The sequence below is a fragment of the Nocardia sp. bgisy134 genome (assembly GCF_965341865.1).
Taxonomy (GTDB): domain Bacteria; phylum Actinomycetota; class Actinomycetes; order Mycobacteriales; family Mycobacteriaceae; genus Nocardia.
Map to the genome: position 1 here is coordinate 1 of NZ_CBDQZP010000001.1, position 57,069 is coordinate 57,069.

Annotated in this window: 54 protein-coding genes and 1 pseudogene (1 of these 55 only partly in view); 40 read left to right on the top strand and 15 right to left on the bottom strand. The window is 69.1% G+C overall.

Going from position 1 to position 57,069, the window contains the following annotated elements:
* Nucleotides 1–274: 274 nt before the first annotated feature.
* The 4 genes from ACRWNM_RS00005 to ACRWNM_RS00020 all read left to right on the top strand — a co-directional run bounded on the left by ACRWNM_RS00005 (nt 275) and on the right by ACRWNM_RS00020 (nt 2,679).
* On the top strand, nt 275–829 hold the full coding sequence (locus ACRWNM_RS00005) for a hypothetical protein (protein ID WP_431962097.1): 555 nt from the start codon (nt 275–277) through the stop codon (nt 827–829).
* 50 nt (nt 830–879) lie between these two features.
* Nucleotides 880–1,572: an endonuclease NucS gene (gene nucS / locus ACRWNM_RS00010; protein ID WP_067841333.1), complete on the top strand. Its 693-nt coding sequence runs from the start codon at nt 880–882 to the stop codon at nt 1,570–1,572.
* 18 nt (nt 1,573–1,590) lie between these two features.
* Nucleotides 1,591–2,304 carry an endonuclease/exonuclease/phosphatase family protein gene (locus ACRWNM_RS00015; RefSeq protein ID WP_431962099.1) on the top strand — a complete coding sequence of 238 codons (714 nt, stop codon included), beginning with the start codon at nt 1,591–1,593 and terminating at the stop codon, nt 2,302–2,304.
* A 78-nt stretch (nt 2,305–2,382) separates the two neighbouring features.
* Complete coding sequence (locus ACRWNM_RS00020) at nt 2,383–2,679, top strand: ATP/GTP-binding protein (protein WP_431962101.1); 297 nt, start codon at nt 2,383–2,385, stop codon at nt 2,677–2,679.
* Between the two features lie 138 nt (nt 2,680–2,817).
* Here ACRWNM_RS00020 and ACRWNM_RS00025 read toward each other — a convergent pair whose 3' ends face one another.
* Nucleotides 2,818–3,819, bottom strand: a complete 1,002-nt coding sequence (locus ACRWNM_RS00025) for a hypothetical protein (RefSeq protein ID WP_431962103.1) — start codon at nt 3,817–3,819, stop codon at nt 2,818–2,820.
* An 86-nt stretch (nt 3,820–3,905) separates the two neighbouring features.
* The gene (gene mce / locus ACRWNM_RS00030) at nt 3,906–4,379 is read right to left on the bottom strand and encodes a methylmalonyl-CoA epimerase (RefSeq protein WP_431962105.1); all 474 of its coding nucleotides are present in this window, start codon (nt 4,377–4,379) and stop codon (nt 3,906–3,908) included.
* 130 nt (nt 4,380–4,509) lie between these two features.
* On the opposite strand from mce, the gene ACRWNM_RS00035 reads away from it, so the two are divergent.
* The 3 genes from ACRWNM_RS00035 (at nt 4,510) to ACRWNM_RS00045 (ending at nt 7,107) form a co-directional block, all read left to right on the top strand.
* Nucleotides 4,510–5,688: an acetyl-CoA C-acetyltransferase gene (locus ACRWNM_RS00035; protein ID WP_431962107.1), complete on the top strand. Its 1,179-nt coding sequence runs from the start codon at nt 4,510–4,512 to the stop codon at nt 5,686–5,688.
* A 140-nt stretch (nt 5,689–5,828) separates the two neighbouring features.
* A complete protein-coding gene (locus tag ACRWNM_RS00040; protein ID WP_431962109.1) occupies nt 5,829–6,197 on the top strand; it encodes a DUF3817 domain-containing protein in 369 nt (122 codons plus the stop codon).
* A 61-nt stretch (nt 6,198–6,258) separates the two neighbouring features.
* A complete protein-coding gene (locus ACRWNM_RS00045) occupies nt 6,259–7,107 on the top strand; it encodes a tetratricopeptide repeat protein (RefSeq protein WP_431963530.1) in 849 nt (282 codons plus the stop codon).
* Nucleotides 7,108–7,325: 218 nt separating this feature from the next.
* Here the strand turns inward: ACRWNM_RS00045 and glgB are convergent, their stop codons facing one another.
* Genes glgB through ACRWNM_RS00065 form a run of 4 tightly spaced genes read right to left on the bottom strand, consistent with a single transcriptional unit; the run spans nt 7,326 to nt 12,853 of the window.
* Nucleotides 7,326–9,503 carry a 1,4-alpha-glucan branching protein GlgB gene (gene glgB, locus ACRWNM_RS00050; RefSeq protein ID WP_431962111.1) on the bottom strand — a complete coding sequence of 726 codons (2,178 nt, stop codon included), beginning with the start codon at nt 9,501–9,503 and terminating at the stop codon, nt 7,326–7,328.
* On the bottom strand, nt 9,500–11,503 hold the full coding sequence (locus tag ACRWNM_RS00055; RefSeq protein ID WP_431962113.1) for a maltotransferase domain-containing protein: 2,004 nt from the start codon (nt 11,501–11,503) through the stop codon (nt 9,500–9,502). Before ACRWNM_RS00055 ends, glgB begins: the two co-directional genes overlap by 4 nt.
* A gap of 39 nt (nt 11,504–11,542) precedes the next feature.
* Entirely contained in the window at nt 11,543–12,184 is a 642-nt protein-coding gene (locus tag ACRWNM_RS00060) for a LysE family translocator (RefSeq protein WP_431962115.1), read from the bottom strand.
* 54 nt (nt 12,185–12,238) lie between these two features.
* Complete coding sequence (locus tag ACRWNM_RS00065) at nt 12,239–12,853, bottom strand: TetR/AcrR family transcriptional regulator (protein ID WP_431962117.1); 615 nt, start codon at nt 12,851–12,853, stop codon at nt 12,239–12,241.
* Nucleotides 12,854–12,916: 63 nt separating this feature from the next.
* Here ACRWNM_RS00065 and ACRWNM_RS00070 point away from each other — a divergent pair, with 63 nt between their 5' ends.
* The 13 genes from ACRWNM_RS00070 to ACRWNM_RS00130 all read left to right on the top strand — a co-directional run bounded on the left by ACRWNM_RS00070 (nt 12,917) and on the right by ACRWNM_RS00130 (nt 25,808).
* Nucleotides 12,917–13,369 carry a VOC family protein gene (locus ACRWNM_RS00070; RefSeq protein WP_431962119.1) on the top strand — a complete coding sequence of 151 codons (453 nt, stop codon included), beginning with the start codon at nt 12,917–12,919 and terminating at the stop codon, nt 13,367–13,369.
* A 51-nt stretch (nt 13,370–13,420) separates the two neighbouring features.
* Nucleotides 13,421–16,069 (top strand): alpha-glucan family phosphorylase, encoded by a 2,649-nt coding sequence (glgP, locus tag ACRWNM_RS00075; RefSeq protein WP_431962121.1) that lies wholly within the window; start codon nt 13,421–13,423, stop codon nt 16,067–16,069.
* A gap of 140 nt (nt 16,070–16,209) precedes the next feature.
* Entirely contained in the window at nt 16,210–17,571 is a 1,362-nt protein-coding gene (locus tag ACRWNM_RS00080; protein ID WP_431962123.1) for an NCS2 family permease, read from the top strand.
* A 121-nt stretch (nt 17,572–17,692) separates the two neighbouring features.
* On the top strand, nt 17,693–18,232 hold the full coding sequence (locus ACRWNM_RS00085) for a DoxX family protein (RefSeq protein WP_431962125.1): 540 nt from the start codon (nt 17,693–17,695) through the stop codon (nt 18,230–18,232).
* 125 nt (nt 18,233–18,357) lie between these two features.
* Complete coding sequence (locus ACRWNM_RS00090) at nt 18,358–18,753, top strand: RidA family protein (protein ID WP_431962127.1); 396 nt, start codon at nt 18,358–18,360, stop codon at nt 18,751–18,753.
* A gap of 178 nt (nt 18,754–18,931) precedes the next feature.
* Nucleotides 18,932–19,570 (top strand): formylglycine-generating enzyme family protein, encoded by a 639-nt coding sequence (locus ACRWNM_RS00095; RefSeq protein WP_431962129.1) that lies wholly within the window; start codon nt 18,932–18,934, stop codon nt 19,568–19,570.
* A 200-nt stretch (nt 19,571–19,770) separates the two neighbouring features.
* Nucleotides 19,771–21,381 carry a serine/threonine-protein kinase gene (locus ACRWNM_RS00100; RefSeq protein ID WP_431962131.1) on the top strand — a complete coding sequence of 537 codons (1,611 nt, stop codon included), beginning with the start codon at nt 19,771–19,773 and terminating at the stop codon, nt 21,379–21,381.
* A gap of 171 nt (nt 21,382–21,552) precedes the next feature.
* Nucleotides 21,553–21,696, top strand: a complete 144-nt coding sequence (locus tag ACRWNM_RS00105) for a hypothetical protein (protein ID WP_431962133.1) — start codon at nt 21,553–21,555, stop codon at nt 21,694–21,696.
* An 11-nt stretch (nt 21,697–21,707) separates the two neighbouring features.
* Entirely contained in the window at nt 21,708–22,463 is a 756-nt protein-coding gene (locus tag ACRWNM_RS00110) for a hypothetical protein (RefSeq protein ID WP_431962135.1), read from the top strand.
* Nucleotides 22,464–22,613: 150 nt separating this feature from the next.
* The gene (locus ACRWNM_RS00115; RefSeq protein WP_431962137.1) at nt 22,614–23,195 is read left to right on the top strand and encodes a DUF3558 domain-containing protein; all 582 of its coding nucleotides are present in this window, start codon (nt 22,614–22,616) and stop codon (nt 23,193–23,195) included.
* A gap of 97 nt (nt 23,196–23,292) precedes the next feature.
* Nucleotides 23,293–23,709: a hypothetical protein gene (locus tag ACRWNM_RS00120; RefSeq protein ID WP_431962139.1), complete on the top strand. Its 417-nt coding sequence runs from the start codon at nt 23,293–23,295 to the stop codon at nt 23,707–23,709.
* Nucleotides 23,710–23,718: 9 nt separating this feature from the next.
* Nucleotides 23,719–25,044: a hypothetical protein gene (locus ACRWNM_RS00125; RefSeq protein WP_431962141.1), complete on the top strand. Its 1,326-nt coding sequence runs from the start codon at nt 23,719–23,721 to the stop codon at nt 25,042–25,044.
* Entirely contained in the window at nt 25,041–25,808 is a 768-nt protein-coding gene (locus ACRWNM_RS00130; protein ID WP_431962143.1) for an ESX secretion-associated protein EspG, read from the top strand. The genes ACRWNM_RS00125 and ACRWNM_RS00130 overlap by 4 nt, the downstream gene beginning before the upstream one ends.
* A 69-nt stretch (nt 25,809–25,877) precedes the next feature.
* On the opposite strand, the gene ACRWNM_RS00135 is transcribed toward ACRWNM_RS00130, so the two are convergent.
* The 4 genes from ACRWNM_RS00135 to ACRWNM_RS00150 form a co-directional block, all read right to left on the bottom strand.
* Entirely contained in the window at nt 25,878–26,582 is a 705-nt protein-coding gene (locus ACRWNM_RS00135; RefSeq protein WP_431962145.1) for a methyltransferase domain-containing protein, read from the bottom strand.
* Nucleotides 26,583–26,850: 268 nt separating this feature from the next.
* A complete protein-coding gene (locus tag ACRWNM_RS00140) occupies nt 26,851–28,899 on the bottom strand; it encodes an ATP-dependent DNA helicase (RefSeq protein WP_431962147.1) in 2,049 nt (682 codons plus the stop codon).
* A 32-nt stretch (nt 28,900–28,931) separates the two neighbouring features.
* Nucleotides 28,932–29,477: a DMP19 family protein gene (locus ACRWNM_RS00145; protein WP_431962149.1), complete on the bottom strand. Its 546-nt coding sequence runs from the start codon at nt 29,475–29,477 to the stop codon at nt 28,932–28,934.
* A gap of 96 nt (nt 29,478–29,573) precedes the next feature.
* A complete protein-coding gene (locus ACRWNM_RS00150) occupies nt 29,574–30,143 on the bottom strand; it encodes a nicotinamidase (protein WP_431962151.1) in 570 nt (189 codons plus the stop codon).
* 101 nt (nt 30,144–30,244) lie between these two features.
* Between ACRWNM_RS00150 and ACRWNM_RS00155 the strand changes: the two genes are divergently transcribed.
* Nucleotides 30,245–30,475 carry a hypothetical protein gene (locus ACRWNM_RS00155; RefSeq protein ID WP_431962153.1) on the top strand — a complete coding sequence of 77 codons (231 nt, stop codon included), beginning with the start codon at nt 30,245–30,247 and terminating at the stop codon, nt 30,473–30,475.
* 6 nt (nt 30,476–30,481) lie between these two features.
* Here ACRWNM_RS00155 and ACRWNM_RS00160 read toward each other — a convergent pair whose 3' ends face one another.
* Complete coding sequence (locus tag ACRWNM_RS00160; protein WP_431963532.1) at nt 30,482–31,813, bottom strand: nicotinate phosphoribosyltransferase; 1,332 nt, start codon at nt 31,811–31,813, stop codon at nt 30,482–30,484.
* Nucleotides 31,814–31,878: 65 nt separating this feature from the next.
* On the opposite strand from ACRWNM_RS00160, the gene clpS reads away from it, so the two are divergent.
* The 10 genes from clpS to rdgB all read left to right on the top strand — a co-directional run bounded on the left by clpS (nt 31,879) and on the right by rdgB (nt 39,141).
* On the top strand, nt 31,879–32,199 hold the full coding sequence (gene clpS, locus ACRWNM_RS00165) for an ATP-dependent Clp protease adapter ClpS (RefSeq protein ID WP_357410159.1): 321 nt from the start codon (nt 31,879–31,881) through the stop codon (nt 32,197–32,199).
* 45 nt (nt 32,200–32,244) lie between these two features.
* A complete protein-coding gene (locus ACRWNM_RS00170) occupies nt 32,245–32,814 on the top strand; it encodes a DUF2017 domain-containing protein (protein ID WP_431962155.1) in 570 nt (189 codons plus the stop codon).
* 124 nt (nt 32,815–32,938) lie between these two features.
* Entirely contained in the window at nt 32,939–33,997 is a 1,059-nt protein-coding gene (locus ACRWNM_RS00175) for a P1 family peptidase (protein WP_431962157.1), read from the top strand.
* Nucleotides 33,998–34,183: 186 nt separating this feature from the next.
* Complete coding sequence (locus tag ACRWNM_RS00180; protein WP_431962159.1) at nt 34,184–34,606, top strand: Mov34/MPN/PAD-1 family protein; 423 nt, start codon at nt 34,184–34,186, stop codon at nt 34,604–34,606.
* A gap of 35 nt (nt 34,607–34,641) precedes the next feature.
* The gene (locus ACRWNM_RS00185) at nt 34,642–34,941 is read left to right on the top strand and encodes a MoaD/ThiS family protein (RefSeq protein WP_431962161.1); all 300 of its coding nucleotides are present in this window, start codon (nt 34,642–34,644) and stop codon (nt 34,939–34,941) included.
* 4 nt (nt 34,942–34,945) lie between these two features.
* On the top strand, nt 34,946–35,908 hold the full coding sequence (locus ACRWNM_RS00190; protein ID WP_067841390.1) for a PLP-dependent cysteine synthase family protein: 963 nt from the start codon (nt 34,946–34,948) through the stop codon (nt 35,906–35,908).
* Between the two features lie 104 nt (nt 35,909–36,012).
* Complete coding sequence (locus ACRWNM_RS00195; RefSeq protein ID WP_431962163.1) at nt 36,013–36,732, top strand: rhomboid family intramembrane serine protease; 720 nt, start codon at nt 36,013–36,015, stop codon at nt 36,730–36,732.
* A gap of 204 nt (nt 36,733–36,936) precedes the next feature.
* Nucleotides 36,937–37,701: a cyclic nucleotide-degrading phosphodiesterase gene (locus tag ACRWNM_RS00200; protein WP_431963534.1), complete on the top strand. Its 765-nt coding sequence runs from the start codon at nt 36,937–36,939 to the stop codon at nt 37,699–37,701.
* Nucleotides 37,702–37,756: 55 nt separating this feature from the next.
* The gene (gene rph / locus ACRWNM_RS00205; protein WP_431962165.1) at nt 37,757–38,530 is read left to right on the top strand and encodes a ribonuclease PH; all 774 of its coding nucleotides are present in this window, start codon (nt 37,757–37,759) and stop codon (nt 38,528–38,530) included.
* A complete protein-coding gene (gene rdgB / locus ACRWNM_RS00210; protein ID WP_431962167.1) occupies nt 38,530–39,141 on the top strand; it encodes an RdgB/HAM1 family non-canonical purine NTP pyrophosphatase in 612 nt (203 codons plus the stop codon). Before rph ends, rdgB begins: the two co-directional genes overlap by 1 nt.
* Before the next feature lie 12 nt (nt 39,142–39,153).
* On the opposite strand, the gene ACRWNM_RS00215 is transcribed toward rdgB, so the two are convergent.
* The 3 genes from ACRWNM_RS00215 to ACRWNM_RS00225 all read right to left on the bottom strand — a co-directional run bounded on the left by ACRWNM_RS00215 (nt 39,154) and on the right by ACRWNM_RS00225 (nt 40,945).
* A complete protein-coding gene (locus ACRWNM_RS00215; protein ID WP_431962169.1) occupies nt 39,154–39,543 on the bottom strand; it encodes a DUF3817 domain-containing protein in 390 nt (129 codons plus the stop codon).
* Nucleotides 39,540–39,995, bottom strand: a complete 456-nt coding sequence (locus ACRWNM_RS00220; RefSeq protein WP_431962171.1) for a transcriptional regulator — start codon at nt 39,993–39,995, stop codon at nt 39,540–39,542. Before ACRWNM_RS00220 ends, ACRWNM_RS00215 begins: the two co-directional genes overlap by 4 nt.
* 74 nt (nt 39,996–40,069) lie before the next feature.
* Nucleotides 40,070–40,945, bottom strand: a complete 876-nt coding sequence (locus ACRWNM_RS00225; RefSeq protein WP_431962173.1) for an oxidoreductase — start codon at nt 40,943–40,945, stop codon at nt 40,070–40,072.
* A 145-nt stretch (nt 40,946–41,090) separates the two neighbouring features.
* On the opposite strand from ACRWNM_RS00225, the gene ACRWNM_RS00230 reads away from it, so the two are divergent.
* Nucleotides 41,091–41,726, top strand: coding sequence for a TetR/AcrR family transcriptional regulator (locus ACRWNM_RS00230; protein WP_431962175.1), 636 nt, complete (start codon nt 41,091–41,093; stop codon nt 41,724–41,726).
* A 36-nt stretch (nt 41,727–41,762) separates the two neighbouring features.
* On the opposite strand, the gene ACRWNM_RS00235 is transcribed toward ACRWNM_RS00230, so the two are convergent.
* Nucleotides 41,763–42,704 carry a sigma-70 family RNA polymerase sigma factor gene (locus ACRWNM_RS00235; protein ID WP_431962177.1) on the bottom strand — a complete coding sequence of 314 codons (942 nt, stop codon included), beginning with the start codon at nt 42,702–42,704 and terminating at the stop codon, nt 41,763–41,765.
* 62 nt (nt 42,705–42,766) lie between these two features.
* Here ACRWNM_RS00235 and ACRWNM_RS00240 point away from each other — a divergent pair, with 62 nt between their 5' ends.
* The 8 genes and pseudogenes from ACRWNM_RS00240 to ACRWNM_RS00275 form a co-directional block, all read left to right on the top strand.
* Entirely contained in the window at nt 42,767–43,429 is a 663-nt protein-coding gene (locus ACRWNM_RS00240) for a TetR/AcrR family transcriptional regulator (RefSeq protein ID WP_431962179.1), read from the top strand.
* 69 nt (nt 43,430–43,498) lie between these two features.
* A complete protein-coding gene (locus ACRWNM_RS00245) occupies nt 43,499–45,538 on the top strand; it encodes an MDR family MFS transporter (RefSeq protein WP_431962181.1) in 2,040 nt (679 codons plus the stop codon).
* 223 nt (nt 45,539–45,761) lie between these two features.
* Nucleotides 45,762–46,019 (top strand): S1 RNA-binding domain-containing protein, encoded by a 258-nt coding sequence (locus ACRWNM_RS00250; protein ID WP_431962183.1) that lies wholly within the window; start codon nt 45,762–45,764, stop codon nt 46,017–46,019.
* 163 nt (nt 46,020–46,182) lie between these two features.
* Nucleotides 46,183–46,833 (top strand): PadR family transcriptional regulator, encoded by a 651-nt coding sequence (locus ACRWNM_RS00255; RefSeq protein WP_431962185.1) that lies wholly within the window; start codon nt 46,183–46,185, stop codon nt 46,831–46,833.
* A 211-nt stretch (nt 46,834–47,044) separates the two neighbouring features.
* A complete protein-coding gene (locus ACRWNM_RS00260) occupies nt 47,045–48,250 on the top strand; it encodes an FAD-dependent oxidoreductase (protein WP_431962186.1) in 1,206 nt (401 codons plus the stop codon).
* Nucleotides 48,216–48,554, top strand: a pseudogene (locus ACRWNM_RS00265) (hypothetical protein); the annotation flags it as partial. The gene ACRWNM_RS00260 and the pseudogene ACRWNM_RS00265, both read left to right, overlap by 35 nt.
* Before the next feature lie 201 nt (nt 48,555–48,755).
* Nucleotides 48,756–49,223, top strand: coding sequence for an AMP-binding protein (locus ACRWNM_RS00270; protein WP_431963536.1), 468 nt, complete (start codon nt 48,756–48,758; stop codon nt 49,221–49,223).
* 248 nt (nt 49,224–49,471) lie between these two features.
* Nucleotides 49,472–57,069, top strand: partial view of an amino acid adenylation domain-containing protein gene (locus ACRWNM_RS00275; RefSeq protein WP_431962188.1) — the 5' portion only. Its footprint extends 6,145 nt past the window's final position; the window shows 7,598 of its 13,743 coding nt (coding positions 1–7,598); its start codon is at nt 49,472–49,474; its stop codon lies beyond the right edge, outside the window.

Genomic DNA, 57,069 nt, shown 5'->3' on the forward strand with positions numbered 1-57,069 from the left:
CGGGCTAGACTCCTACCGCACGGACTAGGTCGTATTCGCAAGTGGGGGAAGAGAATTGAACTACGACGGGGGCTTCGTCAAGCCTGAACAGGCGCAGGTGCCCGGTTCGTCTCCGCCGCCTCCCGGCTACCACAATCCCGGATACCACCAGGCGCCCGGTTTTCCGCCACCAGGTTCTCCGCCACAGGGGTTTCCACAGAGCTATCCGGCGCCGGGCTATCCGCCGCCGAGACGTCGGCGCTCCGGGCTCGTAGTGGCTTTCTCTATCTTGGGCGTGCTCGTCTTGCTGGGTGGTGTCACGACGGTCGTGCTGTTGCGAGCCGGTGTGTTCGAGACGGCCGCGGATTCGGAACCGATGCAGATTCCCGCCGTCGGCAGCTGCACCGACGTGGAGGAGACGAGTTTTCCACTGCACGAACTCCTTCCGGTGCGCGACTGCACGGATCCGGAGGCAACGAGGAAGGTCACCCGAGCGGCGATCGTGACCGACACCGACATCGAGGTCGACTGCAAAGACAAAGAGGTGCTGTTCATCACCCAGGGGTACAACTTCGGTGAGTACGCCGTCGCGCACTCGTGCGCGCAGCCGAATCTGGTTGTGGGGAACTGCTACACCGACGCCGGCGGCGGCTACCGATACGACGCGACGTGTCGTCGCGATGCTGCAGGACGGCTCGACCGCAAAGTGCCCGGCGTGATGGACACCCAGATGTGCAATACGGCGGCGCCCGACGACTACGCGGCGCAGATCAGCTTCATCTTTGTCGATCACCTTCACTACGTCGACGAAGCCGAGCGCGCGACGTACTGCTTCGTCCCGCTGGGCTGAGAAGGTCGGGCGGGTCAGGGCAGTTGTGGTCCAGGGCCTAGACTCGACCGGTGCGCCTCGTGATTGCTCGTTGCCAGGTCGATTACGTCGGTCGTTTGACCGCTCACCTTCCGATGGCCCGCAGGCTGCTGTTGATCAAGGCCGACGGCTCGGTGCTCGTCCACTCCGATGGTGGCTCGTACAAGCCGCTCAACTGGATGAGCCCGCCGTGCTGGCTGGAAGAGCGCGATGCGGCCGCCGCGGAACTGCCCGAGGGCGCGAAGGCGCTGTGGGTGGTGACGAACAAGGCGGGCGAGGAACTACGCATCACCATCGAAGATGTGGAGCACGACTCCTCGCACGAGCTCGGCGTCGACCCGGGCTTGGTGAAAGACGGTGTGGAAGCTCATCTTCAAGAGTTGCTCGCCGAACACGTGCAGACCCTCGGGCCCGGCTACACGCTCGTCCGGCGTGAGTACATGACCGCCATCGGACCGGTGGACCTGCTCTGCCGGGACGCCGACGGCGCGACCGTGGCGGTGGAGATCAAGCGGCGCGGCGAGATCGACGGCGTGGAACAGCTGACCCGCTACCTCGAACTGCTGAACCGCGACCCGTTGCTCGCCCCGGTGGCCGGAGTGTTCGCCGCCCAGCAGATCAAGCCGCAGGCGCGTACCCTCGCCGAAGACCGTGGCATCCGTTGCCTCACACTCGATTACGATGCCCTGCGCGGCACGGAGAGCAACGAATTCCGCCTCTTCTGACCCGGAAAACGCAGAGACATGATCACCGTCGCGACCTGGAACGTGCTGCACCGCGTGCACGCCGAGAACTGGTACGAGGACGTCGCGTCCAAGTGGCCCATGGAAGCCGAGCGGATCGACGCCATCGCAGCGCGGGTGTCGAAGCGTCCGGAACAGATCATCGCGCTGCAAGAGGTCAGCGGTGATCTGGTGGCGGCGCTGCGCGACGCGCTGCCCGACCGCACGATCCACACGCTGCGCTATCCCCGGGTGCCGCGGTCGAAGCGCGTGCCGACGGCGCTCCGGGAGCGGGACGAGTATCTGGTGCTTGTGGTCGACGATCCAGGGCGGAAGGTGTTCGCGGCGGCCTTCGGCGACGATCCTGGCAAGGGTGCGTTGGCGGTGGTGACGTCCGGGCTGACGGTGATCGCCACGCACGTCACCGGAGACGATCGGCGTGGGCGGCAGCTGTCGACGCTGGCGGGCTTGGCGCTGTCCGACCCTGCGCGTCCCGCCGTGCTGCTCGGTGACTTCAATGCCGACCGTGTGGTCGTGGCCGAGGAGCTCGGCCCCGGCTTCACCGTGGCGGCGCTGCCCACCGACGCGCTGCCAACCCGCCCGCGGACCGCAGGCGCCAAGTCCCAGTTCATCGACCACGTGGTCACGTACGGCGTGGAGGCGCGCGAGGCAGCGGTGGAGAGCGCCGATGGCCTGTCGGACCACAACCTGGTGCGTGCGGCCATCGCCGTGTGAGCCGACGGGCTCCGGGCCCGCGAGGCGGGGCAGAGGTGCGGGGGCGTCCGGCCGGCAGCGCCTATTAGGCTTGTCGGCATGCCTCGTCGGAAACCGCGCGCCCGCAATCAGGCCGGGTCCGACGTCGCGCCGCTCGGCGACGTGTTCGGCCGCACCGAGCGCGGTCCGGACGACGACGTCTACGTCGTCCGCACCATTCCCGGCACCCGCGCCACGAAGACCTACCGCTGCCCGGGATGCGATCACGAGATTCCGCCCGGCGTCGCCCACATCGTCGCTTGGGCCGCCGACGGCGGCGAGGACGACCGCAGGCATTGGCACCGCGGCTGCTGGAACGGTCGCCGGACGCGCCGCATCACCCGTCGCTGGTCCTGAGCGGCGCACGTCGTAGAGCCCTTGTCGCCGAGTCCGCGCGACCGCTGGCAACCTCGCACAACTAAGAAGGCCGCTCCCTGACGGGAGCGGCCTTCGGGTGAATTCTGTTCTGGTACCGCGTCGTCGCCTCAGCCGACGTCAGTTCGCGATGTCGGCGTTCTCACGCTCTTCGAGGTCGTAGTCCTCGTCTTCGCCGGCGACCTCGGGGATCGCCTTGGTGGTGCGGGAACCGACCGACTTGGTGCTGCCGCCGATCGACTTGCGCTGCTCCGGAACACCGTCCAGCAGTTCGCTTTCCCGGTTGACGGCCGCGAGCATCGCGGGCACCGAGTCGAGCTGACCGCGGATACCGAGCAGCTGGGCGAGCACCCGGCCGCGCAGCACGCGCATCTCCTCGGCCAGTTCCTTGGCGTGCGCGATCTTGCGCTCGGAGGTCTGGGTGGCGGAGGTGATGAGACGGTTGGCCTCGTCGGTCGCGTCCTTGATCCGCTGGGCGGCCTCGGCGCGGCTGGTGGCTTCCAGCTCCTCCATGGCGCGGGTCAGCTTGGTGCGACGCTCGGCCATGGTGACCTCGAAGTCCTGCTGGGTCGCCTTGCGCTTGGCTTCGGCTTCCTTGCCGAGGCGCTCGACCTCGGCTTGAGCGGCTTCGATGATCTTCGCCGACTCGGTGCGTGCATTCGCCAGGGTCTGCTCGAACTCGATGTCGAGCGCCTCGCGCTTCTCCTTGGTCTCCGCGAGCAGCGACTCGTATTTGCCGCGCATCTCGGTCGCCTGCTGCTCCGCGATCGACACCATTTCCGCGGCCTCGGCCTGGGCGAGAGCCCGGACCTCGGAGGCCTCGTCGGAGGCCAGCCGCAGCATGCGGGAGATGCGGTCGGACATGCCTTCGGCAGTGGTCGGCGGCACCGAGAGTCGGTCGACCTCCTTGCGGAGCTCGTCGATCTCGTCCCGCGCGTCCTCCAACTGGCTCGCGAGGTTACGGGCTTGCGCCGCAGCGGCATCGCGATCGGTGGCGGTGACCCTCAGCTCGGCATCGAAGCGGTCGAAATAGTTACGCACCTCGTCTTGCGCATAACCCTTGCGCACAACGGTGAAGGGCAGTGCAACGAAGCGATTGCGATCGGACTCGGGTGACGACATGGCACACAAACTACAGCCTATGGAGGGCCGATGGTGACTCGACCGCGAATGTGATCTGGACGAGTTTTTCGGCCCCGATCTTGATACTAGTGCGTAACATTCGGGTTCGGCTCGACCAACTCGATCAGCACACCGCCAGCATCCTTCGGGTGGATGAAATTGATGCGGGAATCGGCGGTTCCGTGCCGGGGAGCGTCGTACAGCAAACGCAGGCCGCGATCGCGCAGATGAGTGGAGACGGCCTCGATGTCGGTGACGCGGTAGGCGAGCTGCTGAAGGCCCGGTCCGCTGCGATCGATGAACTTGGCGATGGTCGAGTCCGCGTTGAGGGGCGCCAGCAACTGCAGAGCAGTCGCGCCGTCCGGCGCACCGGGCAGCGACAGCATGGCCTCGTGCACGCCCTGGCTCTCGTTGACCTCGCGGTGGGTCTCGATCATGCCGAGATTCTCGGCGTACCAGGCGATTGCGGTGTCCAGGTCCGGGACCGCGATGCCGACGTGGTCGATCGCGACCACGTAGTCGCCCGGAATGAGTTCGGAGGTCTGATTTGCGTTGCTCACGACTTCGACGGTAGCGCCAACCTGGGCGGAGCCGCAGAGGACGGGCACGCTACCGTTGAGTACAACTCTTGACACCGCGCCGTCGCCCGCACGATGGCGCGTGGTTCCACCAACGAATGCGAGGCTCGTCGTGACCACAACCGTCATCGTCTCCGGTGCGCGCACCCCGGTCGGCAGGCTGCTCGGCGGTCTGAAGGACTTCACCGGGTCCGATCTCGGCGGTTTCGCGATCAAGGCCGCGCTGGAGAAAGGCGGCGTCGCGCCCGAGCAGGTCGACTACGTGATCATGGGCCAGGTGCTCACCGCGGGCGCGGGCCAGATCCCGGCCCGGCAGGCGGCGGTGGCCGCGGGCATCCCGATGGACGTGCCCGCCCTGACCCTGAACAAGGTCTGCCTGTCCGGCATCAACGCGATCGCGCTCGCCGACCAGCTGATCCGCGCCGGCGAGTACGAGATCGTCGTCGCCGGTGGCCAGGAGTCCATGAGCCAGGCGCCGCACCTGCTCGAAAAGAGCAGGGAGGGCTTCAAGTACGGCGATGTGACGCTGCGCGACCACATGGCCTTCGACGGCCTGCACGACATCTTCACCGACCAGGCCATGGGCGCGCTCACCGAGCAGCGCAACGACACCGACAGCATCAGCCGCGAGGACCAGGACGCGTTCGCGGCGGCCTCGCACCAGCGCGCGGCGGCGGCGTGGAAGAACGGTCTCTTCGAGGAGGAGGTCGTCCCGGTCGCGGTGCCGCAGCGCAAGGGCGATCCGGTGCTGGTCAGCGCCGATGAGGGCATCCGAGCCGACACCACCGCGGAGTCGCTGGGCAAGCTGCGCCCGGCCTTCCGCAAGGACGGCACCATCACCGCGGGCACCGCCTCGCAGATCTCCGACGGCGCGGCCGCGGTGGTCGTGATGAGCAAGGAGAAGGCACAGCAGCTCGGCCTGAGCTGGATCGCCGAGATCGGCGCCGCGGGCGTCGTGGCCGGTCCGGACTCCACCCTGCAGGACCAGCCCGCCAACGCCATCGCGAAGGCCTGTGCGCGCGAGGGCATCTCGCCCGCCGAGCTGGACCTGGTCGAGATCAACGAGGCGTTCGCCGCGGTCGGCATCGCGTCGGCCCGCAAGCTGGGTATCGACACCGAGAAGGTGAACGTCAACGGCGGCGCCATCGCCATCGGCCACCCGCTCGGCATGTCGGGCGCCAGGATCGTGCTGCACCTGGCCCTGGAGCTGAAGCGCCGCGGCGGCGGCGTCGGCGCGGCCGCGCTGTGCGGTGGCGGCGGTCAGGGTGACGCGCTGATCATCAAGGTCTAGTTCGCCGAGATCTGATTCGCCCGAGCGTCGCGTCCGGTGGCTTCCACGCCGGACGCGGCGCTCGGCGCATCCCCACCGGGGACATCGATGTGACGTGTTCAACTACGACCCGTCGTAGTGCATGCGGCACAATGGGGCGCATGGGTTTCTTCGATCTGCGCAGCGTCGCCGGTAGATTCCGATTCTTTGCGGTACTCGAGGCACTGTCGTGGCTGGGTCTGCTGGTGGGAATGGGCTTCAAGTACCTCCCCGATCCCGGCAACGAGGTGGGTGTGAAGATCTTCGGCCCGGTGCACGGCGCCATCTTCATCCTGTTCGTGCTGACCTCGCTGCTCGCCGCGCGTGAGCTGAACTGGAACTGGAAGACCCTCGTCCTCGCGCTGCTCTCCAGCATTCCGCCGTTCTTCACGGTGGTCTTCGAGGTCTGGGCCGTGCGCACCGGCAAGCTGGGCGAGCTGAGCAACGCCGACGCGACCCCGGCCGCGGAAGCCGTTCGCGTCCCGTCGTGACAAACTGGAAACCGTGACTCGACCTGCCGCACGCCGCCCCTCGCCCGCCGTTGCCGCCGCCATGTCCGGAGCGGTGGATCTGTCCAGCCTGAAGCAGCCGCCCGCCGGTGCGGCCGGTGCTGCCGGTGGCGACTACGCGGTCGGCGAGGCGGACTTCGAGACCAAGGTGCTGCGCAGGTCGATGCAGGTTCCGGTGGTCGTCGCGCTGTACTCGCAGCGCAGCCCGGGCAGCGTCGAGCTGGTCAAGACCCTGGAGCGGCTGGTCGCGGCCGACGGCGGCGCGTGGGAGCTGGCCACCGTCGAGGCCGAGGCCAACATGCGCATCGCGCAGGCACTGCGGGTGCAGGGCATCCCGACGGTGATCGCCATTGCCGCCGGGCAGCCGCTGGCCGATTTCGAGGGCGCGCAACCCGAGCCGCAGGTCCGGCAGTGGCTCGACGCGGTGGTCGACGCGGTCGCGGGCAAGCTCGAGGGCGGCGCGGCCGAGCAGCAGCCCGCGGAGGACCCGCGCTTCGCCGCCGCCGAGGACGCGCTCGAGCGCGGTGACCTGGCGGGCGCCGAGGCCGCCTACGAGGCGATCCTGGCCGCGGAGCCGAACAACGAGGAGGCCAAGGGCGCGCTGCGGCAGCTGCGTTTCCTGGCCAGGGCCCAGCAGGTGCCCGATTCGGCGCTTGCGACCGCCGACCAGGACCCGGCGAATGTCGACGCCGCCATCGACGCCGCCGACCTGGAACTGCTCAACCAGCAACCGGAAGCGGCGTTCGACCGGCTGATCGCCGTCGTCAAGCGCACCGCGGGCGACGACCGCACCAAGGCGCGCACCCGCCTGCTCGAACTGTTCGAGCTGTTCGATCAGGCGGAGCCCTTCGTGGTCGCGGCCCGGCGGAAGCTCGCCGCGGCGCTGTACTGATCGCGACCGATTGGGGACCGATTCACGCGGTCGCGACGAATGCGCCCTGCCGGCTCCGCCGACGCCCGAGCGCCCAGTTCACCGACACCTCCAGACGCCCGGAGCGATTGCGCCCCGGGCGTCTTCGCGTTGAGCCCTGCCGATCGAACAGCCAGGCTGATCCGGCCGACCGATCAGGGCGGCCGTCACTCGGGCGGGCCGTTCAGGCGGGCGGTCGATCAGGCAGGTGGCCCCGCCAACCACACCGCGCTGTTCGACGCGAGCGCGACGGTCGCCGAGAACGGCCGGCCGTGCCAGGGGATCTCCTCGGTCTTCACCGCGCCGAAATTCCCGACGCCGGAGCCGCCGTACTCCGCCGCGTCGGTGTTGAGGATCTCGGTCCACTCGCCCGCGATGGGCAGCCCGACCCGGTATTCGCCGTGCACCGAGCCGGAGAAGTTGTACACGCAGGCGACCACCGATCCGTCCGCGCCGTAGCGCAGGAACGCCAGCACGTTGTGGTCGCGGTCGTCGGCCTCCAGCCAGGAGTAGCCGCCCGGGGTGGTGTCCTGGCTCCAGAACGCCGGGTGGGCGCGGTAGGCCGAGTTGAGGTCGCGGACGGCCGCGGCGATGCCGGAGTGCAGCGGATTGTCCAGCTCCGCCCAGTCCAGGCCGCGATCGTGCGACCACTCGCGGAACTGACCGAAATCCTGGCCCATGAACAACAGCTGCTTACCGGGATGGGCCCACATGTAGGCCAGCAGCGCACGCACGCCCGCCGCCTTGGCGAAATCGTCGCCCGGCATCCGCGTCCACAGTGTGCCCTTGCCGTGCACGACCTCGTCGTGGCTGATCGGCAGCACGTAGTTCTCGCTCCAGGCGTACATCAGCGAGAAGGTGATCTCGTTGTGGTGCCAGGAGCGGTGGATCGGGTCCCGGCGCAGGAAGCCGAGGGTGTCGTGCATCCAGCCCATGTTCCACTTCATGGTGAAACCGAGGCCGCCCACGTCGGTGCCGCGCGTGACGCCGGGCCAGGTGGTGGATTCCTCGGCGACGGTGATCACGCCGGGGTGGTGGCGGTGCACGGTGTCGTTGAGGTCTTGCAGGAAGTCGACGGCTTCCAGGTTCTCCCTGCCACCGTGCACGTTCGGCTCCCAATCACCTTCCCGGCGTGAGTAATCCAGGTAGAGCATGGAGGCGACCGCGTCGACGCGCAGGCCGTCGATGTGGAATTCCTCGATCCAGTAGCGCGCGTTGGCGACGAGGAAGTTGCGCACCTCGTGCCTGCCGAAGTCGAAAATGTAGGTGCCCCAGTCGAGTTGCTCGCCGCGGCGCGGGTCGGCGTGCTCGTAGAGCGGAGTGCCGTCGAAGCGGGCCAGCGCCCATTCGTCGCGCGGGAAGTGGGCGGGCACCCAGTCGAGCAGCACGCTGATGCCCGCGCCGTGCAGGTGGTCGACGAAGGCGCGGAAGTCGTCGGGGGAGCCGAAGCGCGCCGTCGGGGCGTAGTAGGAGGTGACCTGATAGCCCCAGGAGCCGCCGAACGGGTGCTCGGCGATGGGCAGCAGTTCGACGTGGGTGAAGCCCGCGGCCCGCACGTAATCGGCCAGCTGCACGGCCAATTCGCGATAGCCGAGGCCGGGCCGCCACGATCCGAGGTGCACCTCGTAGACGCTCATCGGAGCCCGGTTGGGATCGGTCGCCGCGCGCCGTTCGAGCCAGTGCGCGTCGTGCCAGGTGTGCTTGCTCTCGGTGACGACCGAGGCGGTCGCGGGCGGGTGTTCGGTGGCGAAGGCGAGCGGGTCGGCGTGGTCGACTGTGCGTCCGTCGGCGCCGTGCACCCGGTATTTGTACTTCTCGCCGACGCCGACGCCGGGGACGAAGACCTCCCAGACACCCGACGTGCCGAGCGCGCGCATCGGCGCGGTGTTGCCGCTCCAGCCGTCGAAATCGCCGATTACGGTGACGCCGCGGGCATTCGGCGCCCAGACCGCGAACGAGACGCCCTCGACCGCGCCGTCCAGCGTGGTGTAGCGGCGCGGGTGGGCGCCGAGCACATCCCACAGTCGCTCGTGGCGGCCTTCGCCGATCAGGTGCAGGTCGAGTTCGCCGACCGTGGGCAGGAAGCGATAGCCGTCCGCGGCGACGACGGTCGGTCCGCCGGGGTAGGTCGTGACGAGGCGGTAGTCCATCAGATCCGGGTACGGCAGCACCGCCGCGAAGGTCCCGTACCCCAACGGTTTCAGCGCGTGGTCGACGCCGCCGACGCGGACCGCGACCGTGTCCGCGTGCGGGCGCAGCACCCGCACGACCGTCCCGTCCGGGTGCGGATGAGCGCCGAGGACGGTGTGCGGATCGGGATGGGTGCCCGCCGCGAGCAACATCAGATCGCGGCGGTTGATGGTGGCCACGCGGGTCATCGGAACGACCGCCGGTAGGCCAGCTCCAGTCGCGCGGGGGCGGGCACCGGCGGCAAGGCGATGATGTGCGCGACCGCCTTGGCCGGATCGAGGCGCACGTAATTCGTCTGCGCCCAGTGGTATTCCTCGCCGCTCACCTCGTCGACGACCACCGGATGGTCGTGCCACTCGCGGCCGAGGGCGGGGAGATCGAGCGAGATGAAGCCTTGCTCGGCGCCGTAGGGGTTCAGGTTGACCACCACGAGTACCGCGTCGCCGCTGGTCGGATCGAACTTGGAGTACGCGAGGAGCGCGTCGTTGTCGATGTGGTGGAAGTGCAGGCAGCGCAGCTGTTGTAGCGCCGGGTGGGCGCGGCGGATCTCGTTGAGCCTGGTCAGCCACGGCTCCAGCGATTCGCCGCGGGCCAGCGCCTCGGCGAACGGGCGCGGGCGCAGCTCGTATTTCTCCGAGTCCAGGTACTCCTCGCTGCCCGGACGTACCGCCTGGTGCTCGAACAGTTCGAAACCGGAGTACACGCCCCAGGTCGGCGCCAGGGTGGCGGCGAGAACGGCGCGGATGGCGAACATGCCTGGCCCGCCGTGCTGGAGGCTCTCGTGCAGGATGTCGGGGGTGTTGACGAAGAGGTTGGGGCGGGCCTCGTCGGACTTGGCGGCCAGCTCGTTGCCGAACTCGGTGAGCTCCCACTTCGCCACCCGCCACGTGAAATACGTGTAGGACTGGCTGAATCCGCGCCGGGCGAGGCCGTACAGGCGGGCAGGGCGGGTGAAGGCCTCGGACAGGAAGATCACGTCCGGATCGGTGCGCCGCACGGTGCCGATCAGCCATTCCCAGAAGTCGGCGGGCTTGGTGTGCGGGTTGTCGACGCGGAAGATCTTGACGCCCAGGCCGATCCAGTGCCGCACGACGCGCAGCACCTCCGCGTAGAGCCCGTCGGCGTCGTTGTCGAAGTTGACCGGGTAGATGTCCTGGTACTTCTTCGGCGGGTTCTCGGCGAAGGCGATGGTGCCGTCGGGCAGCGTGGTGAACCACTCCGGATGGGCGGCGACCCAGGGGTGGTCCGGCGCGCATTGCAGCGCCAGGTCGAGGGCGACCTCCATGCCGAGTTGTCCAGCGGCGGTGACGAATTCGACGAAATCCGCCTCGGCGCCGAGCGCCGGGTGCACGGCGTCGTGTCCGCCGTCCTTCGAACCGATCGCCCACGGGGAGCCGACATCGCCGGGGTCGGCGGTCAGCGCGTTGTTGCGGCCCTTGCGGTTCACCTCGCCGATCGGGTGGATCGGCGGCAGGTACACCACGTCGAAGCCCATGCCCGCTATCCGGGAGAGTTCCTTGGTCGCGGTCGCGAAGGTGCCGTGCACGGGCTTGCCTTCGGCGTTCCAGCCGCCGGTGGAGCGCGGAAAGAACTCGTACCACGAGCCGTACAGCGCGCGGTGCCGCTCGACCTGCACGGTGTGCTGCGGGCCACGGGCCACCAGGTCGCGCAGCGGTGTGGCGTGCAGGATCTCGGCGACCTCCTCGGCGAACGCGGGCGCGACTCTGGCGGGTAGCTGCTCGTCGCTGCGCAACGCCGCCGCCACCGCGCGCAGCTTCTCGAACTTGGCTTTCGGTAGCGCCTGCGCGGCCCGCTCGAACAGCCGTGCGCCGAGTTCGAGGTCGTTGGCCAGATCGACGGCGCTCTGCCCGACCGCGAGCTTGACCTCGACCGCGTGCCGCCAGGTCGCGATGGGATCGCTCCAGCCCTCGACGCGGAAAGTCCACGCGCCGGGCAGGTTCGGGACGAAGGTGGCGTTGAAGACGTCGGGCTCGAAGTCCGGGGTCATCCGGATTCGGGTGGCCCGGGCTGCTCCGGGAGCGCGCACCGTGAGCGTGGCGGCGACCGCGTCGTGTCCCTCGCGCCACACCACGGCGCGCACCGGGAACACCTCGCCCACCACGGCCTTGGCCGGGCGGCCGCCGGGGATGGACGGGGCGGTGTCATCGATGGCGATGCGGCCGGTCACGTGGACCAACCTACCCGGTGCCGTAACCATGGCGCGGATTCAGCGGGCATCGGCGGCCAGGCCGAGGCCGAGCGCCACCAGCACGGCGCCGAGCGCCCGCTCCACCCGCTGCCGGATGCGCGCGCGGCGCAGCAAGCCGCCCGCCCGGTCGGCGGCGAGCACCACGCCGACGCACCACGTGGTGTCGATCACCAGCTGGATCGCGGCGAGGATCAGCACCGTCGGCAGCACCGGCCCGCTGCTCGGCAGGAACTGCGGCAGGATCGTCAGGCCGAACACCGCGGCCTTGGGATTCGCGGCGATCGAGAGCAACGCGGCGCGGAATGCCGAGGCGGGGGTGCGTCCCGCGGGCAGCAGTGCCGTCCTGGTCGAGCCGAACGCGTCGTCGCGGCCCGCGCCGCGCCAGGCCTGCACGCCGAGCCAGATCAGCACCGCCGCGCCGAGCACGTGCACCGCGGTGTTCAGCACGGAGTTCGCGACCAGCAGGACGGAGAGTCCGGCCCCGCCCGCCAGGGTCCAGCCGAACACGCCGATCTCGTTGCCTGCCACCGCGGCGAGGCCGGCCCGGCGGCCGTCGCGTACCGACCGCTGTAAGAACAGCGCCGTCGCCGGGCCGGGCAGCGCGGCGAGCGCGAGGCAGGCCAGCAGGAATTCGGGAAGCACGTCGACCCAGTGCGGCATCAGCAGATGCTGTCACGAGCGGCGCGGTCCGGCCAGCGGAATCGTGGTCGCGGATCAGCGGGCGGGATCGTCGCGCAGGGCCTCGAGCAGCCTGCGCAGGGCCGCGGTGGTCTGGTCGAGCGCGTCGGGCTCGGACGTTGTGGTCAGCCACAGCGCGGCTTCGTTCATCGCACCGGACAGCAGATGGGTCAGCGGGGCGATGGGCTGTGGCGCCAGCACGCCCGTGTCGATCAGCAGGCGCAGGGCCTCACCGAGGTGGCGGGCGGAGTTGGCCTCGTCCATGCCCCGCCACTCGCGCCAGCCGAGCACGGCGGGGCCGTCGATCAGCATGATGCGCTGGATCTCGGGATCGGTGCAGGTGGCGAGGAACGCCTCGCATCCGGCGACCAGCTGGGTCCAGGCGTCGGCAGCGGGATCGGCGGCCGCCGCGACCCGTTCGCCGACCTCCTGCTGCACCTGTTCCAGCACGGCGCGGAACAGCTCGGTCTTGCCCGCGAAATTGTGGTAGAGCGCGCCCTTGGTCACTCCGGTCGCCGCGACGATCTCCGAGAGGCCAACGGCTCCATAGCTTTTCGCGGCGAACAGGCGTCTGCTCTCGCGCAGCAGTGCGCGGCGGGTCGCTTCGCGCTGCTGGGTGCGCAGGGTGCTCGGCATCGTCGACCTTCCCATTGACATTCCATCGGTATGCGAAATACTGTACTTCACATACCATCGGTACGTGAAAGGTCGCTCATGAAACTCGGCAGCTTCTATCCCGTCATCGGCGCCACCCGGCTCGCGCAATCGCGCGACTTCTATACCGAGTGGCTGGGCTTCGAGATCACCTTCGAGGCGGACTGGTACATCTCCCTGCGCCGTCGAGGCGCGGCCGGCGAGCCCGAATACGAGCTGGCGCTGCTCGACTACACGCACTCGACGGTGCCGGAGGCCTACCGCAAGCCGGTGCAGGGTCTGCTGCTGAACTTCGAAGTCGACGACGTCGACGCGGAATGGGAGCGCCTTGTCGTGCGGGGCGGACTCCCCGCCGAACTGGAGATCAGGACCGAGGACTTCGGCCAGCGTCACTTCATCGTCGCCGACCCCAGCGGCGTGCTCGTCGACGTGATCACCGAGGTTCCGCCGAGCGCGGAGTACGCCGATCAGTTCAGCGCGGAATACACCGCCGAGAAGTTCGCCGATCAGTGACTCGTATCGTCGGGGCGGCCGAGGGGCACGGCGTTCGGTAGGGTTCGCGGAGTGAAGGCATTGCGTCGATTCACCGTCCGTGCCCATCTGCCCAAGCGTCTCGCGGCCCTGGGCGAACTCTCCACGAATCTGCGCTGGTCATGGCACTGGCCGACGCAGGATCTGTTCCGGGATCTCGACCCCGAGCTGTGGCGCGAGGTCGGGCACGACCCCGTGCGGATGCTCGGTGAGGTGCCCGCCGCCCGGCTCGACGAGCTGGCCGCCGACGCGGACTACGCGGGCCGGGTCGACGCGGCCGCGGCGAATCTGCGCGACTATCTCGCCGGCCCCGGCTGGTTCCAGCGCCAGAACGGCGAGGAGGGCGTGCGCGGCATCGCCTACTTCTCGATGGAGTTCGGCGTCACCGAGGTGCTGCCCAACTACTCCGGCGGACTCGGCATCCTGGCGGGCGATCACCTCAAGGCTGCCTCGGATCTGGGACTGCCGCTGATCGGCGTCGGCCTGCTGTATCGGTCCGGATACTTCCGGCAGTCGCTGTCCTCGGACGGCTGGCAGATCGAGCACTATCCCGCGCTCGACCCGCAGGGCCTGCCTCTGCGCTTGCTGACCAGCGACTGCGGCGCGAGCGACGGGCCCGGAGGCGGTAGCTCGCGTGACCACGCAGGGCCCCGGGAGCGCCGCCATGGATCCAGCTCGCCGGTGCTCGTGCGTGTGGCGATGCCGGAGGGCAGGGTGCTGCGGGCGCGGGTGTGGATCGCGCAGGTCGGGCGGGTGCCGCTGCTGCTGCTGGATTCCGATATCGCCGAGAACGATCCCGAGTTGCGCGCCGTCACCGACCGGCTCTACGGCGGCGATCAGGACCACCGGATCAAGCAGGAGATCCTGGCGGGCATCGGCGGCGTGCGCGCGGTGCGCGCCTACACCAGGGCCACGGGCCTGCCCGATCCCGACGTGTTCCACATGAACGAAGGTCACGCGGGCTTCCTCGGCGTCGAGCGAATCCGCGAATACGTCTCGGGCGGACTCGATTTCGACACCGCGCTGGCGGCGGTGCGGGCCGGGACCGTGTTCACCACGCACACCCCGGTGCCCGCGGGCATCGACCGGTTCCCGATGCCGCTGGTGCGCCGCTACTTCGGCGGCGGGCACGGGGAAACCGAATCCGCCATGCTGCCCGGCCTTTTCGTGGACCGCATCGTCGCGCTCGGTCGCGAGGCGGATCCGTCGGTGTTCAATATGGCGCACATGGGCCTGCGGCTGGCCCAGCGCGCCAACGGCGTGTCCCAGCTGCACGGCGAGGTGAGCCGTGGCATGTTCGCGCCGCTGTGGCCCGGCTTCGATCCGGCGGAGGTGCCGATCGGCTCGGTCACCAACGGCGTGCACGCGCCGACTTGGGCCGCGCGCGAATGGCTCGACAAGGCGCGCGAACTCATCGGCGCGGAGCTGGTCGAGGAGGCGCGCGGCTGGGAACGGCTGCGCGATGTGGATCTGGGCGAACTGTGGTCCACCCGCAACACCCTGCGGGCCACGCTGGTCGCCGAGGTGCGCCGCCGGATGCGCGCGTCCTGGCTGCAACGCGGCGCCGCCTCGGCCGAATTGGGCTGGATCGACCAGGTCTTCGATCCCGACGTGCTGACCGTCGGTTTCGCCCGCCGCGTCCCGACCTACAAGCGCCTCACGCTGATGCTGCGCGATCCGGAGCGGCTGCGCGCCCTGCTGCTGCATCCCGAGCGGCCGATGCAGTTGGTCGTCGCAGGCAAGAGTCACCCCGCCGACGACGGCGGCAAGTCGCTCATCCAGCAGGTCGTCCGGTTCGCCGACGATCCCGAGGTGCGCCACCGCATCGTCTTCCTGCCCGACTACGACATGTCGATGGCCAGGTACCTGTACTGGGGTTGCGATGTCTGGCTGAACAATCCGCTGCGCCCGCTGGAGGCCTGCGGCACCTCGGGCATGAAGTCCGCGCTCAACGGCGGGCTCAACCTCTCCATCCGCGACGGCTGGTGGGACGAGATGTACGACGGCGAGAACGGCTGGGCGATACCCACCGCCGACGGCGTCGCCGACGAACACCGCCGCGACGATCTGGAGGCCGCCGCGCTCTACGACCTGTTCGAGCGCACCGTCGCGCCGCGGTTCTACGACCGCGACGGCGCGGGCATGCCGGTGCGCTGGGTCGAGATGGTCCGGCACACCTTGCAGACCCTCGGCCCGAAGGTGCTGGCCTCCCGCATGGTGCGCGACTACGCCGTGCAGTACTACGGACCGGCCGCGGGCGCCTCGCGGCGCGCGGTGGCCGACGAATTCTCGGGCGCGCGGGCGGTCGCGGAGTACCGCGGCCGGGTCGCGGCGGCGTGGCCGTCGGTGAAGGTGATCCAGGTGGACAGCGCCGGACTGCCGGACACCCCGATCATCGGCGCGCCGCTGTCGCTCACCGCGCGCATCGAGCTGGGCGGGCTGGACCTGTCGGACGTGGTGGTGCAGGCGGTGTTCGGCCGCGTCTCGCCGACCGACGAGCTGTCCGACGTCACCACCATCCCGATGACGCACGTCGGATCCGATTCCGGCGTGGAGTTCTTCGAGGTCCAGACGCCGCTCCCGGTATCCGGCGCCGTCGGATACACCGTTCGGGTGCTGCCGCACAACGACCTGCTCGCCTCCGACGCCGAGCTCGGCCTGGTGGTCGCGCCGAGCGCCTGATGTCGGCGGCGATGCCGCGTGGGTGAGCATCGTCACGTGTGTCCTCGAGCGGAGCGGCTCGCACCGGCACCGTGATTCAGTGAATCGTCGGCTAACGTGCCTGGGCATCCCCTTGTTCGACCGCCAGGACTGGAGAACCCATGGCCACCGACCTGCTGACCCGGACCCGGGGTCGCTTCGACGCGTACTTCGGCGTCAGTCAGAACGGATCGACGATGCGTCGCGAAGTGATGGCGGGCACCGTGACGTTCCTGGCCATGTCGTACATCCTCGCGGTCAATCCCGCGATCCTCGGTGACGAAGGCGCGCTGGGCGACAAGGGAATCCCGATGCAGGCGGTGTTCACCGCCACCGCCGTCGCCGCGCTCGTCGGCACCCTGGTGATGGGACTGTGGGCGCGGTACCCGATCGCGCTCGCGCCGGGCATGGGACTCAACGCGTTCTTCGCGTTCTCGGTGGTGCTCGGCATGGGCATCCCGTGGCAGGTCGCGCTGTCGGGGACCTTCCTGTCCGGCGTCATCTTCTTCGTGCTCGCCGTCACCAAGGTTCGCGAGAAGATCCTCAACGCCATCCCGCTGCAACTGAAACTGGCGGTCGGCGCGGGCATCGGCATGTTCGTCGCGTTTCTCGGGCTGAAGAACGCGGGAATCGTCACCTCCAGCGAGGCGACCTTCGTCAAGCTGGGCGATTTCACCGAGGGCACCACCCTGCTCGCGCTGTTCGGCCTGCTGGTGACTGTGGTGTTCCTGGTGCGGGGCTGGCACGGCGCGGTGCTCTACGGCATCGTGCTCACCGCGGGCCTCGGCATCGTGACCGGGCTGGTGGAGCTACCCGACGGCGTCGCCGCGCTGCCGCGCGGGCTCGACGAGACCTTCGGACAGGCCATCGTGCACCTGCCCGACGCGTTCACCGCGCAGATGGCCGTGGTCGTGCTGACCATGTTGTTCGTCGACTTCTTCGACGCCTCCGGCACACTCATCGGCGTGGCCAACCAGGCCAGGCTGCTCGACATGGACGGCAAGCTGCCGCGCGCCGCCAGCGCGTTCGCCGCCGACTCGGTCGGCACCATGGCGGGCGCGGTCATCGGCACCTCGACCACCACCGCGTATGTGGAATCCACGGCAGGCGTCTCGGCGGGCGGCCGGACCGGGTTGACCGCGGTGACGACGGCGGGATGGTTCCTCGTCGCGATGTTCTGCTATCCGATCTTCGCGGTCGTCGCGGGATCGACCGAGGTGACCGCGCCCGCGTTGATCGTGGTCGGCATCCTGATGGCGCGCTCGCTCGGCGAGATCGACTGGAACCGGCTCGAGTACTCGGTGCCCGCGTTCATCACCATCATCGTGATGCCGCTGACCTATTCGATCGCGAACGGGCTGGCCATGGGCATGATCTTCTATCCGGTGGTGATGGTCGCGCGCGGCCGGATCAAGGAGATCCATCCCGCCATGTGGGCGCTGCTGGTGATCTTCCTCGGATACTTCTTCTTCCTCGCGGAGTAGCCGGAATAGATCCCGCGAGCGAGGAGTTGGGTCACACTGTGTGATAATCGGACCGCGGTCCGATTAGTTGCCGAAACTGACGATCGTGTCCACGACCACGTTGCAGGGATGAGGAACCAGCATGACCACCAAGTCGGCACTGCCGAATATCGAGACCACCAGCCCGCTCGACGCCGTCTCCAGCGACATCGGGCTGGTGATCGTGCGGGTCGTCTTCGGCGGCCTGCTCGCCGCGCACGGCGCGCAGAAACTGTTCGGATGGTTCTCCGGCTACGGGCTCGAGGCCACCCAGGCGAGTTTCGAGCAGATGGGCTACAACCCCGGCACACTGTTCGGCACCCTGGCCGGTCTGACCGAGATCGTCGGCGGCCTGATGCTGGCCCTCGGTGTGCTCACCCCGCTGGCCGCGGCCATCGTCCTCGGCACCATGCTCAACGCGATCAACGCCACCTGGGGTCCCGGCTTGTTCGGCCAGGGCGGCTGGGAGATGGCGCTGCTGTTCGGCACCGTCGCCGCCACGCTGGGCTTCACCGGGCCGGGCAAGTTCTCGCTGGACGCCGGACGTCCGTGGGAGCGCAAGGGTTTCGTGTGGGGCGCGGGCGCGGTGGCGCTGGCCGTCGCCACGGGCATCGTCACGCTGATCCTCAAGTGGGTGCTCTGAGCGGGATGCGGTCCTGATCGGGCGGCGCGGTGATTTCGATCGCCGCGCCGCCTTTCGTTTGTCACACCTCGCGCTGCCGCGTCGTCGTCTCGGTGCGGCCCAGTAGAGATTCAGGAGAGCGAACGATGACCATCGAGATCAGCAACCCCGCCGAACTGCACGACCCGACCGGATTCGGCTACAGCCACGTCGCGCGAGTGTCCGGCGAGCTGGTTCTCATTGCCGGCCAATACGACTCCGACGCCGAAGGACACACCACCACCGCGGACTTCGCGGGCCAGGTGGACCGGGCCTTCGCCAACCTCGGCATCGCCCTGCGCTCGGCGGGCCTCGACTACCCCGACGTGGCTCAGCTGCGCACGTTCATCGTCGACCACGATCTGGACAAGCTCACGGTGCTCGGCAAGAAGATCGCCGAGATCTGGGGCGAGCTGCCGCCGACGCAGACGCTGCTCGGCGTCGCGGCGCTGGCGCTGCCCGACATGCTGTTCGAGGTGGACGCTGTCGCTGTGCGGGGCTGAGCCGAGGGGCCGGGCGGGTGCCGAGCGTATCCGCCCGGCCCGGGCGTATCTCCGCATTCGCCAGCTGTACGCGGGACCGCGTCCGGCTGTGTTGGCGTGCGTGCCTCCCGCTTTCGCCTGCCGTCGTCGACGGACTCGCGCACACTAAGATCGTGCGTTCGTGAGCGTGGGTATCGAGTTGGTGGCCGTCGCGGCGGGTCGGGTGACGTTGTCGGATCGGCGCACCGAGCGGAGCTGGTCGGTGGATCTCGCGCCGTACCGGATCGGCGCGGTCGCGGTGACGCAAGAGCAGTATGCGGCGGTGACCGGGCTGCGGCCGAGTTCCGTCGAAGGGGATCGGCTTCCGGTGGAGAGCGTTTCGTGGGCCGACGTGATCGGATTCTGCAACGCGCTGTCGGAACGTGAGGGGCTCGCGCCTGCCTATCGGGTGGACGGGGCCTACGTGGAATGGGAGGTTTCCGCCGACGGCTATCGATTGCCCACGGAAGCTGAGTGGGAATATGCCTGCCGCGCGGGTACTTCCGGTCCGCGATATGGCGAACTCGACGAGATCGCCTGGTACCGAGACAATTCCCACGGGCATGCGCATGAGGTCGGCGGGAAATCGCCTAATGCCTGGGGGCTGTACGACATGCTGGGCAACACCTGGGATTGGTGCTGGGACATCTACGACGCCGAGGTGTACGGGGAATACCGCGTGCTGCGCGGCGGGGGGTGGTCCGATCAGCACTGGAGTTGCCGTGCGTCGGTGCGGCGGCGGAGCCATCCGACATTTCGGATCGATGACGTGGGGTTCCGGGTCGCGCGCTCCGCGTGAATCGAAACAGGTCGGCGCCGAGGGTGATTCACCGACAGCCGCGGTGTTTCGGGCCGCGCTTTGGCGGTCCTGACCTGGATTGCGCGCGGGCGGAGGTTCGCCGCACAGATAGTTGTCGCGCCCGCTCCAGGTAGTCGCTTCCGAGCCGGGTGCACTAGCATCGGCTCGCTTGCCGGTCGACGGACGAAGGAGGGGGCGGCATGCTGCACGAGGGGGAGGTCTTCGCGGGCTACGTCATCGAGCGACAGCTGGGTCGCGGTGGCATGGGCTCGGTGTATCTGGCCAGGCATCCGCGCCTGCCCCGACGTACCGCGCTGAAGCTGCTGAATCGAGAGATGTTCGCCGACAACGAGATTCGCGCCCGCTTCGAGCGCGAAGCCGACCTCGTCGCGCAGTTGGACCACCCGAACATCGTCACCGTCTACGACCGCGGGATCGAGAACTCGCAGCTGTGGATCTCGATGCAATACGTCGACGGTTCCGATGCCGCCGAAGCCGATCCGAACTCACTCGCGCCCGACCGCGCCGTCCGGATCGTCGCCGAAACCGCCAAGGCGCTGGACTACGCGCACGGCATGGGCATCCTGCACCGTGACGTCAAACCCGCCAACATCCTGCTCGCCCGAGCGGGCATCGACCAGGAACGCATCTTCCTCACCGATTTCGGCATCGCGCGCCTGCGCGACGACGCGGGCCACCTGACCCAGACCGGCACCTTCACCGCCACCCTGACTTACGCCTCCCCGGAACAGCTCACCGGCGCGCCGCTCGACGGCCGCACCGACCAGTACTCGCTGGCTTGCACGCTGTATTGGCTGCTGGCGGGTGTGGTGCCGTTCGAATCCACCAATCCCGCGGTCGTCATCCAAGGGCATTTGCAGCAGCCGCCGCCTCCGTTGAGCAGTCTTCGCCACGGTCTGCCGGTCGCGTTGGATGGTGTGCTGGCGAAAGCGTTGTCGAAGCGTGCCGAGCAAAGATTCGGCAGCTGTGCGGAATTCGCCGAGGCGGCGCGGCGGGCGCTTGCGGGCGTGGCGACCAGTGGCGCGGCGATGACACCACCCCAGCCATACTTCGCCGCCCCTCAGGCGCCGATGCCGCACGGGCCGGTTGCTCCGCCACCGAGCCGGGTGCCGATAGTGCACGGACACGTCCCTCCGGCACGCATGGCGCCGGGGCCGGACGGCGGCATGATGATGCCTATGGGCGCGCGGCCACAACGGCGTTCGCCACTCGTCCTGCTCGCCGTCTTGTGCGCCGTCGCGGTGCTCGCCGTCGGCGGCGTCGCCACCGCGATGGTGCTCAGCAGCACGAAGGATCCCGCCGAAGTCGACCTCATTCACCAAGAGTTTCCCGGCATGGTGCCCGCCGACCGATTGGATCCCGGTTTCCGGAATGCGAAGTGCGACAAACGCACCACCCGGAGCACCGACAGTTCGAACATGCAACAACGCCCGGACTTCGGTAGTTGGACAGAAGCTTGGTTCTGCTACAGCGGCGACGGTGTCGGCCCCAGCAGCCTCAACCCGCCCTACTACGAGTTCTACCGTTACCGGTCCGCCACCGACGCCCGCGCGGTTGTCGCCGGACTTCCCGGCAACAAGCGCTCCGAGGACGCACACGGATCGAAGACGTACACCAACTACACCCTCGACCGCCAGGAAGCCGGCTTCACCTACACCCGCATTGTCACCGTCTTCACCGGCGACACCGACCGCGAAACCCTTCTCATGTACACCCACAGCATGGAAGGTTCCCTCCACCTCGACCTGGACGGTGTGCGGAAATGGTGGCGCGAAGCGCCGCTCTCGTGAGAACCGGTGGCGGGCCACGACGTGCCGATCGCCGTATTCGGCAACTATGACGCCGAAGTCAGCGCCATCCCGGCTCGGTCCGCAACCCGATCATTGTCATAGACGCCGTCGGTCGGGCCGAATTCTCAACGTGGAGTAGGCTTTCGGCGGATCACGAGGGGGGTGACCGCAGTGGCGGAGTGGACTGTCAACTCGGCGGTGCGCGAGCAGGCAGGAACTCGGAAGCCCAATCGCGACCGGATCGTCATGCCCGGCGATCTGGATGACGATGATCTGTACTTCCAGGACCGCAACCAACGGGGCTGGCTCCAGTGAGGCGACTGAGAATGATCGGTGACCGCTTGATCGGTGACCAGTACCGCCCTAATAGTGGTGACTTCGAAGCGGATCCGCTACCGCCGACTCCCATGGTGTATCAGCGGCCGTGGACTCACGAGAACGATGTGACGATCAAGCTGCGCCGGTGCCGGGACCCCTTGCCGAACACCCGTTCCCTCTGGACGAAGAAGGACCCTGCGCTACGCGTCGAACCACTCGAACTGGAAATCGCGCAACCTCTGCCCGACGTGTGTCCCGGACATGGCCGTCCGGCGGTTTCGCGAAGCCACGTGCGAGCCTGTTTCTACGACACTGACCTTCATCCTCGGTTTCATCGGACGGCCGCCGAACGAGGTATCGGCAAGGCCTTGTCGACGGGAAGCAGCGAAATCGCGCCTGTTTCAACGATTCTCGTCTGCGATTGGCCCGTCTGTGACCGATGCGTCCGCACGGCCCGGCGATACCGCTGGCTCGCCCGCTCGCTGCTGTTGCTGATGGCCGCCAATCTCGTCGCTGTGGTTGTGGTCAGCGTGGCGAACATTGATCCTCTACTCATCCCGTTGGTACTGACACTGTTTCCGGGTTCGCTTCTGGGGCTGGTGGTGGTCGTTCACCTGTTCAACAAGAGCGCCCAGCGGGTGACCTATCGCCCCATCTGTGACGAGAGGTTCGCCTTTGTCCAAGCTCACGCCCGTTTCTGTGCGGCGATCGAACAAGATCCGCGCTATCGTCCTCCGCTCGGTGCCGAGTCCGATGCGCCGTGATCAGCGGCAGCGGGGAGGAGCGCCACTCTCCCGAGCTGTTGGGCGCTTGGTCGCGTTCGGATAAGCTGACCTTGCCCAAGTGGGAACCGTGGGGGATCTGTCTACGTCTCATCCTGTGAGGGCTCGTCGGCGCTGGATGTCAGGAGGGGTATGCGAGCCATGGGGATGTCGAAGAGCTTCTCGGTGCGTCTGGCTGTTGGTGCGGCTGTGATGAGTTCCGTGCTGGCGGGCTGCACGTCGACTGTTGGCGGGAATGCGACGGAGGAGGGGAGTAGCCCGGTCTCCCACAATGAGTCGGTGCCGTTGTTCAATCCGTGTACGGATCTGTCGGACGATGTGTTGCGGGGGGACAAGTTGGATCCAGCGACGAAGCACGTCGATGTGGACAGCGGCGATCCTATGGGGTGGTGGAAGATCTGTAACTGGCGATCGACCGAAGGGCCGTATGCTGTCGGTATCTTTTCGACCCGCCGCACGGTTGCAGAGCGTCGGACGAATGAGCAGAATTTGATCCTAGACGACGTGGTCATCGGATCACGCGCTGGGCTGACATCTACCGAGAAGAACGACCCCGACAAGCTGAGTTGCTATGTGAGCATTCCTGCTTCGCAGGGAATGTTTGAGTTGGGTATCCACTGGCGATACAGCGAACGTGAGTTGTTGCCTCAATCGCCACCTTGTGATTTTGCGATTCGGCATATGCGGTATTTCGAGCCGTTCTTGCCGAAATGATGCTGGTGGTTGTCGGTTTCGGCTGGTCACGAAACGTTGCCGGAGCCAATCTATTCGTTTGTGGTCCACGTGTCCGGATCGTCTGAGAGGGGGTCTGATGGCGGACGGGAATGAGCCCGCAGTCACGCAGAGCGCGAGTTCGATAGAGGGTGCGCTTGCGCAGTGGCAGCAGTACAAGCAAAAGGCTGAGTCCGGGGAGTTTCGGATGGATTCGCAGATCGGTGACGCGTTGCGCGGGCGTGCCCAGGCCATGTTGGACGGTCTTGAAGAGGTGCTTCTGGTAACCGCGAAGCAATTGGGCCGAATCAACGGCTTTGGGACTTTGCCCTCTGCCGAGGCATTGAAAGCCAAATTCGAGAACAAGGCAGTCAACGACTCCGACTCTGCGGTCAATCAGTTGAAGAAGCACATCGACCTTGTCACGTTGATGCGCGATACCTATGCCTTGTCGATTCGCAAGCTTTCCGACACCGATCAGTCCACTGCCAGTCAGTTCAACAATACGGATGTGTAAGCAGGCGTAATGGGCACTCCTCCGCACGAATGGCTGGCCAATATCGGCAGCTATGGCGTTCCAGTAATTGCGGTTCCGCGTCATGTGTACAACTTCTTCCACGCGCGATCCGAAGCTCAGAACCAACAGGAAGACTTCAACGATCGCCAAACGAAGTACCAGAACCAGTGGGATACCGACCGGCAGATCGTCAACAAGACGTGGTCGGACCTGCAGTCGCAGTACGACGGCCGCTACGCGGACCGAGTCCTCATGGGAGACAAGAAAGAATCGTTCCTCTCGCAGTCTCACGAGTGGATCTACAACCACTTGAAGGACGTCAAGCAACCCGAGATCAACGAGGCCGCCAATGGTTGGCGCGACATGGTCCGCGAAGCCGAACGCCTCGTCAGTGACTTCTCCACCGGCGTGCAACGCGACATCGACGACTTCATGCAGGGCAAGACCGCCAACGCGGTCGTCGAGTCCACGAAGTCCTACGCGGATGAGATGAAGAAGCTGATCGTCACGTTCAACATGGTGGCGCGGGGTCTGGATCTCACCGAGGGGTATCTGACCCAGGCGCAGCAGACCGTGGACACTCCGCACAGTCTGTCGCTCATCGATCAGGTCATCGGTCACATCCCCGGCAACGGGGTCTTCAAGAGCGCCCAGTACCGCGCCGACGAAGCCGAGAATCGGGTCCGCGACTTCATGGATCGGGTGTATCAGCCCGGTGTCGTGGACGAAGTGGATCCGTACACGCCGATCCTGCCCGAGCCGAAGAGCGCGATCGACGACAAGAAGGAAGAGCCGAAGATTCCTGGGCCCGGTCCGGGTCCCGGTCCTGGTCCAGGCCCGGGGCCCGGACCAGGTGATCCGGGCACTGACGACCCGACGGACACGGATACACCCGAGGACCCGACGACGGGCGACCCGCAGAGTACGACTCCGCAGAGCACGACTCCGACCGATCCGACGTCGACCACGCCGGCCTCCACGACACCTGCCGTGACGGTTCCCGACACCAAATTGCCGAATACGGGTCTGCCGACGCCCTCGGGTCCGGGCCCAGGGGCGCCCGGTCCGGGCGTGCCGACGATCCCGTCGCCCGGGCGGTCGGTGCCGGGTGGGAACGTGCCGGGGCAGTCGGGGCCGTCAGGCGGGTTGGCCAACAGTCGTCCGGCGGGCACCGGCAGGGCGGGCATGCCCGGCATGGGCGCTCCAGCCGCTCGCGGTAAGGGCGATGACGACGATGAGCACAAGACGCCCGACTATTTGATCTATGACCATGGAGACGAATTGCTCGGGATGCAGCCGCCCGCTCTGCCGCCGGGTGGAGTGATCGGCGGATGAACGAATCTCATTGGCGCCTGGACGGTTTCATGTTCCAGCTGGCGCTGGAGGCGTTCGGCCGTGACCGATTGCCCTATCCGCTGCGCTACACCGTCGAAGGCATCGAGGCGCACGACGATTACCTGCATGCGCGCGCCGAAGCCGGGCAGCGGCTCGGCCGGATCGCCGACCACCGCCTGCACGGCGCATTGCAGGTGCTGCTCGAGCCGCAAGTCCGTGTGGAGGTGCACGGCTTCTTCGGGCGCGATTTCGCCCAGGTCGTTCGTATCCATGCGGGTGTGGACGGCGATACCGCGACGGTCGCGGTCCAATTGCCAGGGCCGACACAGCAGTACGGCCGCGACGTGCTGCTCTGGAACTGTCCAGCGCGAGCCGCCGCTCGGCTTATTGTGGCCCACCTGCCGAGATGCGCCGAGGGGCGACACGCGCCGATCCGCGGGCGTCGCTCTGATTTGGATCGGACGGACTACGCGCGCCACCCGACGCGGTTGTCGCACACCGAGGAGTTGAATCGCATTCTGCGGCGCCCCCGGTCCGGTCTCGGGGAGATCACCGCCTACCGGGGCGCGGCCTACGACAGCAGGCCGACGAATGACGGACGGGGATTCCATTGGCTGGACTATCTTCCCGCGGACGGTAGGTACCTGCTCTACCACCAGGGTGGTGAGGATTTCACCGTCACGCCAGGGGGCCCCGAAGAGATCGAGCGGCAGCTGGCCACCTTGATCGAGTCGACGTATCGCCCCGTTGCCCGTCGCTGGTGACCGGCCGACCGTAGATTCAGCGAACCTCCACGGCACGAAGCGGTACGCGCCGAATCTATCGGCCGACGGTCAATTCTGGTTCGGGTAGAGGATCAGCATGCTGGTCGCCCCGCGGTGGAACTCGTAGCGCGTGGGGCGGAGTGTGGTGGGAATGCCCTTGTCGTGGAGTTTCTTTCGGAGGTGGGCGACCAGGTCGTCCTGTGGGTGACCGGTGTGGTCGACGAGGGGGTAGAGGCGGGTTTCGCCCGTGGTGACGCGGGAGAGTTCGAGCAGGGCGGCGAGGTGGAAGTCGGCGTCGAGGCGGTCGGCGTAGCTGAACAGCAGGTGGGAGCTCAGGGCGAGGTCGAAGCTGTTGTCGGGGAAGGGGAGTGCGGGGAGCTGGGCGGCGACGTAGCGGCCGGGGTTGGCGAGCAGGTCGTCGCCGAAGCGGGTGGCGGCGGTCAGCCGGATGGCGTGGTGGCGGTCCGGGTCGCCGTAGAAGTCCCAGCGATAACGGTCGTGATGTGCTCCGGCGTATGCGCTTGCGCGTTCGGTTTCGGTGCGGGCGAGCTCCCTGAGTTCGGCGGCCGGTGTGGCATAGACCGGGTCGGCGGCGGTGACCTGGACGCCGAGTTCGGCGGCTTCTGCGGCGAAACTGGCTGCGCCGCCGGGACAGTCGAGGATGCGGCCGCGCAGGTCGGCGGCGGTGAGTTCGAAGATGGCGCGATACTCGGCCAACGATCTTGCGCTGATCAGGAATTCACCGAGTGCGTCGGTTTCGGTGGGGCGCTTCATCTGGACACTGTCTCATATGCTTCTGGGGCGAGACATCCGAATTTTTGTGCCGAGGAATTGTTTCCACGATATCCCCGCGCCGCGTGCAGGGCTTGGCGCGGGGATATCACCGATACGTTCGGCGCGGGAATTGGGGTCCACCGAAGTATCGAGGCCAAACTTACTTCCAGACGGAACCAATCGCGGCCAATTGTGAGTGGTATCACAGTTTGTGTCGGTGGCGCGTGGTCCATGGACGCCGGGGTTCGGGCTCGAAGGTCGACCGCGGTCAGCTTGCGTTCGCGGTCAACCGTTTCAGCGCCTTCACGACGACCTCCGGATCGGCGGTCTCCCAGTACGGCGGGAGGGTGGCGCGCAGGTAGCCGCCATAGCGTGCGGTGGCCAACCGGGAATCGAGGATGGCGACGACGCCGCGGTCGTCCACGCTGCGCAACAGCCTGCCGGTGCCCTGGGCGAGCAGCAGCGCCGCGTGATTGGCCGCGACGGTGAGAAAGCCGTTGCCGCCTCGGGATTCGACCGCTCGCTGTCGTGCCGCGAGCAGCGGGTCGTCCGGGCGAGGGAACGGAATGCGGTCCAGGATGACCAGACTCAGCGACGGGCCCGGCACGTCGACGCCCTGCCACAGCGACAGGGTGCCGAACAGCGAGGTCTCCGGATCGTCGGCGAACTTGCGGACCAGCGCGCCCGTCGAGTCCTCGCCCTGGCACAGCACCGGGGTGTTCAACCGGTCGCGCAGCGCGTCGGTGGCGGCGCGGGCGGCGCGCATCGAGGAGAACAGGCCGAGGGTTCGTCCGCCCGCCGCATCGATCAGGCGCTCGATCTCGTCGAGGTAGGCGGGCGGCAGGCCGTCGCGGCCCGGCGGCGGCAGATGCTTGGCGACGTAGAGGATGCCCGACTTGGCGTGGTCGAAGGGGGAGCCGACGTCGAGCGAACTCCAGCGCACGGTCTCGGTGTCCGAGGGCGCCTGCGCGCCGTTGGCGGTCCCGGTGTCGGGGCGGTTCGCGGACTGCGCGGGCAGGCCCCAGGTGACCGCGAGTCCGTCGAAGGATCCGCCGATCTGCAGGGTGGCCGAGGTGAGCACCACGGTGGCGGTGCCGAACAGCCGCGAGCGCAGCAGTCCGCCGACCGAGAGCGGCGCCATGCGCAGCGTCTTGCGCGGCACGCCGCCGCGCGCGTCCTCGGCCGCCAGCCAGATGACGTCGCGCCGGGACGCCGGATCGGGTTCGTCGAATGCGGTGAGCGCGCGGACGGCGCTGTCGTGTATTTCATCGATCGCGGCCAGCGCCTGCGTGCGAGCGGCCGCGGTTTCCGGATCACCCTGCGGGTTGCTGCTGCCGGGCGGCGCGAGTTCGGTGCGCGCGTTCCACGCGGCGTCGCGCACCAGGGCCAGCGCCTGGGCGACACCGTCGGGCATGACGTCCCAGCGGGCGGGCGGCAGTTCGTCGAGGATCTGATGCCAGGCCTCCGCCGCGCCCTCCAGCCGATCCACCTCGCGCTCGTCGACGAGCTTGGCGCAGCGGCGGGCGGCGGCGCTGATCGCGGACGGCGCCAGTTCGGCGGTGGCCACGCCGGTGACCCGGTCGACCAGTTCGTGCGCTTCGTCGATCACCACGACATCGTGTTCGGGTAGCACCTGGATGCCGCTGATGGCATCGATGGCGAGCAGGGCGTGGTTGGTCACCACCACGTCGGCCTGGGCCGACTCGGCGCGGGCGCGCTCGGCGTAGCAGTCCTGCCCGAACGGGCAGCGCGATTTGCCGAGGCACTCCCGGGAGGACACGCTGACCTGACGCCAGGCGCGGTCGGTGACGCCGGGCGCGAGCTCGTCGCGGTCGCCGGTCTCGGTGTTGGAGGCCCAGTCGTTCAGGCGCTGCACCTCGCGCCCGAGGCGGGAGATCGCGAACGCGTCGAACAGCTCGGCCTCGGCGGGCTCGTCAGGAATAGCGCTGTTGATCTTGTTCAGGCACAGATAGTTGTTGCGGCCCTTGAGGATCGCGAAGCGGGCCGGGCGGCCGAGCGGCTTGGCCAGCGCCTCGGCGAGGCGGGGCAGGTCGCGGTCGACCAGCTGACGCTGGAGCGCGATCGTCGCGGTCGACACCACCACCGTGCGCCCGGTGCGCACCGCGTGCCGCAGGCTCGGCACCAGGTAGGCCAGCGACTTGCCGGTACCGGTCCCGGCCTGCACGGCCAGGTGCTCCTTGGTGTCGATCGCGTGGTCGACGGCCGACGCCATCGTCACCTGCCCGGAGCGCTCCTTACCGCCCAGCGCGTGCACGGCGGTGGCCAAAAGATCGGAGACTGGGGGCAGTTCGGGCACGCGTGCAGCCTACTGCGCGCCACCGACACGGTTCACCGGTCGGGCCGGACGAAGTCGTCGAGGTTGGCGCGCGCGTACTCCAGCACGCGCCGCTGGAAATCGGCGGGCTCGTTGGCGTCGTAGAGCGCGTCCGCGCGGTTCTTCCGCGTGTTGTCCGGCGGCTGCCTGATCCGGTCGGGGTTGTCGAGCACGGCGTACTCGTCGTCCCAGAGCCGATCCAGGTCGGCATTGTCGTGCGATTCCGCCAGCGCCTCGTATCCGGCGACCACCACCGCGGCGGCCAGCTGTGGCATCCCCGCGGCCCGCAGCGCGCCGGGCAGCCAGGGGAGTTCGTCGGCTCGCCGGGTGAGGTAGCGGCCGAAGCCCTCGCCGCCGACGTGGTCGTTCAGCGCTGCCAGCACCATGAGATTGGCGAAGGCGGGCGGCAGGGCGGTGCGGCGGCGGACCGGGTCGGCGCGCAGCTCTTCGGTCGCCGGATTGGACCAGAAGACGATGTCCGCCGCGCGGTCGATGTCCTCGGCGTCGGCCAGCGCCCTGGCGACGGCGGCGCGGGCGCTCGCCGGAAATCTGTAGTCCACGGTGGTGGACCTTAACGGGCCGGTCCGTCCGCGGCCCAGTGCGATCGGCCGACCTCGGGCGGGCCGGGACAGGTACGCACGGACCTCGCGCAGCGCCTAGCGGCCGGGCAGTTCGCCGGCGAGCTCGACGCCCGCGGCCTCGAGTTCACCGAGCGCCTTCGCGGTCGTCGCCTGCGCCACGCCCGCGGTCAGGCCGAGCAGCACGCGCGTCTCGAATCCGGCCGCTCTGGCGTCCAGCGCGGTGGCGCGCACGCAGTGATCGGTGGCGATGCCGACGACGTCGACCGTGTCGATATCGCGCTCGCGCAGCCACTCGGCGAGGTCGGTCCCGTCGGCGGCCGCGCCCTCGAAACCCGAATAGGCGGCGCTGTATTCGCCCTTGGAGAAGATCTCGTGGATCGGCGCGGTGTCCAGGTTCGGGTGGAAATCGGCGCCCGGGGTGCCGACGCGGCAGTGCGGGGGCCAGCTGTCCACGTAGTCCGGCTCGGTCGAGAAGTGCGCGCCGGGATCGACGTGGTAGTCGCGAGTGGCCACGACGGCGGCGTAGTCACCGGCGGTCACGTGCTCGCTGATGCGGCGTGCGACCGCGGCGCCCCCGTCGACCGCGAGCGAACCGCCTTCGCAGAAATCGTTCTGCACGTCGACGATGATCAACGCCCGATTCATCTCATGACACCTTCCGGGTGATGTAAACGAAGATTACCCCGCCGGTGATTACCTCTTGCCGCTCTGTTGTCCGGGCGGATCGGTTCGACAGGGAGGTGGATATGAGTCCTGCGGCGAAGTTGGCGACCGGGGTTTCTCTCGGTACGGCGGCGGGCTTCACCGGGTTCTCGCTGGCGCTGCGCGCGTCCGACGGCGAGTGGCCCGCGGGTGCCGAGTGGTTCTCGGTGGTGATCAGCGGAGTGGTGGTCGGCGTGATCGCACTGCTGGTCGTCTTGGCCCTGGTCGCTTTCACGGGCATCGGGCGACCCGGTGGCAGCCCCTCCGGGAAATGACGGCGGTCAGCTCACGAATGTCGTCGGGATCGCGGGCTCCCCGTCGGAAAGCTTGAGACCCTCCCACGGCAGGCTGACCAGCCCGCGCGCGACCAGCCCCCGGCTCTCGGCCAAGGTCGGAAGTCCGTCCAGCGCTTTGCCGTCGCGCATCAGCGGGACCGACAGCGGGCGGGGCTGGAAGCCGTCGCTCGCGGGCTCGGGGCCTGCCGCGAGGTAGACGATCTCCTCGACGACGGTGCCGGTGTCGCGCGCCAGCCGCACCGCCTTCTTCGCGCCGCCGCGAGATTCCTTGTGGCTGCTGCGCTTGGCGACCGGCAGTCCGTCCACCTCCACCAGTTTGAAGACCATGCCCGCCGTCGGCGCGCCGGACCCGGTGACCAGTGCGGTGCCGACGCCGTACACGTCGACCGGGTCGGCGTGCAGCGCGGCGATCGAGTACTCGTCCAGGTCGCCCGAGACCACGATGCGGGTCTTCGTCGCGCCGAGTCCGTCGAGTTGCGCGCGCACCTGCCTGGCCAGCACCCCGAGGTCGCCGGAATCGATGCGCACCCCGCCGAGTTCGGTGCCCGCGACCTCGATCGCGGTGGCCACGCCCTGGGCGATGTCGAAGGTGTCGACCAGCAGGGTGGTGCCGACGCCGAGCGTCTCGACCTGGCCGCGGAAGGCCGCGGCCTCGTGCGCGCCGTCGGCGGCGCTGTGCAGCAGCGTGAAGGCGTGCGCGCTGGTGCCCGCGCCCGGCACGCCGTAGGTGCGCACCGCCTCCAGATTCGAGGTGGCGTCGAAGCCCGCGAGGTAGGCGGCCCGCGATGCCGAGGGCGCGGCCAGTTCGTGGGCGCGCCGCGAGCCCATCTCGATCATCCGGCGGCCCGCGGCGGCGCTCACCATGCGTGCCGCGGCCGAGGCGATCGCGCTGTCGTGGTTGAGGATCGACAGGATCAGCGTCTCCAGCACGACGCACTCGGCGAAGCTGCCGCGCACCGAAAGGATCGGGGAGCCAGGGAAGTACAGCTCCCCTTCGGCGTAGCCGTCGATCGCGCCGGTGAAGCGGTAGTCGCGCAGCCAGTCCAGGGTGCGGTCGTCCAGGAATTCGGCGACGATCGCCAGCTCCTTTGCACCGAAACGGAAGTTCGCCAGCGCGTCGAGCAATCGGCCTGTTCCGGCGACGACACCGTACCGGCGACCATGTGGCAACCGCCTGGCGAAGACCTCGAACGTGCACGTGCGATGCGCGGAGCCGTCGGCGAGCGCGGCCGCCAGCATGGTCAGTTCGTACTGGTCGGTCAGCAGCGCGGTGCTGGCGATCCCGTGGTGGTGCTCCACATCGGCCACTGTAGCCAGCGGGACTCGCGGGGCTGCCGTGCACGGGTGTTGTATCTCCGGAGGCGAGTCGTACCCTGGACGTTATGAGCTTGTGCGAAACGAGAACGACACTGTCGGCGGCACAGGCGACCCCGGAAGCGGTCGAGTACACCGAGATCCTGGAGGCGGAGGACCGTCCGTGGGTAACTGTGGTGTGGGACGACCCGGTCAATCTCATGCACTACGTGGCCTACATCTTTCAGAAGCTCTTCGGCTACAGCAAAGCCAAGGCGACCGAATTGATGCTGCAGGTACACAACGAAGGAAAGGCCGTGGTGTCGTCCGGCTCGCGCGACAAGATGGAGCACGACGTCCGCAGGCTGCACGCCGCGGGCTTGTGGGCGACCATGCAACGGGACGACTGATCGGTACGACTACCCTGGCGCTCGTGCGTGAATGGAGCAGGCTCCGTGCGTAAGTGGAGCCGGAAGAACTCGCTGAGCGGCCTCAAATTGCGGTCCGAGATGGACGCAAGGGAGGCCGGAGTCCTGCGCTCCCTGGTCGGCGCCGTGTCCGGGCTGCTCACCGAGCGGTCGCGGTCCGCGCCCGAGGACGAGCTCGCCGCGCTCACCGGCCTGCGCACCGGCAACACCTCCCCGCCGGACGATCCGCGACTGCTGCGGCTGCTGCCGGACTTCCATCGCGCCGAGCCCGGTTCCCCCGACGCCGAGCGCGCGGGCCTGAACAGCGCCCTGCGCGGCCTGCACGAGCCGGAGATCATCGACAGCAAGCTCGCCGCGGGCGCCGTGGTGCTCGACACCGTCCCGCCGGACGGCGGCAAGATCGTGCTCACCCCGGAACAGGCCGACGCCTGGCTCGCCGCGCTCACCGATGTCCGCCTGGCGCTGGGCACGGTGCTCGAGATCGACGCCGACACGCCCGACCATCTCGATCCCGACGATCCGCGCGGTCCGCACCTGGACGTCTACCACTGGCTGACCTGGATGCAGGACACGCTGCTGCAAGCGCTCGCGCCCTGACCGAAGCCGAACGATGCCGCCGCCCGCCCGGCGACGGGTCGCCCGTGCGTTCCGGTACCGAGTCCGATCGCACGACCGGGCGCAGAATGAAGCGGGTCGTCCCGCAACCTCTGGAGGGCAGCGCATGAACGCAGTGCCGGGTCCACGCGATTCGCTCACCGACGTCGCCGGTCTGCTCGTCGGGCACCATCACGCCCTCGATCCCGACGCCACCCTCGGTTCGGGCGCCGCCACCGGCTGCACCGTGGTACGGGCACCGGGCGGCGCGGTCGCCTCGGTCGACGTGCGCGGTGGCGGGCCAGGCACCCGCGAGACCGATCTGCTCGACCCGGCCAACACCGTTCGCCAGGTCCATTCGATCCTGCTGACCGGCGGCAGCGCGTACGGCCTCGCCGCCGCCGACGGTGTCATGCGCTGGCTGGAGGAGCAGGGCGAAGGCATACCGATGGACCCCGAGGACGCCGACCGGGTGGTGCCGATCGTGCCGGGCGCGGTGATCTTCGATCTGCCGGTCGGCGACTGGGACGTGCGGCCCACCGCCGAATTCGGCTACCGTGCCGCCGCGGCCGCAGCCGCCGATTTCGAGCGCGGCTCGGTCGGCGCGGGCGTCGGAGCGCGCGCCGGATCGATCAAGGGCGGCGTGGGCAGTGCGAGCCTCGTGCTCGGTGAAGGACCTGCCGCGGGCGTCACCGTGGCCGCGCTGGTGGTGGCCAACCCGGTCGGGTCGGTGTTCGATCCGCGCACCGGTCTGCCGTGGGGAGCGGGCACCGACGGACCCGATCGGTTCGGGCTGCGACCGGCCGATCCGGAGCGCTTGGCCCGCGCCAACACGTTGCCCGTCAAGGGCACCGTCCTCAACACCACGATCGGCGTGGTCGCCACCGACGCGCCGCTCGATCCGTCCGCCTGCCGCCGGATGGCGGCCACCGCGCACGACGGCCTCGCCCGTGCGGTACGCCCCGCGCACTCGCCACTCGACGGCGACACCCTGTTCGCCTTGGCCACCGGCACCGCCAGGCCCGCGCCCGTTCCGCTGCCGCCCGCCTTCCCGGACGACCTGCTGCTCCTCGACGCCCTCTGCACCGCGGCCGCCCTCTGCGTCGAACGCGCCATCGTCGACGCCGTCCTCGCCGCCACCCCGGTCGCCGCCATCCCCACCTACACCGACCTCTTCCTGGACTGACCCCACACCTTTCGCGCTAGCGCACACCGACTCGCCGCGCGACACGCCGAGACGGTGACCGGAAACTGCGTGCCGACGAATCCGGGAAACCGGGACCGGAGAGTGGAACGGGGGGAATAGGCGAATAGGCTGGCTCGTTGTCGGCTGTGGATCAGGTCGGCGAAGGTATGCGGAAGGGTTCTACTCGTGTTGGTGATCAGAGCCGACCTCGTGGAGGCGATGGTGGCGCACGCGCGCGCCGACCACCCGGACGAGGCCTGCGGGGTCATCGCGGGTCCGGAGGGCTCCGATCGGCCGGAGCGGTTCGTCGCGATGGTCAATGCCGAACGCTCCCCGACCTTCTACCGCTTCGATTCCGGCGAACAGCTGAAGGTGTGGCGCGAGATGGACGCGGCCGACGAGGAGCCGGTGGTGATCTACCACTCGCACACCGCCACCGAGGCCTACCCCAGCCGCACGGACATCTCCTACGCGTCCGAGCCCAACGCGCACTACGTGCTGGTCTCGACCCGCGACCCCGAACAGCACGAGCTGCGCAGCTACCGGATCCTCGACGGCGAGGTCACCGAGGAGCCGGTGCGGATCGTCGCCGCCTACGAGACCGCCTGACCCCGAGCCCTGACGAGAACCACCGAGGAGTACCCATGTCGGTAACCGTGTCCATCCCGACCATCATGCGCGGCCTCACCGGAGGCGAGAAGCGCGTGCAGGCCGAGGGCGAGACGCTGTCCGCGCTGATCCAGAACCTCGACGCCAACCACCCCGGGCTGGCCGAGCGGCTGCTCAAGGACGGCAAGCTGAACCGCTTCGTCAACATCTACGTCGACGACGAGGACGTGCGCTTCGCGGGCGGTCTGGCCGCCGAGGTGCCCGCGGGCGCGAGCGTCACCATCCTGCCCGCGGTCGCCGGTGGCGCGCGGACGCACGTCGACGGGATTCGCTGATTCCGTGGCGCGCTACGAATCGCTGATCGCGACCCTCGGTAACACCCCGCTGGTCGGCCTGCGCACGCTGTCCCCGCAGTGGGACGGCGAGAACCACGTGCGGCTGTGGGCCAAGCTGGAGGACCGCAACCCCACCGGGTCGATCAAGGACCGGCCCGCTCTGCGCATGATCGAACAGGCCGAGGCCGACGGTCTGCTGCGGCCGGGTTGCACCATCCTCGAGCCCACCAGCGGCAACACCGGTATCTCGCTGGCCATGGCCGCCAAGCTCAAGGGCTACCGGCTGGTGTGCGTGATGCCGGAGAACACCTCGGTGGAGCGACGTCAGCTGCTCACCATGTTCGGCGCGGAGATCATCGATTCGCCCGCCGCGGGCGGCTCCAACCAGGCGGTGGCCAAGGCCAAGGAGATCGCCGCGGCCAACCCCGACTGGGTGATGCTCTACCAGTACGGCAACCCCGCCAACGCGCTCGCGCACTACGAGGGGACCGGTCCCGAACTGCTCGCCGATCTGCCCGAGATCACGCACTTCGTCGCGGGACTCGGGACCACCGGCACGCTGATGGGCACCGGGCGCTTCCTGCGCGAGAAGGTCCCGAACATCGAAATCGTCGCGGCCGAACCGCGATACGGCGAACTCGTCTACGGTCTGCGCAACATCGACGAGGGCTTCATCCCCGAGCTGTACGACGAGTCGGTGCTGACCTCCCGCTTCTCCGTCGGTCCGTTCGACGCGGTCAAGCGCACTCGCGAACTGGTGCTCGAGGAGGGCATCTTCGCGGGCATCTCGACCGGAGCCATCCTGCACGCGGCGCTCGGCGTGGCGCGCAAGGCGGTCAAGGCGGGCACGCGGGCCGATATCGCGTTCGTGGTGGCCGACGGCGGCTGGAAGTACCTGTCGACCGGTGCCTACGACGGAACGCTCGAAGAGGCGGAGGAGCGGCTGGAAGGCCAGCTCTGGGCGTGAGCGCCGCGGCGCCGGGTGCGTGACCCGGCGCCGTGTCGGCCGGGGCGGCGACTCGGGATCGGTACGCTCGAAGGACGAGCTGTGGCATCGATCAGGAGGTTGCCATGACCGGCGGACTCGGGCCCTCGTTCGACCCGGATCGGATCGCGGCCTTGCGGGCGCAGTGGGGGACGCCGCGCTCGGTAACGCCCGGTGCGGCGCCGCCGGGCTCGAAGCCCGTGCCGCGTCCGGGCAATGCCGGGGCGGTCAGGCAGTTGTGGCTGCGCGCCGGGGTGCTGATCACCGGATTTGTGCTGCTGCTGTACGCCATCGAAGGCTTCGACGCCATCGACAGCCGCGAGCTCGATCGCGCGGGTATCGAACCGCGCGAGGCGGACGGGTTGTGGGGCATTCTCTGGGCTCCGCTGCTGCACAGCGGCTGGGAGCATCTGATCGGCAACACGCTGCCGGTGCTCGTCCTCGGGTTCCTCGTCCTGGCGGCGGGGATCGGGCGCGGCTTGGCGGCCACCGCGATCATCTGGGTGCTTGCCGGGCTCGGCACCTGGCTCACCGGGGGCGACGGCACCGTGCACGTCGGGGCCTCCTCGCTGGTCTTCGGGTGGCTCACCTTCCTCATCCTGCGCGGCTGGTTCACCAAGCAGATCGGACAGATCGTGCTCGGGTTCGTCGTCCTGGTGCTGTACGGCTCGCTGCTCTGGGGCGTGCTGCCCGGCCAGAACGGAATCTCTTGGCAGGGCCACCTTTTCGGTGCGATCGGCGGTGTCGTCGCGGCGTGGCTGCTCGCCCCGAGGCAACGGCGCGCGCCCGAGCCGACACCCGCCTGAGGCCGCCCGGAATCTCTTGGCCGGGGGATGATTTCGCGGGTGGCGCATGAGTCGCCCGGCGGCTGGGTACGCTCTGCTAATGGACGTCGACGCCGTTGGAAGGATCGAGCGGGGATCCTGGGCGCACCACGGTGCGAGTGCAACCCGTCGGAGATTTGGGGGGATCGTTTCGTGACCGAGAATTCGTCGTGGCAGCATGAGGGCATGCGCCTTACCGTCCTCGGGTGCTCGGGCAGTGTGTCCGGCCCGGACTCCCCAGCGTCGGGATACCTGCTGAGCGGCCCGGATATGAATCCGACCGTCATCGATTTCGGTCCGGGTGTGCTCGGCGCGCTGCAGCGCTACGCCGACCCCGGCGAGGTCGACGTCTTCCTCACCCACCTGCACGCGGATCACTGCCTCGACCTGCCCGGTCTGCTGGTGTGGCGGCGCTACCACCCCACCCCGCCGGTCGGGCGGGCCATCGTGCGCGGGCCCTCGGACGCCGCGCTGCGCATCGGCAACGCCTCGGCCGAGATCGGCGGCGAATGCGACGACTGGTCCGACGTGATCGACATGCGGCAGTGGGCCGAGGGCGAGCAGATCGAGTTCGGCCCTGGCCACACGGTCGTGGCGCGGCGGATGTACCACCCGCCGGAGTCCTACGGTCTGCGCATCACCACCAAGGCGGGCCGCACCTTCGTCTACACCGGCGACACCGCGATGTGCGACGCCGTACAGGAGCTCGCCCAGGGCGCCGACATCCTGATGGCGGAGGCGTCGTGGACCCACGATCCGGCGAATCGTCCGCCCGGCATCCACCTTTCGGGCACCGAGGCGGGCCAGATCGCGGCCCGCGCCGGCGTGAAGGAACTGCTGCTGACCCACATTCCGCCGTGGACCTCGCGCGAGGACGTCATCGCCGAGGCCAAGGCCGAGTTCACCGGCCCGGTGCACGCCGTCGCGCCGGGGGAGAGCTTCGAGATCTGACGGGTCGCCGGGGTTGCGGTCGGACCGCGCCGGGCACGTCCACTAGGCTGGCCTCGTGTCGAGACGAGCCGATGGCAGGGCGGACGATGAACTCCGCGAGGTACGGATCACCCGTGGATTCACCACGCATCCAGCCGGTTCGGTGCTGGTGGAGTTCGGTCAGACGCGGGTGATGTGCACGGCCAGTGTGACCGAGGGCGTGCCGCCGTGGCGGCGCGATTCCGGACTCGGCTGGCTCACCGCCGAATACGCGATGCTGCCCGCGGCCACCCACACCCGCTCCGGCCGGGAGTCGGTGAAGGGCAAGGTCGGTGGGCGCACCCAGGAGATCAGCAGGCTGATCGGCCGCTCGCTGCGCGCCTGCATCGATCTCGCGGCCATCGGCGAGAACACCATCGCCATCGACTGCGACGTGCTCCAGGCCGACGGCGGCACCCGCACCGCGGCCATCACCGGCGCGTACGTGGCGCTCTCCGACGCGGTGACCTGGCTCGGCGCCTCCGGCAGGCTGGCCGACCCGCAGCCCATCTCGTGCGCGATCGCCGCGGTGAGCGTCGGCGTCGTCGACGGCCGGGTGCGGCTCGACCTACCCTACGAGGAGGATTCGCGCGCGGAGGTCGACATGAACGTGGTCGCCACCGACACCGGAACCCTGGTCGAGATCCAGGGCACCGGCGAGGGCGCCACCTTCCCACGCTCCACCCTGGACAAGCTCCTCGACTCCGCGCTTGCCGGATGCGAGCAGCTGTTCACGGTGCAGAAGGAGGCGCTGGCGCTGCCGTACCCCGGAGTGCTGCCGGACCCCGTCGAGACGTCGAAGAAGAAGTGATGAGCCGCCGCGTCCTGGTCGCCAGCCGCAATGCCAAGAAACTGAAGGAACTGCGCCGCATTCTCGACGAGGCGGGCGTCGCGGGGGTGGAGATCGTCGGTCTGGACGACGTGCCCCCCTACGACGAGGCGCCCGAGACCGGAGCGACCTTCGAAGAGAACGCGCTCGCCAAGGCTCGAGACGGCGCTGCGGCGACCGGATTGCCTTGTGTCGCAGACGATTCCGGTATCGAGGTGGACGCGCTGAACGGCATGCCCGGCGTGCTCTCGGCCCGCTGGGCTGGGCGGCACGGCGAGGATGCCGCCAACAACGCGCTACTGCTCGCCCAGCTCACCGATGTTCCCGACGAGCGGCGCGGTGCGCGCTTCGTCTCGACCTGCGCGCTGGTGGCGCCCGATGGCGCGGAACTCGTGGTGCGCGGCGAGTGGCCCGGCGTCATCGCCCGGAAACCGGTGGGGGAGGGCGGTTTCGGTTACGACCCGCTGTTCGTGCCGGAGGGCGGCGAGGTCTCGGCCGCCCAGCTCACGCCCGCCGAGAAGGACGCCGCCTCGCATCGCGGCCGCGCGCTGCGGCAGCTGCTGCCCGCGCTGACCGAGCTCGCCGAGGGCTGACGCCCGCGCGGCTCAGACGCCGAAGTCGTTCTTGACCTGCTTGGCGTTGGTGTGCTCGACGAAGAACGACAGCAGCGGGACGGTGCCCGCGATGAGGGTGCCGACGGTGCGGCCGATCGGCCAGCGCACCTTGACCGCGAGGTCGGCGGTGGCGATCAGGTAGATGAAGTACACCCAGCCGTGCACGACCGCGATCCAGCTCGGCGTGCTCGCGCCGAAGCCGTACTTGGCGATCATCTCGCCGGTGAGCAGCAGCAGCCACAGGCCGGTGGTCCAGGCGAGCACCCGGTAGCGCAGCAGGGCCGAGGCGATCTTGGCGGTGTTCGCCGCCTTGGTGAGCGTGGGCGCGGGCGCGGCCTGCGGCTCGGTGGCGACGGTGGTCTCGTTCTCGCTGGCGCTCAACCGGCGCTCCTCTCGGTGTTGCGGGTGTCCAGGCCCGCCCGGCGAACCCGGTCGTCGAGCTCGTTGGCGTTGAGCGCGGCCAGGTACTTGTTGTATTCGGCGAGCACCGGGTCGTCGTCGCGCGCGGCTTTGGGTCGCTCGGGCAGGATGCCCGCCGGAATCTCGCGCGGCGCGGTCTTGGGGGCGGCTTCGGTCCGCTGCGGCGCGGGGCCCTGCGTGTGCTGGTCTTCGGCCTCGGTCTCCAGCCGCACGAACCGGAAATAGGCGAATACCGCGAACCCGGCGAACAACGGCCACTGCAGCGCGTACCCGAGATTCTGGCCGGTGCCGCTGGACGACTCGAATCGCTCCCACTGCCACCAGCCCAGCGCCAGACAGGCCAGGGCGGCCACGATCACCAGCACGATAAGGGCTGGGCGATTGTGTGCCGAGCGGCGGGGAGAAGCGGACACGCCTACTACGGTACCTGTCTACTACAGGGTGCGTAGGAGCAGGTCGGCCTCGGCTCTCCCCGCCGCGAGCACGGTCAGAACTTGTACGTGATCCCGGTCATCCGCTCCGATTCCGACCACAGCCGCCGCTGTAATTCGGGGTTCTTCGAGAGCCTGGTCGACGGCGAGGGCCGGACGGGTCCCTGGGTGCCGAACAGCCGGGTCGGACCCCAGTAGATGTCGGGATCGGCGTCGGGCATGGTGGCGGCGAACAGCGTCGAGTGCGCGGCCTTCGCCGGGGCGTGCCCGATCAGGCGGATGAACGGTTTGCTGACCCGGTCGAGCGGGGTCTCCGTCCTGGCGAACAGATCGGTGGCCGAGACACCGGGGTGCACGGCGTACGAGCGCTTCTTCGAGCCGGACTCGGCCAGGCGGCGCTGGAGCTCCCGCGCGAACATCAGGTTCGCCAGCTTGGCCTGCGCGTAGGCGAGATTGCGCTGGTAGCGGCGGTTCTCGTAGTTGAGGTCGTCGATCCACAGCTTCGGGGTCTGCTTGTGCGCGATGCTGGCGAGCGTGACCACCCGGTCGCGGACACGGTCGAGCAGCAGGCCGGTCAGCGCGAAGTGGCCGAGATGGTTGACGCCGAACTGGGTCTCGAAGCCGTCCGCGGTCCGGGAGAAGGGGATGTTCATCAGGCCCGCGTTGTTGACGAGCACGTCGAACTCGCCGGACTGTTCGGCGAACGCGCGCACCGAGGTCAGGTCGGCGAGGTCGAGCGCGGCGACCCGCACGTCACCGGGGATCTCGGCCGCCACCTCCTTCGCTTTCGCGGCGTTGCGGCAGGCCATGACGACGGTCGCGCCCTTGGCGGCCAGCACCTTGGTGGTCTCCGCGCCGAGGCCGCCGTTGGCGCCGGTGATGACATAAGTGCGCCCGGTCTGGTCCGGGATTTCGGTAGGTTTCCACGCCATGCGGCAACCTTACTCCGGAGTAAGTTTTGTGGGAAGGAAGCGCGCCAGGGTCGCCGCGTCGATGTCGGCCCAGACAGTTCTTGCTACCGGTCCGTAGCGGGATTCGGTGACCTTACCCCGCCATGACGTTCGATACGGTGAAGGCGTGACAACCACGGTGGGGAGGCAATACGGCGGGCGCGCCGTAGCCGAGCGCAAGGCGGAACGGCGGCTGCGCTTCCTGGAGGCGGCGACGCGCCTCTTCGCCGAACGCGGGTACACGGAGTGCTCGCTCGCCGACGTGTGCGCGGCCGCCGGACTGTCCAAGCGTCAGTTCTACGAGGAGTTCGACACCAGGGAGGACGTGCTCGTCGCAGCCTACGACCGCATTCAGGACGACGCGGTCACCGCGGTGGGCGGCGCCCTCGCCGTGCTCGATCCCCGGCTGGACGCGAGCGCTGCGATGACGGCCGTGCTCACCGCCTACCTCGGCTCGCTCGGCGCCGATCCGTACCGCGCCAAGGTCGCCTTCATCGAGGTGGTCGGGGTCAGCGAGCGGATGGAGCGGCATCGGCGCGAGCGCAGGCACGCTTGGGCGACCGTCCTCGAAACGGCGGTGGTGCCGAGGGTCGTGCCCGGCGGCCGGATTCGCGGCAGTGGTCCCAGTCTCGCGGCGAGCGCGCTCATCGGCGCGATCAACGGACTCACCCACGAGTGGCTGCTCTGCGACCCACGGCCGCCGGTGTCCGAGCTGGTGGAGCTGCTGGTTCCGGTGGCTATCGCGCTGATCGAAACCACCTGACCGGCAACGGAACCCGGCGGCCGCCGGGTCGCCGCGTCAGGCGAGCATGCCTGCCAGCCGCCGCGCGCGGTGGGGCTGGCGCAGTTTGTTCATGGCCTTCGCCTCGAGCTGACGGATCCGCTCGCGGGAGACGCCGAGCGCGGTGCCGACCTGCGCGAGTGTGCGCGCTTCGTCCCGGTCCATGCCGAAGCGCAGCAGGATCACCGCCCGCTCCCGGTCGGTGAGCGTGGCGAGCACCGCGTCGAGCCTGCCGCGGATCATGTTCGCCGCCACCACATCGGCCGGGTCGGGGGCGTCGTCCGGGATCAGGCCGCCGAACTCGGTCTCGCCGTCCCCGACGGGAGTGTGCAGCGAGATCGGCTCGCGTCCGTGCCGCAGCACCTCCTCGACCTGTGCCACCGGCAGCTCCAGCTCGGCGGCCACCTCGGCCGCGGTGGCTTCGCGACCCAGTTGCTGGGCGAGCTCGCGCCCGGTGCGGGTCACCCGGTTGAGCACGTCCACGACATGCACCGGGATGCGGATGGTCCGGCCCTGGTCGGCGATGGCGCGGCCGACGGCTTGGCGGATCCACCAGGTGGCGTACGTGGACAGCTTCAGCCCGAGCCGGTGGTCGAACTTCTCGATCGCGCGGATCAGGCCGAAGGTGCCCTCCTGCACCAGGTCGAGCAGCGACATCCCGGTGGGCGTCGGGTAGCGCTTGGCGATGGAGACCACCAATCGCAGATTGGCGCGGATCATGTGGTCCTTGGCGCAGCGTCCGTCGGCGGCGGCGCTGCGCAGCTCGCGTCGCTCGGCCGGAGTGAGTTCGATTCCGGCGGAGGTGCTTTCGTCGAGGCGCCGCTGTGCGAGCGCGCCCGCCTCGATGCGGACGGCCAGCGCCACCTCCTCGGTGGGGGTGAGCAGCGGGGTGCGGCCGATGTGGTGCAGGTAGTCCCGCACCGGATCTTCGGAGAGGGGAGCGGTGTCGAGCTGGGGCACGGGTGGTCCTTCCGGTCGAGACAAACTTAGATCAGACCCAAAAATATGTCAACTACAAAATTATGACGAGATCGGATACGCTCGCCGACATGGCCGAACAGGGACTTCGTGCGCGCAAGAAGCAGCAGACGCGCGAGAACATCTCGCACCAGGCGACGCTGCTCTTCCTGGAGCGCGGATTCGACAAGGTGACGATCGCCGAGGTGGCGGCCGCCGCCGACGTCGCCAAGATGACGGTGACCAACTACTTTCCCCGCAAGGAAGACCTCGCCCTCGACCTCGGGGAGGTCTTCGTCGACCAGCTCGCCCGCATCGTGCGTGAGCGCGCGCCGGGCGAGTCCGCGCTGGCCGCGCTGCGGCGCGCCTACCTCGCCGCCGCCGCGGACCAGGACCCGGTGGTCGGCTTCTCCGGTCTGGAGTTCGCCCGGATGATCGCCGAGAGCCCGGCGTTGACGGCGCGGCTGCGCGAGTTCCACGAAGACAGGGAGTCGGCGCTGGCCCGCGCGCTGGCCGCGGAAACCGGCGCCGCGTCCGACGACATCGCGCCGCGGGTGGCCGCGGCTCAGCTCGGCGGCGTGCACCGCGTGCTGTTCGAGGAGACCGTGCGCCGCACCCTCGCGGGGGAATCGAACGACGAGATCGCCGGAGCGCTCGCCGAATACATCCGGGTGGCCTTCGACGCGCTGGAACCAGGATTGCGGGAGTACGCGGTTCGCGCGGGCTGACGCCCGGCGGCACGTTCGCTGCCGTGTCGCTGGCCGTTCGCCGGGTGACCGTCGGACGATACTGACACGATGACCGGTGCAGTCGCTGTCGCCGAAGAATCCAGCCGGGAGCCGCTCGGCCGCGGGCGGACCAACGTCGTCTTCGCCACCATCGTGCTCGGCATGCTGATGGCCGCACTGGATCAGACCATCGTCTCCACCGCCCTGCCCACCATCGTCGCCGATCTCGGCGGCGCCGGGCACATGGCCTGGGTGGTCACCTCCTACCTGCTCGCCGAGGCGGTGGCCACGGCGCTGGCGGGCAAGCTCGGCGATTTGTTCGGACGCAAACTGATCTTCCAGCTCAGCGCGCTGATCTTCATCGCGGGCTCGATGCTGGCCGGCCTGGCCAACGGCATGCTGGTGCTGATCGTCGCCCGCGGCATCCAGGGCGTCGGCGCGGGCGGCCTGATGGTCACCTCGATGGCCCTCATCGCCGACACCATTCCGCTGCGCGAGCGCGGCAAGTACCAGGGCGCGCTCGGCGCGGTCTTCGGCGTCACCACGGTCATCGGTCCCACACTGGGCGGACTGTTCACCGACCACGCCAGCTGGCGGTGGTGCTTCTACGTCAACGTGCCCGTCGCGATCGTCATGATCGCGATGGCGGCGCGCACCATCCCGCACGTCAAGGCCGCGGCCAAGCCCGTCATCGACTACGCGGGCATCGGCCTGGTCGCGCTCGGCGTGTCCAGCCTGATCCTCGGCCTGGAGTGGGGCGGACAGGAATATCCCTGGGCCTCGTGGCAGATCATCGGCCTGTTCGTCGCGGCGGCGATCCTGCTCGCGGCGTTCGTCGCGGTGGAGTTGCGCGCCGCCGAGCCGATGCTGCCCATGAAGCTGTTCCGCAGCAACGTCTTCACCGTGTGCTCGATCCTGAGCTTCATCGTCGGGTTCGCCATGCTCGGCTCGATGACCTACCTGCCCGCGTATCTCCAATACGTGGACGGGGTTTCGGCCACCGTGTCGGGCGTGCGCACGCTGCCGCTGGTGGTCGGCCTGTTCTTCACCTCGATCCTGTCCGGTCAGGTGGTCGGGCAGACCGGGCGCTACCGGTACTTTCCGATCGCGGGCACGGCGGTGATGGCGCTCGGGCTGTATCTGATGTCGACCATGGGTCGCGACACCGGCATCTGGCAGGAATCGCTCTACATGCTGATCCTCGGTCTCGGCCTCGGTCTGACCATGCAGGTGCTGACCATCGTCGTGCAGAACACCGTGCCCTACGCCGATCTCGGCACCGCGACCTCGGGCGTCACCTTCTTCCGCACCCTCGGCAGCGCCTTCGGCACCGCGGTGTTCGGCACCCTGTACTCCGACCAGCTCACCCCGAACCTGGCCGGGGCGCTGGCCGAAGTGCGGGTGGTGCCGCCCGAGGTGGCGGCGAGCCCGGAGGCGCTGCGCGCGCTGCCGCCGGAGCAGTCCGCGCCGATCATCGACGCCTACGCCATGACCATCGACCACGTCTTCCGCTGGGTGGTGCCGGTAGCGCTGGCCGGGTTCGTGGTGGCCTGGTTCCTGAAGGAGGTGCCCTTGCGCGACAGCGCACGCGCGGGCGCTTCCGATGTGGGCGAAGGGTTTTCGGTACCCGACAACGCCGACCGTGCGGGTCTGCTGGAACGCGCCGTCGCGGTGACCATGCGCAAGGCGCGCGCCGAAGGCCCGGTGTTCCCCGCCGTCCTCGCCGACGCGCGCAGCCCGCTCAGCCGCGGTCAAGCCTGGGCGCTGGGACAGGTATACCTGCACAACAGGATTCGCGGCGTGGCCACCATGCACACCATCGCGCAGGCGCACCGGGTGCCCGACGAGGTGATCGAGCCGGTGGTGCTGAAGGTCATCGGCGCGGGCTACGTCTACGCCGACGACGGCGCACTGCACCTCACCGATTCCGGTGTCGCCGAGGTCGATCGGGTGAAGGCGGCCTGGCGCCGCTGGCTCGGCGCCCACCTCGACACCTGGGACGATCGCGACCCCGCCGATCGCGCGCTGCTCGACCAGGCACTCATGAGCGTCGCCGCCAAGCTGTTGGAAGAACACCTGGACGAGGTCGAACCCGCCGGGGTCGGCTGAACGATCACCGGTGACGGCCGTCCGGCGCAGGGCGTTCGCCGGCTTGCGCGCCGGGTTCTGTTGCCTCTAGGTTGAATTCGTGACTGCCGGGTCGGCGATACGCCGCGCACAGAAGGGTCGCCCGGTCGGCCGGTGACCCTCCGGCGGGCGCGAGGCCCGCCCCCTCCTTCGCTTTTTCCTTGTGACACAAGATTTCCCAGGGACAGCGAAAGGAGATGTACTCATGTCCCATTCCCATTTCGACCTGGACGCCTGGCATCGGTTCGCGGCCACGCACAGCGTGCAGGGCGTGCTCGAAGCCACCGTCGTCCAGATCGTGCCCTTCGGCGCGTTCTTCGAGGTCGCGCCCGGCGTGCACGGTCTACTGCATCGCAACGAATGGTCGCACTGGTCGACGGAACCGCAGGTCGGCGCGACCATGGCGGTCCGGATTCTGGCCATCGATGCCGAGCGTCATCGGGTGAGCCTGGCCGCGGCGTGACATTCGGTTGAGCGGGGTGCGCGGAAGCAGACTCCACCTGCCTCCGCGCACCGTCAGCCTAGGCGGGACCGTATCTCCCACACCTCCCGATGATTACCGGTGCGAAGAATACTTGCGCCCGAATACTCGCGCACGTATATTCGTATACGAGTAAGGAGGTGTCATGGCCACGAAGCGCAAGGTGAACAACCTGCTGGCGCTCGCGATTCTCTCGGTGATCATCGAACGGCCGATGCACCGCTACGAGATCGCCTCGAAGCTGCGCGAGCGCGGCAAAGACCAGGACATGGACATCAAGTGGGGTTCGCTCTACACGGTGGTCCAGAACATGGTCAAAGCCGGTTTCCTCGAACCTGTCGGCAGCGAACGCGACGGCGCCCGCCCTGAGCGGGTCATCTACCGCGTCACCGACGCGGGTCGCGCCGAAATGTCCGACTGGACAAGGGAATTGATCGCCACCCCGGTGCAGGAGCACGACGCCTTCACGGCGGGGCTCTCGGTGGTCGCCGCGCTGTCGCCGGACGAGGTGATCGAGTTGCTCGGCGCCAGGATCGGCGCGCTCGACGCCATCGTCGCGGGCATCCGCCGGGAGATGGAGAAGCTCGCGGGCACGCTGCCTCGCCTGTTCGTGATCGAGACCGAATACGGTCTGGCGATGCTGGAGGCCGAGGCCGCGTGGGCGCGCTCCTGGCGCGCCGAGCTGGTCGACGGCACCTTCCCCGACCTGCCGATGTGGCGGCAGTTCCATGCCGGTGGCATGGCGCCGTCCGACGTCGTCGAGATGGTGGAGAGGGGGATGCGGGAACCGCAGTAGACACCGTCGCCCGGCCGTAGCCGGGAGGGACGCACTCGAGACCGGGCCCGACGGAGGTGCGGCAACACCGCCGCCGAGCCCGATGAAACCGTCTCGAACCGTGCCCGCACGAGCGCACCCGGCCACGAGGCTGGCAACCACAGGATAGCTGGGTGCGCGGTACGCGGATCGGTTCGGGGAAACCAACCCGACTCACTTACGGAGATACCCCATGTCCAGAATCCGTTCCGCGCTCGTCATCGGCGGCGGCATCGCCGGGCCCGTCGCGGCCACCGCCCTGCTGAAGGCGGGCATCGACGCCCGCGTGTACGAGGCATACCCCGGCCCCTCCTACGGGATCGGCAGCGGGCTCGCGCTCGCCCCCAACGGCGTCGCCGCGCTCGACATCATCGGCGCTGGCGATCCGGTGCGCGGCATCGCGCAGCCGGTGACGAAGATGATCCTCTCGGTGGGTGGCAAGGAGCACCACCTGCCCGCCCTGCGAGGCGAGCCGCCGCTGCAACTGGTCGACCGCGCCGAATTGCACCGGACGCTGCACGATCACGCGGTGGCCGCGGGCGTCCAGGTCGAGTTCGACAAGCGCCTGGTCGGCGTCGACGAGCACGCCGACGGTGTCACCGCTCGGTTCGCGGACGGCAGCACCGCCACCGCGGACGTGCTGATCGGCGCGGACGGCATCCGCTCGACCGTGCGCGACCTGATCGATCCGAACGCGCCCGGCCCGCAGTACACCGGCATGCTCGGCTTCGGCGCCGCGACCGTGTGCGATGCCGAAGTGCCCACCGACACCATGGTTTTCGCCTTCGGCAAGCAGGCGTACTACCTGTACTGGTCGGCCGGTGACGGGCGAGTCTTCTGGGGCGCCAACCTGCCGCACAAGCAATACCTGACGCTCACCGAGGCCCGTGCGATCCCGGCCGAGCACTGGCTGTCGATCCTGCGCGACACCTACGCCGAGGACACTCCGGGCGGCGCGCTGGCCCGCAGCACCACCGCGGAGCAGTTGGAGGCCACCGGCGGCCTGCACATCATGCCGCCGGTGCCGCACTGGTACCGCGGACGCATGGTGCTGGTCGGCGACGCGGTGCACGCGCCGTCCAACAGCTCCGGACAGGGGGCCTCGCTCGCCATCGAGAGCGCGGTGCAGCTGGCCAGGTGCCTGCGGGATCTGCCCGAGCCCGAGGCGGCGTTCGCGGCCTACGAGCGGCTGCGCCGGGAGCGGGTGGAGGGCATCGCGGCGCGCGCCGCGAAGATCAACAGCAGCAAGACGCCAGGTCCGGTGGCGCGCAAGATGATGAATCTGCTCATGCCGCTGATGGTGAAGACGGTGATGAACCCCGAGAAGACCATGGGCGCCGAGCAACGCTACCGCATCGACTGGGATGCCCCGGTCCAATCGGAACTGGTCCCCGCCTGAGTCCCTGGCAGAGTTACCGACTTTGCTTCCAGCTTGGCGCCGCCGTCCCTGGTGCATACAGTTACCCCTCGTGCGCTCCCCCACCACTCAGTACATCGATATCCAAGTTGCCGACGCGGCGCGAGCTTTGGCCGCGTTGGGCCTCGTCGACGCCTTCGGGCACGTGTCCGCCAGGGACGTCGACCACATGGTTATCACTCCTGCGGCCGATGTGGAGACCTTCGCGGCTTCGGACTGCCTCCGCGTCCCGTTGACCGCCACGGCATTGCCATCCAGGTGCCCGGCCGAGGCATGGGCCCACCTGGCCCTCTACCGGATCTTCGGTCCGTCCCTGGCCGCCGGTCGCGACATCCGCTCGCGACCGGCGGTTCGTGTGTTCCCCCTTGGGTGGGGAATCTTTCACCCTCGGAGGTGGGGAGGCAGCCTTGGGGTTCCTGTCGGCAACGGCCTCGGAAGACGAAATTGGAAGGCACAAAGAAAACGCCGCATCCCGAGGAGCATCGCAATGTCGACCGAAACCACCGCACCTTCCGTTCTGGTCAGGACGGGCGCGCTCGCGTCGGTCGACCACTTCGACCCGAACGCGATCGCGGTGTCCACCGGCGACTACGAGCTGACCTACGGCGAACTCGACTCCTGGTCGAATCGGCTCGCCCGAGTGCTGCTCGACAACGGAGCCGGACCGGGCGCGACGGTCGCCATGGCGGTGGAGCCTGCGATCGAAGCGGCCGTCACCCGCTGGGCCATCGCCAAGTCCGGCGCGACCCCGGTGCTCGTCACGTCGCGCGGGCCCGGTTCGAGTGAGGTCGAGGCGGCCGCGATCGGCGTCACCACCACCGCGCTGCGCGGCGAGCTGACCGAGGCCATCGGCTGGCTGGCGCTCGACGACCGATCGATGCTCGTTCGTTACCTCACCGGCTCGGACGCGCCGATCACCGACGCCGAGCGCGCGCCGCTGCGGCAGGCATCCTGACGCCGCGCCTCATCCCGCAGCGGGAAATCCTTCCCTGACATGCGGATTTCGAGTTGTCGACCAGCGTGCGGAGCTAAACTCTCCAGGGGAAGTACTCCTATGCGCACGCTGGTCGACTCATCCGCGGGAAGGCTCGTTCCCACACGAGTCGAGACCCGTCGCGGTCGACAGCGCGCTCACCCCTAGCGGGCACCGCGCGCGTCTCGACTTGTTCTCTCCGTCTTTTTCTTAGCCAGCAGGGACCTTGTATGCCTCAGCCGTCTCTCACCCCAGTGGTCGCGGCCGGCCGCCTGCCCGCAGGCGCCTTTCCGCTCTCCGCGGCCCAGCGCGGCATCTGGTTCGCGCAGCACTTCGCGGGTGACATTCCGATCTCGATCGCGCAGTACGTGGAGTTCCGCGGCGCGCTCGACCTGGATCTGCTGGCCGACGTGGCGCGCCAGGCCGTGCACGAGTTCGGGAGCGGCTATGTGCGGCTGATCGAGGTGGACGGCTTCCCTTATCAGATGATCGACACCTCGCTCGAGGACGAGACGTTGCTCGTCGACCTGCGCGGCGAGCCCGATCCGGCGGAGGCCGCGCGGGCGTGGATGCGCGCGGAGTACACCGCCCCGCTGGATCTGCTGCGCGACCGGCTCGCCAAGTCCGCCATGCTGCGCCTCGGCGACGATCACTGGTACTGGTACCAGCGCATCCACCACATCCTGCTGGACGGCTTCGGCGCCATGAGCGTGCTGCAGCGCACCGCCGAGCTGTACAACGCCGGGCTGGCCGGCGGCGAGCCGCCCGCGAACAAGGCCGCCGATCTGCGCACCATCGTCGACGCGGACGTGGCCTACCGGGATTCGGACCGTTTCGCCGCCGACGCGCAGTACTGGCGCGAGCATCTCGTCGGCATGGCCGAACCGGTCAGCCTGGCCGGACGCGCGGCCGACGTGGACGCGCACCCCAGCCTCGTGGCGGGCGAATTGCCCTCCGCCACCGCGGAATTGCTGGACGCGGCGGCGAAGGAGCATTCGACCAGCGTGGCGCCCGTCGTGGTGGCCGCGTTCGGCGCCTACCTCGGCGCGATGACCGGCGCGCCCGAGGTGATGCTGAGCCTGCCGGTCTCGGGGCGCACCACCGCGGTGCTGCGGCGCTCCGGCGGCATGATCGCCAACGTGGTGCCGCTGCGGCTGCCGCTCGGCGCCAGGGGCACCGTCGGCGGGTTGATTCGCGCCGCGCAGCACGAGCTGACCTCGGCGCTGCGCAGGCAGCGGTACCGCCAGGAGGACATCGTCCGCGATCTTGGCTGGTCGGTGGACGAGGCGGTCTCGTTCGGCCCGACGGTCAATCTCATGATGGGGGACACCAGGATTCGGCTCGGCGAGGTCACCGGCCGGATGCACGTGCTGACCTCCGGGTCGATCGAGGACTTGTTCCTGAATCTGTATCCGGGCATGGGCGCGGAGAACACGCACCTCGATTTCCAGGCCAACCCCAACCTCTACGACGACGAGGAACTGGCCGCCCAGCACCGGAGGTTTCTCGACTTCCTGCATCGTTTCCTGGCCGCGGGGCCGGCCGCGCCGCTGTCCGAGTTGTCGGTGCTCTCGCCCGAGGAGCGGGACGAGCTCGCCCCCGCGCGCGGACCCGGCTCGGTGCCGCCGCGCACGCTGCTCGAGATCCTGTCCGACGGCGCGGCCATCGATCCGGACGCGATCGCCGTCCGCGCCGACGGCACGGCGCTGACGTATCGGGAGGTCGACGCCTACGCCAACCGCCTCGCGCGGTTGCTCATCGCGGCGGGCGCCGGACCGGAAACCGCGGTGGCCGTCGCTGTTCCGCGCTCGCTGCGATCGGTGCTCGCGGTCTGGGGCGTGGCGCGGACCGGCGCCGCGTTCGTGCCGGTCGATCCCGGCTATCCCGCCGACCGCATCGAGTACATGATCGCGGACAGCGGCGTCGTCGCCGGGCTCACGGTGGCAGACGCGCGTCCGGCGCTGCCCGACAGCATCACCTGGCTGACGCTCGACGATCCCGAGACGGACGAGATCGTGGGGCGCCAGGATTCGGCGCCCGTCACGGATGCCGAACGGTCGGCCGCGATCGCTCTCGACCAGCCCGCCTATCTCATCTACACGTCCGGGTCGACGGGAATGCCCAAGGGCGTCACCGTGACCCATCGCGGGCTCGCGAACCTGGTCGCGGCGTCCGGCGCGTCGTTCGGCGTGGACGCGAACGCGGTGGTGGCGCACGCGGTCTCGCCGAGTTTCGACATCTCGGTCGAGGAGCTGCTCGTCGCGTTCGCGGTGGGCGCATCGATCGCCGTCGTGCCGCCCGCCGCCTACGCGGGCGAGGACTTGGCGCAGGTGTTGCGCGAGCAGCGGGTCACCCATCTGAATGTCACACCGGCCGTGGTCGGTTCGCTGGACCCGGACACGCTGCCGGATCTGCGCACCGTGGTGGTCGGCGGCGACGCGTGTCCGCCGGAACTGGTGGCGAAGTGGGCGGGCCGCACGCTGCTCAACGGGTACGGCCCCACCGAGACCACGGTCACCGTCACCGTGAGCGCGCCACTGACACCGCAGGGGCCGGTGAGCATCGGCAGCCTCGCCCGCGGGGTCGTCGGGCTGGTGCTAGACCCGTGGCTGCGGCCGGTCGCGCCCGGTGTGGTCGGCGAACTGTACCTGGGCGGGCCCGCCGTGGCGCGCGGCTACCACCAGCGCACCGGGCTCACCGCGAGCCGGTTCGTCGCGGACCCGTACGAGCCGGGCGCGCGCATGTACCGCACCGGCGACCTGGTGCGGTGGCGGCGCCGCGCGGGCAGGCTGGAGCTGGACTACGTCGGCCGCGGCGATTTCCAGGTGAAGGTGCGCGGCTACCGCATCGAACTCGGCGAGGTGGACACCGCACTGGAGCGGCAGCCCGAGGTCGAGTTCGCCCTCACCATCGGAGCGACCACCCCGAGCGGGGCCACCGCGCTGGTGTCCTACGTGCTCGGCGCGCCGGGCGTCGAAGTACAGCCCGAGGCGCTGAAAGCCGCTGTCGGCGAACGTCTTCCGGCGTACATGGTGCCGACGGTGATCATGGTGCTGGACAGCGTGCCGCTGACGCCGGTCGGCAAGGTCGACCGCAGGGCGCTGCCCGCACCCGATTTCGGCATGCGCACCACCGTGCGCCGCCCGCCCTCCACTCCGCGCGAGGAGACGCTCGCCGGCCTCTACGCGGAGGTGCTCGGCTTGGACGCGGTGGGCGTGGACGAGAACTTCTTCGCCCTCGGCGGCGACAGCATCATCTCCATCCAGCTGGTCTCCCGCGCTCGCACCGCCGGGCTGCGGTTCAGCGCGCGCGATGTGTTCGAGCGCAAGACGGTGGCCGCGCTGGCTGCTGTCGCCACCGACGCGGCCGACACCGCCGTGCTCGAATTGCCCGGCGGTGGCGTGGGTCCGGTGGAGATCACCCCGATCGTGCACGCGATGCTCGACCAGGGCGAGACCTGGAACCGGTACAGCCAGGCCGTCCTGATCGCGCTGCCGCCGGACGGCGACCGCACCCGCCTCACCGCGGCGGTGCAGGCGCTGCTCGATCACCACGACGCGCTGCGCAGCACCCTGCGGAAGGCCGAGGTCGGCTGGGAATGGGTTGTCGCGGACCCGGGTTCGGTGCGTGCGGCCGACTGCATCGACTCGGTGACCGTCGGCGAAGACCTCGAGGCGAGTTGCGAGTACGCCTTGCAGCGCGCCGCCGATCGGCTGGATCCGGCCGCGGGGATTGTCGTTCGGTTCGTTCTGGTGGAGCCGAATTCGGCTGCGGGCGCATCCGTCGGCGACACCACTGGCACCGGCACTGGCGACAGGACCGGTGTTGCCGCCCCGGGCGCTGCCGGTGGAACAGCTGTCGGGACTCACGTCGGCGTTGACGCCGCCAGTAGCCGTGGAATCGACATGAGTGCCGCAGACGGAGTTGGCAGCGCCGATGCGGACCCGATGGATGCGCGCATCGCCGGTGATGTCGGCATTGCCGACGACGGCCGTGGCATCGCGGAGGGGACCCGGCTCTGGTTGGTGCTGCACCACCTGGTCACCGACGGTGTCTCCTGGCGAATCCTGTTGCCCGACTTGGCCACTGCCTTCTCCGGCGGCGAGCTGGAACCCGTCGGCACCTCCTACCGCCGCTGGGCGCACGCGAACATCGAGCAGGCCGAGTCGCGTGCGACCGAACTGCCCGTGTGGCAGCGCGTGCTGGCCACCCCGGACGCACCCTTCGGCGCGCGGCCCGCGGATCCGGCGGTGGACACCGTGGCCACCGCGGCCGAGGTGCGCACCACCGTGCCCGTGGACGTCGCCACCGCCGTACTGGACACGGTGCCCGCGCTGTTCCACTGCGGCGCCGACGACGTGCTGCTGGCCGCGCTCACCATGGCGGTCGCGCGCTGGCGGGCCAGGACCGGCGCGCTGTTCACCCTCGAGGGTCACGGGCGCGAGGAGTCGGTGCTGCCCGGCGCCGATCTGGCTCGCACGGTCGGCTGGTTCACCAGCGTGTATCCGGTGGCGATCGATCTCGCCGGTATCGACTTGGACGAGGCTTTCACGGGCGGGCCCGCGGCCGGTCTGGCGATCAAGGCCGCCAAGGAGCAGCTGCGCGCCATTCCGGACCGTGGCGTCGGATACGGCATGCTGCGCCACCTGAACCCGCGGACCGCCGCGGAGCTGGCCGCCGGGCCGACCCCACAGATCAGCTTCAACTACCTGGGCCGCGCTGCGGTCGGACCCGAAGGGCCTTGGCTGCCGAGGCGATTCGCCGCGACACAGGACGACCGCTCGCCCTTGCCCGCCGTGATCGACGTCAACGCAATCATGGGCGCCGACGGGCTGGAGGTCACCTGGGCCTACGCCACCGAGCTGCTGGGCGAGGACGACGTCCGCGAATTCGCCGAACAGTGGGCCACCGCGCTCGCCGCGCTGGCCGCGCACGCGCGGACGACCGGCGCCGGTGGGCACACACCCTCTGACTTCCCGCTCACCACGGTGACTCAGCCCCAGATCGATGGCTGGGAGCGCATCTACCCGAACCTGTCCGACGTGTGGCCGCTCTCGCCACTGCAATACGGTCTGCTCTTCCACGCCTGGTACGACACCGACACCGCCGACGGCTACACCGTGCAGTCCCGGCTCACCCTCGCGGGCCGGGTGGACGCCGCCCGCCTGCGCGCCGCGGCGCAGGTGCTGGTGGACCGGCACGAGAATCTGCGCGTCGCGTTCGTGGAGACACCGGACGGACCACGCCAACTGGTGCTCGCCGACGCCGAAGTGCGCTGGCAGGAACTGGATCTCACGCATCTCTCCGAGCCGTCCGAGCGCACGAGGGAGCTCGACCGAATCCTGGCGCTCGACGCGAACACTCGCTTCGATCTCACCCGTCCGCCGCTGCTGCGCTTCCAGCTCATCCGCACCGACGACGACACCTACACCTTGCTGATGACCAACCACCACCTGGTGCTGGACGGCTGGTCGACGCCGCTGCTGGTGCGCGAGCTGCTGACCGTGTACGTCGCGTCCGGCGCCGGTGCGAGTGCTGCGGAGGTGCTCGCCCCCGCACCGTCCTATCGCGGCTTCCTCGCCTGGCTCGCCGAACAGGAAGCCGCCGAGAGCGCCGCCGGGCTCGCCGCCGCTGTCGCCGCGTCCGCGCCTGTCGAACCCGCGGGCGTCGCGGCGGCCGAACAGCCGACCGAGGCCGAACAGCCGACAGCCGAACCTGCCGCTGCCGAGGCGGCCGCTGCCGAACCTGCCGCTGCGCCAGGTCCGGTCGGCGAGATGATCACCGGCACAGCGGCGTCCGCATCCCTCGCCGCTTGGCGCGAAGCGCTGGCCGGGATCGATGCCCCCACCCGCGCGGTGCCGACACTGGCCGGGTTCCAGTCCACCGAGTCCGGCATGGTGTCGGTCGATCTGTCCGCCGAGGCGGTCGCGCGACTGGAGGCGACCACCCGCGCGGCGGGCGCGACCGTGAACACGGCCGTCCAAGCGGCGTGGGCGCTGCTGCTCGCCATGCTGACCGGACGCACCGACGTGGTGTTCGGCGGCACCGTGTCCGGCAGGCCGCCGCAGCTGCCGGGCGTCGAGGACATGGTCGGCCTGTTCATCAACACCCTCCCGGTGCGGATCCGGCTCGACCCCGCCGAACGCGTCGCCGACCTGCTGGCCCGCATGCAGTCCGAGCAGGCACGGCTGCTCGATCACCAGCATGTGGGACTCGCGGCCATCCACCAGGCGGTCGGCCTCGCCGAATTGTTCGACACCCTTACCGTTTTCGAGTCGTACCCGATCGATCGGGAGGCGCTGTCGCAGTCGCTGGACATCGCGGGCATGCGGGTGCTCGACATCGCGGGCACCGACGCGACGCCGTATCCGTTGAACCTGATGGTGATTCCGCTGCACGGGCTGCCCGGCGAGGCGGGCGACAAGCTGCGGGTCACGGTGAAGTTCATGGCCGACCAGCTGACGGAGCGGCACGCGCGCAGGTTGCTCGACCGTTTCGTCCTGCTGCTCGAGCAGATCGCCGAGCAGCCGGAGTCCGGCGTCGCGCGGTTGCAGCACTGCGACGCCGTCGAGCGCGCCGCCCTGCTGCCCGTGCACGGCATCGACTCGGTGCCCCAGCGCACGTTGCCCGAGATCCTCGCCGCGGGCGCCGCGGTGAATCCCGACGCCGTCGCGGTGAGCGCGAACGGCGACAGCATGACCTACCGCGAGCTGGACGCCTGGTCGAACCGGTACGCCCGGGTGCTGCTCCGCCGCGGCATCGGCGCCGAGATCTTCGTCGTGCTCGCCCTCACTCGCTCGATCGAGTCGGTGGTCGCGGTGTGGGCGCTGGTCAAGACGGGCGCGGCCTTCCTGCCGCTGGACCCGAACTATCCGGTGGAACGGATCGAGCACATCCTCACCGATTCCCAAGCGCCCATCGGCGTGACCGTGCGCGCCACCGGCGAAACCCTGCCGAGCACCATCGACTGGCTGCTGCTCGACGACCTCAACACCATCCGCAGGGCGATGACGGTCCCGGACGGACCCCTCACCGACGAGGAGCGCGGCGGCGCCATCCGGATGGACCAGACCGCCTACCTGATCTACACCTCGGGCTCCACCGGCAAGCCGAAGGCGGTGCTGCTCAGCCATCGCGGCGTAGCGAATCTCACCACGGCGCAACGCGAATCGCTGGACCTGGATCCCACGGTCAAGGCGTTGCAGGTCGCTTCGCCGAGCTTCGACGCCTCGGTCTTCGAGCTGCTCACCGCGCACGCGGTGGGCGGGCAGCTGGTGCTCTCGCCGCCCGAGGTGTACGGCGGCGCCGAGCTCGAGCACCTGCTGCGCGCCGAGCGGGTCACCCACGCGGTGATCACGCCGTCGGTGCTGGCCACCATGGATCCGAGCGGCCTGCCCGACCTGCGCGTGCTGTCGGTCGCGGGCGAAGCCGTCGGGCCGGAGCTGACCGCGCAGTGGTCCATCGGCAGGCGCATGCTGAACCTCTACGGCCCAACGGAGTTCAGCATCTGGGCCACCGGGCCGGGCGAACTGGAGGCGGGGAAGCCGATCACCATGGGCGGACCGATCCGCGGCGCCGCGGTCATGGTGCTCGACACCTGGTTGCGTCCGGTGCCGGTCGGTGTGGAGGGCGAGCTGTACCTCGCCGGTCCCGCCATCGCGCGCGGCTACTTCAACCGGTTCGCGATGACCGCGGGCCGCTTCGTGGCGAACCCGTACGGTGCGCGCGGGGAGCGGATGTACCGCACCGGCGACATGGTGCGCTGGGTCGAATCCGAGCGCACCCGTGGACCGGTGCTGGAGCTGGAGTACCTGGGCCGCAGCGATTT

Coding starts and splice junctions, on each gene's coding strand:
- ACRWNM_RS00040 (WP_431962109.1), top strand. CDS start 5,829: ATGGGTTTCTTCGATCTGCGCAGCGTCGCCGGTAGATTCCGATTCTTT.
- clpS (WP_357410159.1), top strand. CDS start 31,879: ATGAGCTTGTGCGAAACGAGAACGACACTGTCGGCGGCACAGGCGACC.
- ACRWNM_RS00260 (WP_431962186.1), top strand. CDS start 47,045: ATGTCCAGAATCCGTTCCGCGCTCGTCATCGGCGGCGGCATCGCCGGG.
- ACRWNM_RS00150 (WP_431962151.1), bottom strand. CDS start 30,143: ATGAATCGGGCGTTGATCATCGTCGACGTGCAGAACGATTTCTGCGAA.
- ACRWNM_RS00255 (WP_431962185.1), top strand. CDS start 46,183: ATGGCCACGAAGCGCAAGGTGAACAACCTGCTGGCGCTCGCGATTCTC.
- ACRWNM_RS00250 (WP_431962183.1), top strand. CDS start 45,762: ATGTCCCATTCCCATTTCGACCTGGACGCCTGGCATCGGTTCGCGGCC.
- ACRWNM_RS00185 (WP_431962161.1), top strand. CDS start 34,642: ATGTCGGTAACCGTGTCCATCCCGACCATCATGCGCGGCCTCACCGGA.
- ACRWNM_RS00085 (WP_431962125.1), top strand. CDS start 17,693: ATGACCACCAAGTCGGCACTGCCGAATATCGAGACCACCAGCCCGCTC.
- ACRWNM_RS00100 (WP_431962131.1), top strand. CDS start 19,771: ATGCTGCACGAGGGGGAGGTCTTCGCGGGCTACGTCATCGAGCGACAG.
- ACRWNM_RS00120 (WP_431962139.1), top strand. CDS start 23,293: ATGGCGGACGGGAATGAGCCCGCAGTCACGCAGAGCGCGAGTTCGATA.
- ACRWNM_RS00125 (WP_431962141.1), top strand. CDS start 23,719: ATGGGCACTCCTCCGCACGAATGGCTGGCCAATATCGGCAGCTATGGC.
- ACRWNM_RS00080 (WP_431962123.1), top strand. CDS start 16,210: ATGGCCACCGACCTGCTGACCCGGACCCGGGGTCGCTTCGACGCGTAC.
- ACRWNM_RS00195 (WP_431962163.1), top strand. CDS start 36,013: ATGACCGGCGGACTCGGGCCCTCGTTCGACCCGGATCGGATCGCGGCC.
- ACRWNM_RS00060 (WP_431962115.1), bottom strand. CDS start 12,184: ATGCCGCACTGGGTCGACGTGCTTCCCGAATTCCTGCTGGCCTGCCTC.
- ACRWNM_RS00270 (WP_431963536.1), top strand. CDS start 48,756: ATGTCGACCGAAACCACCGCACCTTCCGTTCTGGTCAGGACGGGCGCG.
- ACRWNM_RS00200 (WP_431963534.1), top strand. CDS start 36,937: ATGCGCCTTACCGTCCTCGGGTGCTCGGGCAGTGTGTCCGGCCCGGAC.
- ACRWNM_RS00130 (WP_431962143.1), top strand. CDS start 25,041: ATGAACGAATCTCATTGGCGCCTGGACGGTTTCATGTTCCAGCTGGCG.
- ACRWNM_RS00025 (WP_431962103.1), bottom strand. CDS start 3,819: ATGTCGTCACCCGAGTCCGATCGCAATCGCTTCGTTGCACTGCCCTTC.
- ACRWNM_RS00175 (WP_431962157.1), top strand. CDS start 32,939: ATGAACGCAGTGCCGGGTCCACGCGATTCGCTCACCGACGTCGCCGGT.
- ACRWNM_RS00115 (WP_431962137.1), top strand. CDS start 22,614: ATGCGAGCCATGGGGATGTCGAAGAGCTTCTCGGTGCGTCTGGCTGTT.
- ACRWNM_RS00090 (WP_431962127.1), top strand. CDS start 18,358: ATGACCATCGAGATCAGCAACCCCGCCGAACTGCACGACCCGACCGGA.
- ACRWNM_RS00245 (WP_431962181.1), top strand. CDS start 43,499: ATGACCGGTGCAGTCGCTGTCGCCGAAGAATCCAGCCGGGAGCCGCTC.
- ACRWNM_RS00225 (WP_431962173.1), bottom strand. CDS start 40,945: ATGGCGTGGAAACCTACCGAAATCCCGGACCAGACCGGGCGCACTTAT.
- ACRWNM_RS00065 (WP_431962117.1), bottom strand. CDS start 12,853: ATGGGAAGGTCGACGATGCCGAGCACCCTGCGCACCCAGCAGCGCGAA.
- rdgB (WP_431962167.1), top strand. CDS start 38,530: ATGAGCCGCCGCGTCCTGGTCGCCAGCCGCAATGCCAAGAAACTGAAG.
- ACRWNM_RS00020 (WP_431962101.1), top strand. CDS start 2,383: ATGCCTCGTCGGAAACCGCGCGCCCGCAATCAGGCCGGGTCCGACGTC.
- ACRWNM_RS00015 (WP_431962099.1), top strand. CDS start 1,591: ATGATCACCGTCGCGACCTGGAACGTGCTGCACCGCGTGCACGCCGAG.
- glgB (WP_431962111.1), bottom strand. CDS start 9,503: ATGACCCGCGTGGCCACCATCAACCGCCGCGATCTGATGTTGCTCGCG.
- ACRWNM_RS00240 (WP_431962179.1), top strand. CDS start 42,767: ATGACGAGATCGGATACGCTCGCCGACATGGCCGAACAGGGACTTCGT.
- ACRWNM_RS00135 (WP_431962145.1), bottom strand. CDS start 26,582: ATGAAGCGCCCCACCGAAACCGACGCACTCGGTGAATTCCTGATCAGC.
- ACRWNM_RS00110 (WP_431962135.1), top strand. CDS start 21,708: ATGATCGGTGACCGCTTGATCGGTGACCAGTACCGCCCTAATAGTGGT.
- ACRWNM_RS00070 (WP_431962119.1), top strand. CDS start 12,917: ATGAAACTCGGCAGCTTCTATCCCGTCATCGGCGCCACCCGGCTCGCG.
- ACRWNM_RS00155 (WP_431962153.1), top strand. CDS start 30,245: ATGAGTCCTGCGGCGAAGTTGGCGACCGGGGTTTCTCTCGGTACGGCG.
- ACRWNM_RS00045 (WP_431963530.1), top strand. CDS start 6,259: ATGTCCGGAGCGGTGGATCTGTCCAGCCTGAAGCAGCCGCCCGCCGGT.